We start from the raw sequence: 55,128 nt of genomic DNA on the forward strand, positions 1-55,128 counted from the left end.
ACGATCAGCAAGCCGCCTGACCTTCACCCAACGCCATCACATATAGCTCGCCGTGCCCGCGCGCACGCGACAATCAGGCGGCCTTCGTCGTAGGCGTACGACGATCATTCGCTCTTTTGGTCTGACATCCTTCGCCCGTACGTCCTTGAAACGGGGCAGTCTGGTTTCACAAAGCGATTTCCGGCTCTACACATTTTCTGCCAGGCGGCGGTGCGGACAAGAGCGCAAGCCAGTCAGACTAGACCTACACCCCGACTGCGGCTATATCGACGCAAACGCTGCCCGACCGTGCACCCCCAGCGTGCCGACCGGACAAGTTTCTTCTCGTTAACTGCTTATAATTGTTTGGTTTTGCCGGCTTAGCTCAGCGGTAGAGCAGCGGTTTTGTAAACCGAAGGTCGGGGGTTCAATCCCCTCAGCCGGCACCAGCGCTTAGCTTGTTTTATTTCGATGTCCCTCAACCGGGCGCGGCGTTTGTATCCTTAGTTGTTTTCATTCCCGGGGCTGGCTTTGCTCTAACCTAATTTTTTTGACCGGCGTCGACAGACTTTGGACAGGGCCGCCCCACAAAGGCGGCCCTTTCTTCTGCGGGCTTCACACCCCATCTGCAGCCTATGCGTACCGCGTTCGAATTCTGCCTGACGACTCAGGATACCTAGGGTGAAACAGCATCTCATATCGACGCAACGTTGATGACATCCAACGTCCCGCGAAAGACCATGTCACCCGCCACATAAAGGATGACGGCTAGACCGACGTAAGCAATCCATCGATAAGTTTGCAGAAGGCGCGCAATGAAAGAAGCGGCCACGCCCATCATCGCGATGGAAAGCGCCAGACCGAAAATCAAGATCATCGGATGCTCGCGTGCTGCCCCTGCCACGGCCAGAACGTTGTCGAGAGACATGGAAACGTCGGCCACGACAATCTGCCAACTCGCTTGAGCGAGTGTTTTGCGAGCTTTGCTGCCTGCAATTGCTCCAGCGCCGTCCATCGCACCTGTTGGCCCTGTGGAGGATGTACGCAACTCTCGCCACATTTTCCAGCATACCCACAACAACAGGATCCCGCCTGCGAGCAGGAGGCCGACGATCTGGAGGATTTGCGTCGCCAACCCGGCGAGTAAGACGCGCAGTATCGTCGCGGCAACAATACCGATCAAAATCGCCTTGCCTCGTTGCGCCTCAGGAAGTCCGGCTGAAGCAAGACCGATGACGATGGCGTTATCGCCAGCGAGCACCAGGTCGATCAGAACGATCTGCAAGAAAACGCTAAGGACATCTGTATCGAAATAATCAGGCACGGGTCATGTCCCCGCCGCAGGGGAATGGGCAGCTGCAAGCGAGATCGCATACGTCTATCGGATCGGTTGACCGATACCCGCCACCAAGAAACGGGGGTCCTAACGCCGCCGGTTATCAGGGGCTAGCGCTATCGCCTAGAGCCGCGTCCGAATGTTGTCCGACCGGTTGCTCGAAAAGCAGTGCCACTTGATCTGGTTCGCCAAGAATCGCTGCGGCACAACCCAACATGGTCAATGCCCCGGCAACATCCCATAGCGTTACATTTTCTAATGTCGCATTTCCCGACTTTGCCCAAGCCAAGACCGCAGTGATCATCGCGTCTGAGAAAAATAGAATACTGAGCGCTGGCAAGACGAGCTGGGAATCCAGCAGGAGTATCATCAAGAATGCAGGAGCTGCGACCAGTATGCTCAACACCGCGCATATGCAAAATGCTTGCCGCCAAGAAGCATTCCTGTTTGTCCAACTTGCACGAGAAAGGATCATTTGATCCTCCTGCATAGGAGCATTTTTTAGCGCCACTCACCTGCTGAACTACTCTGGTCTAGCTGATCGTTTTCCGACGTCTCCCCATCAATGTTTTGTCCTATGCCGCTGACTCTCAATTAACGTAAGAATGCCAGCGGTCACCACGGCAATAACGACGACGGCTGCCAGCGCCTCGACAGAGGCCAAGGTCCCGTACCACTTGTTCCAAAGCTCAATCACGTGCTGGCTTCTCGCGAGAGCGCACCCACGATCGACAAGATCTGCTCTCCAACAAGAACGAACCGGGCGATCAAAAAAGCAATGCTACTCATCGTCGCGCGGTTTTTCACCGCGCGGCAAGGTGACTTATGTGGCAAGCCTAAGCTGAGCTTCATTGCGGACCCGGAACTAAGAACCTAGCGTTCCCACAGCGAACGGGAACGCGCACCACATGCCCAGCGCTGTGGTCAAGCTTCGTAGATCGCCTTGAAGGTCGGGGGTTCAATCCCCTCAGCCGGCAACAGCGCTTGAGGCGGAAACCTCAGCTTGCATTCTTCGTCGCACTGCTTTGCTGAAAGTGCTCTGCACCGTTGATTTCGACCCAGCCATGTTTCGACTGCTCGAAAACCGATCTTAGCGGAGCCGGGAAATTCGGGTCCGCCATCGCGCCGACGGCGACGCCGATCATCCCTGGCAGATTGTCCGCCTTCCAATAGACCGTCGAACCGCAATGGGTGCAAAAATAGCTGCGGACGTTGCCGCCGCTCGCGGCCTTGCGAACGTATTCGCTTGGGGTCCCCGAGATCGTGACGGCCTCAGCCGCGTAGAAGGCGCCGACGCCGAAGGGCGCACCGGTTCGGCGCTGGCAGTCCATGCAGTGACAAGCAACGACCGCGCGGGAAGGCTCCGCGAGCGACAATGCAACGGCGCCGCAACTGCATCGGGCATCGACCATCGCGCCTCCCTACCTCGCGCTCACTCCGTCCCCACCTCGAACGCCAGCAGCACGTTGCCGGCGACGCCGCTCCATTGGCCGTAGCCGGAATTGGTATAGAGCATGCCGCCTGCGATGACCGGTCCGGGACCGTCGATCGCGCCGCCATGGGCGGGGACGCCGTTGACGGCCTTGTAATCCTGCGCGGTGTCGAACTCCCAGAGCAGCTTGCCGTCGCTGGCATAGGCACGCAGGAAGCCGCTGACGCCGCCGGAGAACACGACGCCGGGGATCAGGCTCACCGCCGCCGACAGCGCGGGGCTGCATTGGAGACGATCGCCACAGGCGACCGGAGGCACCTCCATCACGACTGTCCCGCTGGCGAGATCGAGCCCGAACAGGCCGCCGCCTTGCGTGGAGTCGAGACGCCTGGTGCCGTCACGTAGGAAACGCACGTCGGAGTTCGCGACATAGATGTGATCTTGATCGGCCGCCGATCCCCATTCGCTGCCGCCGAGCGCACCGCCCTTCCCGATCCGCGTCTGCCACAGGATCTTGCCGCCGTCGTCGGGATCGAGCGCGTGCACGACGCCGGATTTCTGTGCGATGGCAAGAACGCGCCTGCCGTCGCGCAGGGTTACCAGGATCGACGACTGGCCGAAATCGTGGTCGGGTCCGTGATCCTCGGGACAATTGGTCTTGTCCACGCCGTAGCATGCCACGACATAAGCGTCCTTCGGCGTGGCCTGCTGGCTCCAGAGCAGCTTTCCCGTCGCAAGGTCGAAGGCGAGAATCGCGTCACTCATCGCGGATGGCGGATTCGAATAGGAATTGCTGGTCGCGACATAGATCGCGCCGCGCTTCACATCGATCGTCGGCGCCGACCAGATCGCGGCACCGGACGGGCCGAAGAGCTGCACGCCCCTCGCGTTCTTGTCGGTCGGATGCGGCACTTCCGGGATCGTATAGGCTTGCCAGACCGGCTTGCCGGTCGCGGCGTCCAGCGCCACCACGCTGCCGCGGAAGGTGCAGCATTCGTAAGAGGCTTGCGAGCCGGCGGCCTCCTCGAGCGAGGACACCGGCACGTAGAGCACGCCGGAATGCAGCACCGGCGCGCCGGTGATGCGCGCGGCCGGATGCTCCTCGACCTTCGTCTTCCAGATCAACGCCCCCGTCAGCGCGTTCACGGCATAGGCGTTGGCACGCAAATCACCGAAGAAGATCGCGAACTGATCGGAGCCGGGAAGCGGTGCGACCGTGATCGCGGCGCGCACCGCCGCATCGATCGCGAACGTCCACAGCGTGCAGCCGCTTCGCGCGTCGAGCGCGTGCACCTTGCGGTCGGTGCCGCCGATGAACAGCAGGCCGCCCATGATCGTCGGCGGCGCAAAGGACACCGAGGCGCCGGGAAACGCGTAGGCCCATTTCAACCGCAGGCGCGGCACCTGCGCCGCGGTCAGGCCCGCCATGTCGGTCGGCTGGAAGCGGCTGTTGTTGAGATCGACGCCCCACCCGTTCCAGCGTGGACCGTCGAGCGGTTGCGGAAAGCCGCTGAGCTGCTGCGTGCAGCGGCCCTGCCCGTCAGACGCGCTGTTGATCGCGGCCTTGCCGGTGACGAAAGCAGCAATCGCGCGACGCTCGTCGTCGCTGCGCTCCTTCGCCATCGCGGCCATGCTGCCGGAGGTCAGCGTCCCCAGCACGTGATCGAACGACATCGCCTGCATGGCGCCGCGCGCGGGCGCGCGGTTCTGGGCATCGCCGGCATCGTGACATTGCGCGCAGTGGGTGGCGTAGAGCGCGGCGCCGTCCTGCTGCGCCAGTGCCGGCGTGGAGCACCAGATCAACAGAGCCGCTACGGCAAAACTCGGCCTCATGGCGTTCTCCGGCATCGTCGACACGCGACCTAAAGATCGCGTCACACAACCTGAAGTGTATCGCCATTGCGATCGCGGACGCAATGGAGTTCCCCTGCGTCCGTCACGTCGCCGTGGCCATGCGGATACGATCGGGCAGTTCATCCAGACGCCATAGGGCAAGGCTCTTGTCGCGCCAGCCACCACCGCCCTCCTCGCAACGCTCGTTGATCAGCGCGCGCGGCGACGGCCAGTTGAACGGGGCCTTCTCCATGTTCAGCGCGCGCCAATCGCCATCCGTGCAATCGCGATTTGTATCCCATTCGGGAAACGTCGTGACCAGCAGGAAGCCCGCGCCGCTCTCGGCAAAGCGGGCAACGGCGCGGGCGATGTTGTCGAAGCTCAAATGAACCAGGCAGTCCCGGCACAGGATGGCATCCGCTCGCGGCAGCGCATCGCGCGTGACGTCGGCAACGAGAAACCGGCCGGACAACTCGCCGCCGGCCACACGCCGGCGATTGGTCTCGATCAGCGACGGCACGATGTCGATGCCGGTGTAGTCGAGGTCGAGCTTGATGCGGCCGATCCAGCCGGCATCGCCGCAGGGCGCATCGAGCAGCGAGCGCGCGCCGAGCCGTTGCAGCAGGGGAGGAAGCTCCTCCCGGATCGCGGCGGTCGCCGGGTCCTCCGAGCCGAGGCCCGAGACGGATGTGGCCGCGCCCCACAGGTTGGTCCGCTCGATCCGCTCGAACCGCGCGGCGAGATCGAGGCCGGCAAAGTTATCGCGGTCCGCAACGAAGCGCTTATGGGCGAGCACGGGTGGACGATTGGTGATCATCGGGCGGGACTCGCGTCAAGATTCCGTCGCAAGCACACTATACAGCCGACGCGTCGCCTCCGAAATCGCCAGCCGCTTCCCTCACGCCGGCTTCTGCCACTCCATGATGTGGAAATAGGGCACGCGGCGATGAACGGCATTCCTCTCGGGATCGCCGCCTGCGGGCTCCAGCTCGACGAACAGACGCAGCTGAAGGCCGTGATCGAGCAACAGCGTCATGTAGGTGCTGAGCGGACGATGCCAGTTCTGGATCCGGATGCCACGCCAGCTCACCCAGATCGGCCGCTCCTCCATGTAGTGGTCGATCGAAAAGCGCGGGATACCCTCGCCGTCCCGCGTCCAGCCGTCGGGCTGGCCCGCGGTGTTGAAGCTGGTCAGGTTGGCGATCAGCAGCGTGCCGCCCGGCCGCAGCGCCGCCACCATCTTCGCGATGGCCGCGCCGAGGTCGGGCATGTCGATCAGGCTGAGATAGCTGACGACCAGGTCAAATTCCGCACTGACCTCCATCGTCTCGGCGCGGCCGAGCCGATAGTTGCCGGTCGGGTCCAGCTCCCTGGCGCGCGCAAGCAACGCTTCGGTCGGATCGAGGCCGGTGGTGCGGATGCCGGCGCGCTGCATGATGCGGCAGAAGCGCCCCTCCCCGCAGCCGACGTCGAGCGCATTGCGAAAGCCGCGCCCTTCGATCCGCGCCCGCATCGGCGCGTCCAGGACAAAGCGGCGGCCGTAGTCGCCGTCTTCTCCCTGCTCGACGATCCAGGCGGCCGCGGACGCGGTCCAGCCGTCGCTGACGTCCTCGTTCATGGGGCGACCTTCGGGAATGGAGTCGGCCGCGCGCATCGCGCTGCGCGGCTACTGACCACGGATTGGATCAGAGTTCAACATCAGGTAGCCTGCGCATCCGATGCGCTCGACCACTAGCAAAGAGAAGGCCAAAATCGTTGCCGGCGCCGTGACGGCCGTCGTCATGACGGCCATGCTCTTGGTGTTCGCGCTCGGCCTTCTGCTTCCGCATTAGGCGCGGTGAGCGCGGCGGACGAGTGCCGCCGCGCACACTTACGCCGCGCGCACGGTCCGCAAGAATTTTCCGACTTCGTCCTTCAGCCGGTTGCTGTCGGTCGCCAGCATCTTGGCGGTCGAAAGCACCTGCGAGGACGCCGAGCCGGTCTCGGCCGCGCCGCGCTGCACGTCGGTGATATTGGTGGAGACCTGCTGGGTGCCGTGAGCGGCCTGCTGCACGTTGCGCGAGATCTCCTGGGTCGCGGCGCCCTGCTCCTCGACGGCCGCGGCAATGGTGGACGACACCTCCGACAGTCGCTCGATCGTCGCGGAGATGTCGCGGATCGCGTTGACGGATTCCTGGGTCGCGGTCTGGATGCCGGAAATCTGCTGGCTGATCTCGCCGGTCGCCTTCGCGGTCTGCTCGGCCAGCGTCTTCACCTCGGAGGCGACGACCGCGAAGCCGCGGCCGGCCTCGCCGGCGCGTGCCGCCTCGATCGTGGCGTTCAGCGCCAGCAGGTTGGTCTGGCCGGCGATGGTGTTGATCAGCTCGACGACATCGCCGATCCGCGTCGCCGCGATCGAGAGCTCGCTGACCCGCTCGGTCGTGGTGCGCGCCTGGGTGACGGCCTCGCCCGCCATCCGCGCGGATTCCTGCACCTGCCGGCTGATCTCGTTGACCGAGGACGACAGCTCCTCCGTGGCGGTCGCCACCGACTGCACGTTGCCGGTGGCTTCACCCGAAGCGACCGCGACCACCGAGGTCAGCTCCTGCGCGCGGTGCGCGGTGGTGGCCAGCGTCGAGGACGACGCTTCGAGCTCGGTGGACGCCGAGCCCACCGTCTCGATGATCTCTCCGACCGCACGTTCAAAGCCGTCGGCCAGGTTGACCATGTCACGGCGGCGCTGCTCGGCAGCCTGCTTCTCGATCTCGAGCTGCGCAGCCTTGAGGCGTTCGACCTCGAGCGCGTTGGTCTTGAAGACTTCGACGGTCCTCGCCATGTCGCCGATCTCGTCGCTCCGCTCCTTCTCGGGCACCTCGGTCTTGAGATCGTTGCGGGCGAGACCCTCCATGGCGAGCTTGAGCCGGGCGATCGGCCGGGACATCGCATTGAGGCTGATGAACAGCGCGATCGCGATGCCGACGATCAGGCCGCCGGCGCTGACTCCGATCACGGTCCAGGTCGCGGATCTGGCGTCGCGGTTGATGGCTTCCTTGCGGTTGCTGACCGCCTGTGCGGACTCGGTCACGAACTGGACGATGCGTGCGAGGGCCGCGTCCAGCACCGGATCGCACTCCTTGTGCGCACGTTCGGCGGCCTTGGCATTCTCCTCCACGCTGCTTGCCTGCGCGCCGGCCTGGAGTACCGGATCACAGCTGGCGAACGCGGCCTTCAGCTGGTCCCCGATGCTCTTGACCTGGCTGGCGCGCGACGGGTCGTCCTGCACGGCCGCATCGAGGTACTGACTGATTTCGGTGCGGTTCTGGTTCGCGATCTTGAGACGGCCAGCGTTGCCCGCCTCCGTCGCTTCGGTGAAGACCGCATAGAGCGCGGCATGATAGGTCTCGGCGCGGCGCTGGGCGCGCGTCAGGTTGAGCGCCGAGGATTGCGCGGCGGAGAGTTCGGCAAATCCGTCGACGGTCGCCGAAAGTTCACGCGCGGCGAAGCCGGCGACGGCAAGCATCGCGCATCCCATCACCGCCACGATCAGCGCGACCTTCCACACGATTTTCAGATTGTTCAAAAAGCTCATAACAGCCGCCCCAATGCTTCTGCCGACGCATAATCCCAGCAACGGGCATTGGAACCGGCGGACGTTAAGATTTGATGCCAAATCCCCCGAGTAGTCTTACGGAAAAATAACTATTCGGGGGGTCGGCGTAAGCCTCGTGTAAGCTTCTGCCTGTTTTGGGGGCGTGATCCGGACATGACCGGCCGGAACCGGTCGCCGGCGTCAGTCGTTGTCGGCCCATGCGGATCAAGGAAGAAAACCGAAACATACTTCTGCTGGCGACGGTGACGCTGTGCTGTGTCGCCGTGGCCGGCACCGTTGCGCTGTTCGAGCTGGCACCAGCGCCGGCTCCGGCAACGCAGGTCGCCGAACGCGCGGCGATCGACGTTACGGCTCCGACACCAGTCCGGGTGGTGGGGGCGCCGTTCGAGCCCAACATCAACCCGCGCGAGCGATAGCGCTCACGTCGGCGATGCCTCTGTGCCTGCCTCGGGCCGGCCTTGGGCCCGCGCCAATTCCTCCACGAACGCGATCACCTCCGCCCGCTTGTCGGGCGGCAGCGCCAAGAACGCACGAACGAGCCGCAGGCCCTGCGCTTCGTCCGACTGGTCTGATTTGACGTCCATTCCCCACTGTCAGGCGGGCGGGAAAAATATGCAATCCCCAGCCGAACACCTCCTTGATTCGGCCGGCTAGCTTTGCTGGAATAGCTCCAACAGAGGTGGACCATGAAGTGGATCAGCGAGCGCGACGCACTGATCGCGCAGACAATGGCCTTCGTCCAATCGGTGACCGGCAAGAAGGGTGACTTCCATCCGCCGGAGAGACCGACGGCTGCACCGGACGTGCCGGTGGAGACCGTCACCGTCGAGACCGTGGCGGTCGACACATTGGCGGTCGAGATCAAGCCGCCGCCAGTCCCGCTCGCCCCGCCCGTCATGATCCCGCCAGCACGGACAAGCGGCGATTTCCGCTCCGAGATGCAGGCCCGCATCGCCAATTTCCGCAAGCATCAGGAGCGGTTCGAGCGTGAGCGGGAGGAGTATTGCGCGGCGACCCTGACCAGGCTCCGCGCGGCCATTCGCGACCCCTCCCTCCGTCCGCCAGCCGAAAACTAGGGCCGGCGGTCGATCAGACGCCTACAGCCAGGACCAAACCAACCAGAGATTGGCCGCACAGGCGCTGAGCAATCCCAGCGTCAGTGGCAGCAGCATGTGCCCGCAGCAGGTCTTGAGGTCGGTCGTCATGGCCGAAAACATCCCCTGATTCCGGCAAATGAGTCCCAGGGATTCTTTTTTTGGGGATTCAGGACTCGTTAAAGACTCAGGGCCCGCGGCTCCGATCACGCCCCCGTGACCGCCCCGGAACCCCTTGCCCCGTGAAGCCGTTAACGCGGTTTCCGGGAGCGGGAAGAATGCCCTACGCCCTGTTCTGCAACGACGCCCAAATCAGCAAGGCCTATCCCAGCGAGGCCGACGTCTGGCAGCTCGCGCAGCAAAGCGGCCTCGTCGTGGATGTCAGCACCGACGACCAGCGCCACGGGCCGCGCCGGGTCCTGGACAATGATTACGAGATCAAGCCCTGCCGGGCCGCCCAGGGCGAGGACCCCGCCAGGAACAAGGCCGAGGCCGAGCAGCAGTCGAGGATGGAGCTTGAGCTGAATTCCTGAGGTTCGGCCGCAAGCCCAGGGTATCTCAGCAAGGGATCTCTCAGGGGGTCGCGGTCGCCAGCGAGGCCTGCTCGCCCGCCAGCACCACGCAGGCCTTGCGGCGGTGCAGCCCGCGGATCGCGCCCGTTACCTTCAGCACCTTGCCGGATGGGCAGGAAGCGTCCTTGACGAAGGCCACCTCATAGGGTGCCAGCATCAGAGGCTCGGATTTGAGGATTGTCTGTGCAGCGCACGGCAGGGAGATGAAGCACGAGAGCACTACTGCCGACACAAAGATACGCATGTCCGTCGTCCCACCAGCCCGGTAATTCTCATATAACGCCTTCCGGAGCGCGAGTTCCGTAGGCGGCAAAAATTATTTTTGCTTTACGCCAGTCCCATGACGCGCGTGAGAACGCGCGCGCCAGACCGTTTGCTTGCAAATGACGCGCCAGATGGTTCACGCAAAGCAAACAACAGGCAGGCAAACAAGGGCGTGGCAAACGAAAGGCCGGCGTGAGCCGGCCCTTGTCAGGTCGTGGTCGCTGTTGAGCGTCAGTAGCGCGAGGCCGCCGGTCCGCCCCAGCCGAAGCGGTAGTTCACACCGACCTTGACGGTATGCTCGTCCTCCCGGCCCCGGACGCCGACGACGTCGGCCGGACCGGAGGTGAAGGTCGTGCTGCCAAAGTTGTAATACTGGTACTCGGCCTTGGCCGACCAGCTCGGTGCGAACATGTATTCGAGGCCGGCACCGACAGTATAGCCGTCCTTGTTGTTGCCAGTGGCGGTGAAGGGCTGCGCCACGCCGGCGACATTGACGCCGAGGCCGCCATTACGCCAGGCGTAACCGCCCTTGGCATAGACCAGCGCCGGTCCCCAGGTGTAGCCGATGCGGCCGGTCACCGACCCGAGCTGGTCGGTGTTGGACGTCACCTGCGTCCCCAGCGGGAACGTGACACCGTTGTTGTTGGTCGGCAGCCAGGAGTACTGGGCCTCGATACCCACCACCCAATTGGGCGCGAACTGGTAGTCGAAGCCGCCCTGCACGCCGCCCAGGAAACGGGCGTCGCTCGACTGGAAGCTGCTGTCACCGGCGAACGCGCCGCCGACATGGCCGCCGATGTAGAAACCGGTCCAGTTGTAGATCACCTGCGGCGGCGTATAGGCGGGCGCCTTGGTATAGGTGCGCGGCTGCATGTCGGCCGCGGCGGCCGGTGCAGCCAGCGCCAGCAGAGCAACGGCGCCCAGCAAAATCGTCTTCATGATCATCCCCGTTCTTTCAAATTCGACACTCAGGAAACAACGTGGCGTGAATTAGGTTGCTTCGCGGCGATGCCGGAACGTTGATCGTCTGTCACTGTGACGGGGTGGCAACAACGCGATTTTGTTCCGTCACACCTGCTTGCACCGACTGTTTTCGTCGTCTGCGCAAGGCGGGCTGTAACGATCTGTCGCAAGGCAAACCAGCCCCGTTCAAAGCTCGCCAAATTGTGATCCAGCGGCTCCGGCGGCCTCTGTCCTAGCACCTGCCGATGAAGGCCGGCTTTGCGCTACCGCGCCATCTTTTCCAGTTCCGGAAAGGGTGCGTAAACCGCACCGGCGCAGAGCTCGCCGGCGCGATCGACGATGCGGTCGCCCCGCCCGTTGACGAAGACGGCGGCCCGTTCGCGCATGCCCTTGTAGCTGCCGTCGGTCTCGCGTGGCGTGAAGTGCAGGCAGGCGACGTAGAACTGCCGTCCGCCGATCTCGCGCAGCACCGGATCGGCCATGGTGGCCTCGCGCACGCCGACGGGATTGTTGAGGTAAGCGCGCATCAAGGCCAGCGTGTCACTGCGAAAATTGTCGGGAAACGGCTGCGGCCCTCCCGCCTGGGTCCCCTCCATCAGGGATGGACGATCACCGTCGCTGCCGAAACATGCCGTGAGCGCCAGCGGCAAGACCAGAACCAACGCCAAGATCACCGCACGCTTCGCCAATCGCCCCACAGGCCACGCTCTCCGCTCGATCAGACTCGGAGGATGTTCTAGCTCCAAGGCTGCACGAAGGGAATTCGCTCCTGCTCGTAGGCTGCGCAAATAACGCACCGCCCCGCCGCCGGCGCCTGCGCTTTCGCGCTGACGCCGAGACGACGGGCCGGGCCTGAATTCCGCACGCGGCGGCGGGCAATGCCAGGGATGCCGCCGCGCCGGATCAGTCGTTAGCTGCGCTTGTCGATGGCCGCCGGCTTGGTCACGTCAGGCTGCGCCTTCAGCGACTTCTTGGCCGACAGATGCTTGTGGTGGTGACGATGCGTGCGCACGGCCTTGTGCTCATCGGGCGTGACCGCGGCATTGGCGTTCATCGCCTTCGACTTGGTATCCACCTTGGCGTCCGCCTTGACGTCGGCGGCCTTCGTGTCGGCCTTGACGCCGGCCTCGGGTTTCACGGCGGTGGTCGACACCTTGGTCTGGCTCTGGTCCGCCTTGATCACCGGCGCGGTCGTGGTGGTCTTGCCGGCTTCAGCGGCGAAGGCCGGGGCTGCGATTACGGAAGCGGCGAGCAAGGCTGCGGAAATGGTCTTCAACATGGTTGGTCTCCTCTTGGAAGGATCTTGAGGCGGCGCCCTCTCGCCTACTCTTCGATCGTGGGTGGGAGCCTAGGCGGCGCGCGCTGAACCCAGTCTGAAGTCCCTTGCAGGCTTCTGTTCATCTCGATGACAAGTTTGTCATCTGCGGAGGGGCGAATAGATCGTGCGAAGCGGGAATGTTTTTGCCCTCTGGGTGTTCCGGTCTTTGGGCAATCGTGTAGGATCGCCACGTTCCATACGGGAGAAGATAGATGCGCAAACTTTCCATGCTTCTGGTACCGGGGCTTGTCTCGATGGCGTTGGCCGCCGGACCGATGCTGACCAGCGCCTACGCCGCGGGCAGCGACGAGCCCTCGCCGCCGCCGAAGTCGGACAGCTCGGCCAAGAAGGGGAAGAAGAAGAGCTCCTCCATCAGCGATCCCAAATTCCTCGCGGCCTATCGCACCGCCTACACCACGATCTACGACGGTCACGACTACACGAGCGCGATCGGCCAGCTGAAGTCGCTCGAGCGCGACGACGTCGCCGACGTCGCCAATTTGATCGGCTACTCCTATCGCAAGCTCGGCGACTACCAGTCGTCCAAGGTCTATTACGAGATCGCACTGAAGGACGATCCGAACCACGTCCGCACCTGGCAGTATTACGGCCTCTGGCAGCTCGAGCAGGGCAACCGCGAACAGGCGCAGTACCACCTGAACAAGATCGCCTCGCTCGCCGGCACCGACAGCTCCGAGTATCGCTCGCTCGCCGCGGCGCTCGACAAGCCGACCGGCGCGACGCTCGTCTACTGAGACATCGCATCCTCGAACGAAACGAACGGGCACAACCTCGGGGTTGTGCCCGTTCCGCTTTCTCGGTTAGCCTCTCGCATCAAGTGCTCCCCTCGCAAATTGGTGCGCAATGGATACGTGGCTGCGATCCGCGATCGACTACATCGGCTCCTGGATCGAATTCCAACAGACGACATTCCAGCAGCCCGGCGTCATCGTCGCATTTGCCCATCGCGGCGAAATCGTCGCCGAGCACGCCTTTGGTCTTGCCAACCTCGACACCGGAGAAAAACTCACCCCGCGCCACCGCTGCCGCATCGCCTCACACTCGAAGAGCTTTACCTCCGCCGGCATCATGAAGCTGCGCGACCAGCGCAAGCTCCGGCTCGACGACACGGTCAGCCAACATGTCGGCGGCCTGCATCCGCGCGTCGCCGAGACGACGATTGCGCAGGTGCTATCGCACAGCGCGGGGCTGACGCGCGATGGCGCCGATTCCGGGCAGTTCATCGACAACCGTCCCTATCTCAACGCCAGGGAGTTGCTCGCGGAATTGAAGCTGCCGACCGCGATCGAGCCGGGGACGCGCTTCAAATACTCCAACCACGGCTTTGGCCTGCTCGGCCTCGTCATCGAAGCCGTGTCGAAGGAGCCCTACTCCGCCTGGATCAAGCGCGAGATCATCGAGCCCGCAGGCCTGCGCGAGACTGAGCCGGATGCGCCGCTTCCCAAGGGCGCATCGTTCGCGCGCGGCCACACGCGAAAAGTGCCCTTGGGCGAGCGTTGCGTGATCCCCGGCGACAATCCGACGCACGCGATGGCGTCCGCCACGGGCTTCGCCGCCACCGCCGGCGATACGGCCCGCTTCTTCGCGCAGCTTGCGCCCAACGCCAGGAAGAGTGTGCTCTCAGTCGCAAGCCGCCGCGAAATGACCCGGCATCACTGGCGCATCCCGCAGAGTTTCGAGGCCTATTACGGCCTTGGCATCAACGCCGGCAAAACCGACGGCTGGGACTGGTTCGGCCATGGCGGCCATTTTCAGGGTTACATCTCCCGGACCTGCTCCATCCCCGCTTGCGAGCTCGCGATCAGCATCCTCAGCAACTCCATCGACGGCGCGGCGCCGTTCTGGATGGACGGCGCGATGCAGATCCTGCGCGTGTTCAGGACTCGCGGCGCCCCCGACCGCCGCGTGCGCGACTGGAACGGCCGCTGGTGGACGATCTGGGGCGCAACCGATCTCGTCCCCGCGGGCAACCGCGTGCTGGTCGCCAATCCGCAGTTCTTCAATCCGTTCATGGATGCCGCCGAGATCGAGGTCACCGGCCGCGACACCGGCAAGCTCGCCTGGGCTGCCGGCTATTCCAGCCACGGCGAGCCGGTGCGCCGCGTCCGCGACAAGCGCGGCAAGGTCAGCGACATCTGGATCGCCGGCGCCAATATCAAGCCGGAGCGTGTCGTGGCGCGCGAGATCGCGCGGAGATATCCGCCGCGCAAGCGGAGGCCTACTCTCGGATAAGAGCCTCCACCTCGCTCCGAAACGCCTGCCGTGAGCCGTCGCGCGAATAGAACATGTGGCCGCCGGGATAGACGACGAACTTGACGCGCTGCGTCGCGAACGCCGGGAGCTGGTCGAGCACCCGCTTCGATCCGAAATAGGGCGTGGCGAGATCGAACAGGCCATGCGCGACCAGCACGTTCAGCTTCGCGTCGGTGGCGAGGGTCTGGCGCAGCTCCGACACCGACTGCGGCGGGTTGATGCCGCGGCCGAAATCCCAATTGCCCTCGACGGCGCCGTTGAGGACTTCATAGGAGCCATCCGGCCGCCAGTTGAGCTTGCGCGTGAGAACATCGACGGCCGCACTCGTCAGCGGCGCCTGGAGCGCATCGCCCGAGGGATCGCCGAACCGGGAGCTGCTCGAATCCGGATAGGGATCATAGCCTCGCACCGAGGCGTCGTAGCGCCCCGTCACCTTGCCGTTCTTGCGGTCGAACTCGCGGCGGAATTCACCGACGTCGAAACGGCCGGCGAGCCGGCGGCTCACGGCCTGATCGATCCCGGTGAGCTCGGCGACCTTGTCAGCAAGGCGATTGGTGGCCTCCTTGTCCGCCTCGCCCTTGACGAGGTCGGCCAGGAACTCGCCCCGCGCGTAAGCCTCGACGTCGGCGAGATCGGCGCGCTTGACCGCTCCCTTGGCTTCGCGCGCCACCGCGACATAGCTCGGCAGCGTCGCGACATATTGCAGGAGGCTGGTGCCGGTGAACTCGCGGAAGTCCAGGAGCGGCGACACCAGGATCAATCCCCTGACGCCGACGCCATGCTGGAGCTGCAACTGGCGCACGACCTTCGGCCCGCGAATGCCCCCATAGCTTTCGCCGCCGACATATTTCGGCGAGGTCAGCCGGTCGTGCTTCTCCAGCCAGCGGCGGATCACGAGCGCGATCGAATTGACGTCGCCGTCGACGGAGTAGAAGGACTTGCGCGCGTCCTCGCCGCTGGCAACGAAACGGCTGTAGCCAGTGCTGACGGGATCGATGAAGACGAGATCGGTGAAGTCGAGCCACGTCTCCGCGTTCGGCTTCACCTCGGGTGAGGCAGACGGCGACAGGGCTTCGCCATCGAGCGGCAGCCGCCACGGACCCGCAGCGCCGAACTGGAGCCATGCCGAGGACGCGCCGGGACCGCCGTTGAACAGGAACGTCACGGGGCGCGTCGCGCGGTCGGCACCATCGAGCTCATAGGACGTATAGGCGATGTCGGCGAGCGGCTCACCCTTACCGTCGAACACGCGGATCGAGCCGGCAGTCGCGGTGAAGTCGAGTGCACGGCCCGGCAGATCGAGCGTCTGCTTCGTGGTCGAATCCGACGGAAGTCGATGCGGCTCGGCGGCGGACGATGAACCCTGTGACGCGCCTGGCGTGTTGCCGCCGCGCCCACCCTTCTGTCCCGTGGGGGCCGTCGTCTCGGCGCGCGGCTGCGGCGGATCGTCCGCGCGGGCAAATCCCGCGAGCGCGAAAGTCGACACCGCCAGTACCAAGGTCGCGCGGCGGAGCGCCGGCAAACGCATGACCATGATCGTTCTCCTTGTCCGGCTGCGAGAGCCGGCGAGCATCGCAAGGCTAGCGAGAAATTGCGACGGTTTGGGGGATAGCCGGCCCGGCGGCGCCTGAAGAAGCCGGGCGAGCACAAATCGACCCGGATTTGCCCTGAATCGGGATGGACGCTGTTTGCCTTGAACAGCGGTCCTTCTCGACAATGCAGGCCCAGGTCGTATAGACGAGCCCGGCGGAACTTTCTCCAGCCAGCGGCCCTGCCCGGAAGCCATGACCAAGCCAGCGCGATACAACCGGATCGCCTTCGTCGCGAGCCCAAGCAGCGAGGCGCAAACCGCCTTCGGCCAGCTCACCCGGGACTATGGCAATTACGACCCGAAAGACGCCGACGTCGTGGTCGCGCTTGGCGGCGACGGACTGATGCTCCAGACGCTGCACCACAACATGCACTCGGGAAAGCCGATCTATGGCATGCACCGTGGCACCGTTGGCTTCCTGATGAACGAGTACTCGACGGTCGACCTTCGCGCCCGTCTCGAGGCAGCGCAGGAATCCGAGATCAACCCGCTCCTGATGCGCGCCACCGACGTCAACGACCGCGTCCACCTGCATCACGCCATCAACGAGGTCGCCCTGTTCCGGCAGACCTACCAGGCCGCGCGCCTGCGGATCCTGATCGACGAGCGCGAGCGCATGGCTGAGCTGATCGCCGACGGCATCATGGTGGCGACGCCCGCCGGCTCCACCGCCTACAATCTGTCCGCGCAGGGACCGATCCTGCCGATCAACGCCGCGCTGCTGGCGCTGACGCCGATCAGCGCCTTCCGCCCGCGCCGCTGGCGCGGCGCGCTCCTGCCCAATACGGCTTACGTCGTGATCGAGGTGCTGGAGGGCGACAAGCGGCCGGTGGCGGCGGTGGCCGACCATGACGAGGTGCGCGACGTCCGCCGCGTCGAGGTCCTGTCCGACAAGACCATCTCGATGCGCATGCTGTTCGACCCCGGCCACAGCCTGGAAGAGCGCATCCTGCGCGAGCAGTTCGGCTACTGAGCGCCGGCGCGGATCACTGGCCGCAAGACTGAATCGATTCCAGGCCGCCCGCCATGGCGGGATCACCGAGCAGATCGAAATCCCTGACGACGGGAACGAAGCTCTTCGTCTCCGACGTCATCAGATAGATCGTGACAGGCAGCGATCCCTGCGGCGCCGCGTTCGCGCGACAGAATTCCCTGGCTGCCACGCCGAGCCCCATCGACCCGCGTTTGCCTTGCTTCCCCTGCTCGACCATCGACGCACGCAGCGCTTCGAAGCGTGCAGCATCGCCTGGAGACAAGCGATAGGCGTAGGTCGAGGAGCCCAGCGGCGGCGCAGGCAGGCCGGCGCGATCTCGCGCGTCGCTCATCTCCATCATGGCGAAGCTCGTCCTGGTCTCGGCCTCGCCGGCCACTTTGGTGACGACGTCGAGCTTGACGCCGCCCGAACGTGGCCGCAGCGCGTCAGGCAATTGCACGGCGACGCGCAGCATCGACAGATCCGTCGTCCTGGCATCGATGCGGGCAAGCGGCGGGATCGATGTCAGCGGCACCGAGCTGCAACCGGCAAGCATGAGCGCAGCCGCGCTCGCAAGAACGCGCGCCAGGCGGTTCACCGCAGGCATCTCCAATCTGGACTTGAAGGATTGGCTAGGCCGATTTCCGGCCGGCCCCGCGCGGCTCCAACGTGTCGTCCGCGCTGTCAGGGACATATTCCAGGATATCACCGGGCTGGCAGTCGAGCACGGCGCAGATCCGCTCGAGCGTGTCGAAGCGGATGCCGCGCACCTTGCCCGACTTCAGCAGGGAGACGTTCGCCTCCGTGAGCTCGATGCGCGCGGCAAGCTCGCGCGACCTGATCTTGCGCCTGGCGAGCATGACGTCGAGGTTGACGATGATCGGCATGGTCAGATGATCTCGCTGTTCTCGTGCCACATGCGAACGGCATCGGCCATCACGGTCGCGAAGGCGACGAGCGCGAGGCCACTCAGCACCGACAGCACATGCGACTGCTCGATCCCGAACATGACCACGAGCTGGCCCGGCTGGTTGGCCCGCGTCAGGTTGAGCGTGGTGAGCATCTGCACCAGCGGCGACATCAGCGCGTTGACGATCAGCGCGAGGCCCATCCGGCGGATGCGCCAGGCGTTCTCGGTCACGAAGACCTCGCCGCGCGCGAAACGGGAGAACAGCATCGAGAGCTGCAACAAGGCGTAGAGAACAGGCGCAAGTCCGATCAGGCTGATCAGGGCACCGGCGAGGCGCGTACTGAGGTTGAGCGTGAAGGGCCGCGCCCCCAGCGGGGACTGGGTCGCGATCCAGTGCCGGAGCATCTCATCGCTCGACCAGAGCAGCGGCACCGCAAGCACGGCGCCGGCGACGCACAGGAGCGCGCCGACGGCCACGATCCGTCCGATGCGCCGCAACCGCGGCTCGACCGGCGCAGGAAAAGGAAACGCGACGACGCTCATCGGACTAGCTCCCATTCAATTGTATATTTTTATCGTTTTACAATAAAAAATGGCATAATTACGATATTAAACCCTTCCCTCGTCACGTAATCCGCGAAATGCCGGCAGCAACCCTTCCTTAACCCCCGCCGCGATATGGTTAACGAAAGTTGACCGCTCCGGCCCAGGCGTCATGTTCCGCATCGATTTCAACAAGCTGCGCTTCCTCGTCTGCGACGACAATCCGCACATGCGCCGCATCCTGCGGACGCTGCTGCACTCCTTCGGCGCGCGCGAGGTTTACGAGGCCGAGGACGGCGCCACCGCGCTGGAAATGTACAGCCATTACGTGCCCGACATCGTCATCACCGACTGGGCGATGCCGATCTTCGACGGGCTCGAGCTCGCGCAGATGATCCGGCAGCCGGAATCCAAGGGCAATCCTTACGCGCCGATCATCATGCTGACCGGTCATTCCGAGAAACGCCGCGTCACGGTCGCGCGCGATGCCGGCGTCACCGAATTCCTGGCCAAGCCGATCTCCGCCAAGGGCCTTTACCAGCGTATCCTCAACGTCGTCGCCAATCCCCGGCCCTTCATCAAGACCAAGACCTATTTCGGTCCGGACCGGCGCCGCAACACCAACTCCGCCTATATGGGCCCCGAGCGCCGCGTCGGCGAAAAGCACGAGGTGCTCCAGCAACCCTCGCTGCTCGACAAGGCTCGTTCCTCCATCTAGCGCAACGTCTCACGCGATCGGGGCAGACATCATGGCGAAGAACGGCGCAAAGGACATCGAGGTCACGGCCTTCGCCACTCACCAAGTGATCACGCAGCCCAATCCGCTGCGCAAGGTTCTGCGCCGTGTCGACGAAAAGGACCTGGACGATCCGGTCGCCCGCGCCGAGCAGGCGCTGGCGGGCCTCTCCAGTGAGTTCAAGGACTGGATGACGACCGAGGTCAATCGTCTGTCGGCCGCTTACGTCGCTATCCGCCATGAGGGCTTCACCAAGGAGCGGCGTGACGAGCTGTTCCGCGCCGCGCATGACATCAAGGGCGACGCTGCGACGTTCGGCTATCCGGCGGCGGCGGGAGTTGCGGAGAGCCTGTGCCGCGTCATCGAGCACGCGCCCGATCTCGACAAGGTGCCGGCCGAGCTATTCACGCACCACATCAACGCCATCCTCGCCATCGTGCATGAAAACACCAAGCTCGACAGCATCAGCGTCTCGGCCGAGCTCAGCCGCCGCCTGCGCAAGGTCGCCGACGACTATCTCGCCCACGCCAACCGCGACCGCCCCGAGCATCTCGAGGTGATTTTGGCACCGAGCATCGTGCCGGCGGAGTAGCGCCCCGACGCTCCCCTCGCGTCATTACGAGCGCAAGTGTCTTAGGGTGGGCAAAGCGACTCGTCCGCCGTAGCTCGAAGAGCGAAGGCGGAAGCGTGCCCACCAAGAAATATAAGCTGTGCGGATAAATGGTGGGCACGGCGCTACGCGCCTTTGCCCACCCTACGGCGTCTCGCTACGCCGCGATCAGATCGTCATAGATCGGATCGAGCGCGTCATCCGCGACGAGCTCGTCGCAGAACAACCTTGCCTCTTCGCGCGCGGATTCCGTGGCGAAGCGGCGGAGCAGGACCATCAGCGGTTCGGTGGCGCCGCGGTCGGTCTCGCAATGGGTGAGCACGCGCTCGACCATGCGCCGCCGCAGCCGCGCCGCGCCGTCATCGGTATCGACAAAACCTTGCTCGTGGCAGGCGTCGAGCGCGACCTGGAACGCCGCAAAGGTCGCCTCGGGAAGTCCGGCGCGGCGAAGCAGCGCGTGCAGGCTATTGCCGCCACGGTCGTGCAGCAGCGCGCAGACGCGTGCCAGCGGCAGGTCGGCGAGTTCGGCGAGTGCCGCGTCGAACAGATCGAGATTGCTCGACAGCAGCGCGCGCAGGATGAGGCCGGCGGTGAGCTGGCCCGTGATGCGCAGGTGGCGCACGAGGCCCTGCATGTCCTCGCCGCGCGAGCGCGCCGCGATGTTTATGGTCGAGCGGTCGCGCGCCTCGGTCGCGATGCGCTCGGCGCGATCGGCGCTCAGCCAGTTCCGAGCCACGACGAATTGCGCAAGGGTCTCGGAGAGCTTGGCCACCAGCGCGGCGCGCGTCGCGGCCGGCAGATCCTCCAGCACCAGCATCGCCTCGCGGATCGCGGCGAGATGACCGTGACGCTCGACGATGCGGTTCCAGGAGAACGGCGCAAGCTCGGCGTGGGGGTTCTCGATCAGCTCGAGGGCTGCCGCTGCACAGCCGACTTCGGCGATGGCGGCGCAGACCGACACCGGCAACGCGATGCGGCGGGCGACCGCGCATTGCACCTCGTCATTGCCGGTTGCGACGATGTCGACGAGATCGGCGTCGATCAGCAGCGGCGAATGTTCGAGCACGGGCAGCGCGACGGTCGGCTGGTCCGCCGACAGCGCCCGCACGATCGACGCCGGCGCATCCGTGCTGCGCGCAAAGGCCTCGGCCATCGCCTGCCGCACCAGCGGCGAGGGATCGTCGAGCAGCATCAGGAGCGCGCCTTCGGCCGCGATGCGGTCGTCATGGGAAAGGTCTGAGATCAGCCAGGCCCGGGCCAATGCCCGCGTCGCCTCGGCCCGCTCGCCGGCGGGCGCCGTCCTGATCCAATTGATGAACTGCCGAACAATCATGCTGCTTCCGGCTTACACAACAAACGAAAACGGTGACGGCTTGTCACCTGCAACACAAAATAAACCACGACGCTTAACAAAGCGTTCACCATAACTGGCTGGTTTTATTGACGTTTTATTAAGGGAACAAAGCCGCCTGCCACGCGTCCGGGACACGAGAACGGGTTATTCGCGCAACGATCAGCTCGAGAACGTACCGCTGCGATCGCTGAAAAGATCGAGCGGTTGCGGCGGGCGCACGTCAGGCGTCGCCGATGCGATCGAAGCAAGCGAGGCGTTGTTGCCCCACAATTTCTGCACCGTGGTCGAAACCGGCTGCGTGGTATCGCCGGGCTGATAGATCGAGCGGAATGCGGGCGTGATCGGCGTGTTGTCCGCAGCCGTTGACGACGACGTCGCACTCACCGGCGTCACGCCGCGCGCCTCCGGAAAGGTCTGCAGATAAGCGGCGTTGTCGATGACAGGCGCGGTGGGCTGCACGCCGTTGGCACTTGCGACCTGCGTCGTGGATGGCGAGTCGCCATACATCGCCATTGCGCTGCGGGTCGTCTTCGAATTCGCCGCGCTGGCGTAGCGCGAGTCGAGCACCGAATAGACCTCGGAGACGCTGCGTGCGCGGCCGTCCCTGGCGTAGAAGATCGAGCGGTTGGCGGAGGCCGCGTTCGGGAACAGCCGCGCACCGACCGCTTGCGGATTGTCCTCGGCATTGGCAATCAGCTTTGCGGCGCCGCCGACACCCATGAAATGCGCCATGTAGAGTTCGCTGTCAGACGGCCTGCGGCCGAGCAGGCCGGTCAGCTTGAAACTGTTCGACTGCGTCAGCGCTGCGGCCATGGTGGAGGCGGCTTCCGGATCGTCGCGCAGCTTCATGATCGACCGCTTCATGGCGGGATCATCGACAGCGTAGCTGCCCGACGACGTCCTGGTGATGGCGTCGGAATAATTGCCATAGCCGAGCTGGGTGCCCGCCTCCTTCACCGTACCAAGCCAGGTCTGGTCGATGAACTGGTAGAGCCCGTGCGCGGACGACGTGGTGGCTCCCGCCGTCGGATCGAAATCCGATTCCATCTTGGCGGTGGTCAGCATGTACTGGAAGCTGACGCCCGTCCGGTTGGAGACCTGCTTGACCGCGCCGGCGACGCGTGCCCGCGACGGATCGAGACCCGTCGTCTGAGAGGCACTGGAATTGTCGACCGACATGATGGAGTGCCCGCCCCGTGCGGCGTTGAGCGACGCCGGCAATTCGGCGCCTGTCGTCTCACCGTGGGACAGGTATGGTTAATGCGGGGTTAATCTGGCCGCTCGCCGTCATTGCGGCCCGAACTCGGGGTGACGGCCGGCTATTTCTTGTAGACGGCGTCCGGATCGAACAACCTGTCCGCATCGATGAAGACCAGCTTGGCGCCGCCGCCCTCGGCGTCGACCTTGCGGTAAAAGCAGGACCGGCGGCCGGTGTGGCAGGCCGCGCCGATCTGCTCGACACGGATCCAGACCGCGTCCTGGTCGCAATCGGTGCGGATCTCGATCACGCGCTGGGTCTGACCCGACGTCTCACCTTTTCGCCACAAGGCATTGCGCGATCGGCTGAAGTACCAGGCCTCGCCGGTCGCAATCGTCTTGCGCAGCGCCTCGTCGTTCATGTGCGCGACCATGAGCACGTCACCGGTGGCGACGTCGGTCGCCACGCAGGTCACGAGGCCGGCGGCGTCGAACTTCGGCAGGAAAGCGAGGCCTTCCTCGATCTCATGGGAGTGAGCGGACACGGGCGTCCTCGCTAGAGCATGACGCGAACATAGACCTTCGCGAGGTCAGCGCGTCGTGCCTCGCACCAGGGACAGGAAACGAGCTTGCTCCGCCGGATTGTCGCGGAACATGCCTGTGAAGCGGCTGGTGAAGGTCGAGGCACCATGCTTGGCAACGCCGCGCACCGACATGCAGGTATGCTCGGCCTCGATCAGCACGGCAACGCCGCGGGGCTTGAGGATCTCGTCGATAGCCGCCGCGATCTGCGCCGTCATGTGCTCCTGGGTCTGGAGCCTGCGGGCGAAGATGTCGGTCAGGCGCGCAAGCTTCGACAGGCCGACGACGCGTTCCACCGGCGTATAGGCGATGTGCGCCTTGCCGTAGAACGGCATCATGTGATGCTCGCACTGCGAGGTGAACTCGATGTCGCGCACCAGCACGAAGTCGTCATAGCCGGCCGTCTCGCCGAAGGTGCGGTCGAGCACCTCGGCCGGGCACTGGTGGTAGCCCTGATAGAGCTCGTCAAAGGCCTCGACCACACGGCGCGGCGTGTCGAGCAAGCCTTCGCGCGCGGTGTTCTCGCCGATATAGGCGAGCAGCGTCTTCACCGCCGCTTCCGCCTCTGCGCGCGCGGGGCGCGGCTGGTCGGCGCGGACGGCGGCCGCGAGGAATTCGGCAGGGTCGAGCTCAGCCGGGCGGCTCTCGGGCTGGCGGTCGGAGGGCTTGCCCGGGCGGATGGATTTGATCGTAGCGTCCATGTCTACTCCGTTCGACGGCCTAACGGCCGGAGTGTCACCGGCAGACGGGGCGGCAAGCCGCCGGACGCCTGAAGAGAACAGTTTTGACGAAAAAGGCCCTTGGGTCATCACGCTGGCAGCGCAGGTCTGGACCGCTGTGCCGCACCGCTGGACTGTTTTTCCGCCAGTTCCGCCCCTATATAGGACCGTGGACGGCGCCCGCCAAGGCCGATCCGGTGCGGAAGTGTTGGACTCCATCACATGCTGAACGACATCTATAACAAGCGGATCATCGAACTGGCCGGGAATATTCCACGCCTCGGACGGCTGCCGGACCCCGACGCCACCGCCACCGCCCACTCCAAATTGTGCGGCTCGACCGTGAAGATCGACCTCAAGATGGAGGGCGACAAGGTCACCGACTTCGCCCATGACGTGAAGGCCTGTGCCCTCGGACAAGCCTCTTCATCCATCATGGCAAGTCGCGTCGTCGGCTCGACTGCGAGCGAACTCCGCGAGTTACGCGAAACCGTTCGCAAGATGCTCAAGGAGAACGGCGCGCCTCCTGAAGGCAAATGGGAAGAGATCAAATTCCTCGAGCCGGTCCGCGACTACAAGGCGCGACACGCCTCGACCCTCCTGACCTTCGATGCCGTGGTCGATGCCATCGGCCAGATCGAGGCGAAAGCCAAGCAGCCGGCCACGGCGCAGGGCTGATTTGGTCGAGGTCATTCCGGCGCGCGCCGGAATGACGATCAGGGAAATCCTACTTCTGCGAGCCTGCGCTTTGCGCCGCACCGGTCGGCACCACGGCTTCCGCCGTCTTGGTCGACTTGACGGGCTGCGGCTCCGCTTCCGCGCCGAACCTCGCCTGGGTCTTCGGTGCAAGTTCCGCCACCGCGGGCGCCGCGACGTCCACATGCGGCAGCACGTCGGCCACCAGATTGGTGGTGACGAGATTGGTAAGCTTCAGCTCGCCAACATCCAGCTCGTGCAGATCTTCCCACGGCGGCACGCTGAGCGCGAGCGAGAGCAGGTCGCCGGCGCCGCCCATATCGAACGTGTATTTGGCGAGCCGGCCGATGTCGCGCTCCACGATCATCAGGTCCTGCGCGCTGTAGCTCGCCGCCTTGGCATCGTCGGCACGATCGCCCATCCAGATCTGGTGGACCCGGACGTGAGCTGCTTCCGGCACGTAGCGCTTCTTGCCGGCCAGCAGCAGGAACACGCACATGGATTCGCAATAGGCTTCGGGCGCAACCGCCGGACGGGCCGACTGCCCGCTGCGGTTCTGAACGCTGATGCCGACGGTGGTCGAAAGTCCAAGATTGCGGAAGCGCCGGCCGAGCGTGATCGCGTCGTTGACGGAACCGCCGCTGGAGTCGAGCACCACGGTCGCACCGCCAAGCTGGCGTCCCCGCGAAAATTCCTCGAAATCCCTCGGCGTATCAGCGGTGATGATGCCGACCGCGCTGACCCAGCCGCGGCAGTTCGGGTCGCAGGCGACCCAGTTGAACTTCATCGGCAGCTTGCGCTCTTCGAGGGCGGCGCCGGCATGAGCCGTTGTGCCGGTCGTGGCGACAGCTCCGAAGAGCGCGGCGCCAAGCGCGGCTGCCCCAAGCAACAACCAGCCGCGACGGTCGAGGGAGTTCAGAAGTCTCAATCTGGTTCCTTCCCCAAGCCCCAAAGGTTCCCCAACAGTCCTCGGTAGCGCCCTCTGAGTCCATCATACGGGCGTATGTTTCTACACACGGTCGTCATAAAAATGGTATCCGGGGGAATACAGATCGTCCACAGGTACTTGCTGCACTGCTCCCAAAAAGCACGGGAAATATGGCGCAGAAACAACAACTTGCGGTTCCCTGCGCCGGAACCGCGCAATACCTAGCTCACGATCGCAGCACAGCGCCCATGAAGCATTCAACCTGCGAGCACTGTTCCACTCCCATCGAGGGCGCGCTCCGGCTCCCGCGCCGATTCGGCCGCGCACTGATCTGGCTCTACCGCCACACGCTCTCGCCGCTGGTCGGCTACAATTGCCGGCACCTGCCGACCTGCTCCGTCTATGGCGACGAGGCGATCGAACGGTTCGGCCTGTGGGCCGGCGGCTGGATGACGCTCGCGCGATTGCTTCGCTGCAATCCTTTCGGCACATCGGGAATCGACAACGTGCCCCTCACCGCACCGCAAGGCGCGCGCTGGTATCTACCCTGGCGCTACGGCCGCTGGCGCGGCGTCAACGCGTCCTGATATCACCAGGAACGCCGCGGCGCTTCGCGCATCGCTGCCTTGAATGGAACCGGAACTTCCCCCCTCGCGTTGTTGTGATGCTCCTACGGGAGGAAACAAGAATGCGCTGGAAAATCAGCCCTCATTTTCACTTCAGGCTTGGTCCACATCCTGGTTCCAGAGGGCATCACGACCCCAGAACCCTCGACATGATTGCCATCATTGCGCTGCTGGCGCTCGTGGTCGGCTCCGGCTGGTATCTGGCAACGAGCCTTGCCACGGCGCCGAGCACCACGGCCTTCATCGTGCCGAGCCAGAGCGTGCACTGGTAGGCTGGACGTTAGAGATCGAGCACCAACCGATCTGCACCGGGTTTGGCGACATATCATCAGATGGCGTTCGCGTTCGTACGGCTGGTTGTCATCGCCCGGAGCGCGTGACACCCGCCTCAACAGGCAACCTAACGAAACCAGAAAAAGCGCCCGTGCGGTGGCGGGATCGACTCGGGCGGACGCAGCCGCTTCGGACGCGGCGGCTTTGGCGACGGCTCGGCGGACGAGGTGGTCTCCGCAGCCGGCGCCGTCTCGCTTCCCGGCACCCTCACCGACAGCAGCAAGTTCGATTCATGCGTCCGCCAGCGATAGCCGACGCCGAAATCGATCGGCTGGGCGCGCGTGAACAGTTCGGCGTAGCGCTCCTGGTAGCGGCCGGGGAATTCGTCGATCGGTCCGAGATAGCGGCCGAACGGGAAGAACCGCCACTGTTGCGCATTGTAGTTCGCAAGCGGAATGCCGGAATCGTCCTGGATGATGGTCGCGCTGTTGGCCAGCAGCCAGTTGCGAGCGACGGAGAAGTCGCCCTTGTGCAGGAGATAGGACGCGCTCTTGAGCAGGCTGTTGCCGGGCCCGAGCGTCTCGCAGAATTTCAGAAATCCCGTGTTGCGCGCGCTGGCATTGGAGAGATCGGTCGAGAAATAGTACAGCGTGCGCGCCTCGCCGTCGCTTCCGGCAAAGGTGATGCGGACACCGCGCGTCGCGTTCCGTCCCGGATTGTCGCCTCCCGTATGCACCCCGCCCTTGTCGTCGAGCGCGATCATCTCGACATTGCGGATGGTCTTGCCGGAGCGCGCGAGGAAGACATAGAGGATCGGCAACGTGCCGTTGACCTGGTTGGCGTGCAGGTCGACCTTCATGTGCTTGGTGATGAAGAAGGAGAAGTTCAGGATCGAGCCGAGCGAACGCTCGACATTGTAGAGCGCGGCACCGACCGAGCCGCGCGGCAGCCGCGTCAAGTCAGGCACCGCGCCGACCGGCTCCAGCGCGCCGAGCACGTAGGTGCTGGCCTTGGAGTAGAACGCATCGGCGTAGAGGAAGTCGGGGCCGCTGAACAAGTAGAACATGGTCGGCCGGGGCGCGGCCAGATTGACGTCGGCCCAATTGCGGATCTTCGAGAGCTGCCGCTGCTCGAGCTGGGCGAAGGCGCCGTCGAAGAATTTTGCGTGGCGCTGCCAGCCCGGGTCTTTGGTGAGCGGCACCAGCGGCGAGTCCGGCGAAGGCTGCATGCCCGCGAGAAAGCGCGCGGTATCATCGAAGGTGACGTCGGCGGCACGTGCAGACGAGACGGCCGCGGCCAGCAGGGCAAGAGCGACGGCCGCAATTCTCATGGGTCGAAACATGTCTATTCGCGGTGTGATGACGTACCAGCGGCGACCGGCCGCCTGCGGAAAACAGCATAGATCAACAGGCCCGAGAGCATGAGCAGCATCCCCGCCAGCGACTGCACCGGCCGCTCGGTCAACAGGTAGTACATCATGAACGCGGTCACGAGCAGGAAAACGAGCGGCGTGAACGGGTATCCCCAGGCGCGATAGGGCCGCGGCAGGTCGGGATCGGTGATGCGCAGCTTGACGACGCCGGCGACTGTGAAGAACGAACAGAACAGCAGCGCGAACTGGATGAAGTCGAGCACCGCCTCGAAGCTGCGCGTGAACAGCAGCAGATTGGCGACGGCAAGCTGAAACAGGATGGCATAGGCCGGCGCGCCGCTCACCGATCGCTTCGAGAACACGCGCAGGGCCGGAATGTCCTCGCCCATCGTCATCATCACGCGCGGGCCGATCCACATCATCGCGCTGATCGAGGAGATCAGGCCGACGCAGATCATCGCACCGACGATCCGGCCGCCAAGGCTGCCGAAGATCGCGCTGCCGGCGACGCTGGCAACGTCGAGCTGGCCGGCCAGCGCACCGACCGGCGTCGAGTAGAGAAACACCGCATTCAGCGCGACGTACAGAACCAGCACGATCATCGTGCCCGCGAGCAGCGCGCGCGGCAGATCGCGTTGCGGCATGTTCATCTCGCCGATGATGTAGGTCGCGGCATTCCAGCCCGAGAACGAGTACATCACGAAGACGAGGCCGATCGCGAAGGGCGCGCTGACGATATGCGCGAGATCACCCGGCTGCGGCGTGAAGACAATCGGCTGCGGCGTGCCGATGACGAAGCCGGCGAGCAGGAAGGCGACGATCAGCACGACCTTGAGGATGGTCGAGATCAGCTGGAAGGTCGAGGAGTGCCTGACGCCGGTCAATTGCACGATCGAGACCAGCCACACCACGCCGATGGCAAGCGGGATCGGCGGCAGATCGGGGACGACCGATTTCGCGTATTCGCCGAACGCCATCGCCGCAAGCGCGACAGGCGCTGCGAAGCCAACCGTCGCCGAGACCCAGCCGGCGAGAAAACCGAAGGCGGGATGATAGGCGCGGCCGAGGAAATTGTACTCGCCGCTCGAGCGCGGAAACATGGCGCCGAGCTCGCTGTAGGAGAACACCCCGCACAGCGCGACGATGCCGCCGATGGTCCAGAGCAACAGGATCGAGAAGCCGGACGGGATGTCCTTGACCTGGAAGCCGAGGCTGGTGAAGACGCCGACCCCGATCATGTCGGCAACGACGATGGCGGTTGCGACCAGAACGGAGACCCCCGGCCCGCTCCCCGTCAGCCGGCCGGTCCAGGGCGCGGGTCCCGCATCTGATGCCGTCATCGGGGTCCTCAACCTCAGGCGTCACGTGTCGTGGAGAGCATCGTGCAGTCTGGTCCAGTCAATTCAAGCAGGGTTAACAAGGGTTAAATGAGGCGCATGGAATCGGTATTGCGGCACCTTTTGTGCACGATCCTAGGCAACAAAGCCCCGTAAACACCTGAGAATCCCGTTTCGCACCCCCACAATCAGGACACGATTGCATGGTCCCCTTGAGCATTCCGGATTTGGGGAAGTTTCTCCGGACACTTAACGTCGCCTAAACGCCAGTCGGCTCAATTAGCTTGAATATTGCCGCTGGGCTTGTGGACATGACTTGGGGTCATGGGTGGATGGTCGGGGCCGCTCCGAAATTGAGAGCTGACATTCGTGCTGATCGGACGCTGTCCGGCGCGCGCAGTGGTGCGCGCCGGATCGCGCTGGTCTCAGCCTTGGTGCCGCTGTCGCTCACGCTGGTTCAATGCGGCAGGGCTCCCAACCCGGCGGCGCTCGCGGCGAACTCGCAGGCTAACGTCCAAATCGTAGCGAAGACCAATCCTCAGGTCGCAAGCAGCGACACGTTCGAAGATCGCTTCCCCGCTCCGCAATTCAAGGAGCGCTTCCCGTCGGCGAGCGAGAGTCTTCTGCAACGGCAGATGTCGGACTTCTCGCCCAAACGCGCCGTCCAGCAGCAGCCTCAGCCGGAGCAGGCGCCGTACAAGGTCGCCTCACTCGCACCGCAGGTCCCCTACCAGCGTCCGGCACGCGAAGACCTGACGACACTCGTCAGCATGAAATCGTCGGCCTTCCCCTATTTTGGCAACAACCCCGCCTCCGACGCGCCATTCCTCAACATCTCCAAGGGCGATCGCCGCGGCCACCGCAGCTATTCCGGGCGCGTCTACTGGCAGGACGAGACTTACAGCGACAGCCGCGTGCTGATGCACGTGCCCGAGCATTTCGACGTGCGCAAGCCGGGCGTGATCGTGGTGTTCTTCCACGGCAACGGCGCAACGCTGGAGCGCGACGTGCGCGACCGCCAACTCGTACCGCAGCAGGTCACCGATTCCGGCGCCAACGCCATCCTGCTGGCGCCGCAGATGGCGGTCGATGCCGCCGATTCCAGCGCCGGCAAGTTCTGGCAGGCGGGCGGCCTCAAGCGCTTCATGGAAGAGTCGGCGGCCCATCTGGCCCGGCTCACCGGCGATCCCAACAACGCCCGCGCCTTCGCCAACATGCCGATCGTGATCGTCGGCTATAGCGGCGGCTTCCTGCCGACGGCCTGGAGCCTCGAGGTCGGCGGCATCAGCGACCGCGTCCGCGGCGTCGTCCTGCTCGATGCCGTCTACGGCGAAATGGACAAGTTCGCCTCCTGGATCGAGAGCCACCGCTCCGGCTTCTTCGTCAGCTCCTACACCCGCTACACCGCGCGGCGCGACCGCGAGCTGATGAGCATGTTGCGGCAAAAGGGCATCAGCGTCTCCGAGGACATGGACGGCCCGCTCCGTCCCGGCAGCGTGGTGTTCGTCGAAACCGGCGACGGGATCACGCATCGTGATTATGTGACGCGCGCCTGGACCCGGGACCCGCTCAAGGACGTGCTGGTGAAGATGTCGGCGACGCCGTCGTTGGCGCTGACGCGCGTTGCGTCCACCAATCCGGCCGCATCGAGCCGCTAGCCGATATTGCGCGCGCCGGCATTTGGCCGCGCTGCCCGCAATTGCCGCAGGCTATGATCAAAATGTGATGTTGATGGCCGACATCCCCGGGAGCCACCGGATTGCTTCCGCTGGCAACGCTCATAATTTGCCGGCCAAGTTTTAGCTTGAATTCTGCGGGGACAGACGGTGCGTCAGGGACTGTACAAGGTCGACTTCCACACGGTTCATGGAACCGGCTGCGGCGTCGTCTATGTGACGGATGGCAAGATGCGCGGCGGCAATTCCGCCTTCGCTTTCATCGGGACCTACGTCGGGGAAGGCGACAGCATCAAGGTCAAGATTTCGACCCAGCGCTACAACGACGATCCGTCCTTCAAGCCGCTGTTCGGGCACGACAGGATCACGCTGACGCTGGCCGGCCGTGAGGACGGCGACACGGCGGAATTCGAAGGCACCGCGCTGCAAGTGCCGGGCGTTGCCTTCAGGGCCGTGCTGAGCCGGATCAGCGACTAGCCGTCCGGCTTCCAGACCTCGGCTCTTGATCTTCAGGTCTTGATGGTCAGGTCTTGATCTTCAGGTCTTGGGCAGCTTCGGAATGCTCTCGGCAAAGCCGTTGAAGCAGGCCAGCCGCTCGTCCTCTTCCTTGAAGAAGCGGCAATCGGCGTAGCCCTTGGCCTTCGCCGGTTTCGGCTTCGGCGCCGGCGCGATCACGGCGTCGTAGCAGTTGAGGCGGTCCTTGGTGCCGTCATCGAGGTCGAGGCAGGCCTGGAGCCGTGCCGCGATCGACTGCGGCTTGCCCTTCGGCGCTGCGGCCGGCTTGGCCGCGGCCTCTTTGGTCCCTTTGGGCGTGACCTGCACCAGCGGCTTGTCCCCCACCATGGGTGGCTTGTCGGTTTGTGCAAACGCGGAGGCTGAATAGAGCACCGCGGCAACCGCCAGAATCATCCTCATGTCAGTCAACTCTCTTTGGTCCCCATGCCTCGCCTTCTAGCGCTCCCGCGCGTGGTTTGCCAAGCACCTTGCGCATAGGAAAACGCACCCTTCAGGCCGTGGTGGCAGCAGCCGGCCGGGGCCGGGTCAGAACCACGAGGATCAGCGCCAGGACGACGAAGCCGACCGCGACGAAACCAAGCGGATGCAGCAGTTCGCGGGCGAACAGCAGCCCGCCGATGGCGGAGCCGACAGCCTGGCCGACATAGAGGACGGAGGTGTTGAGCGCGACGGTCGCCGATGCGAGCGGCGGCGCAGCCGCGACCAGCCGCACTTGCTGCATCGAATTGGTCGAGGCAAAGCCGAGGCCCCAGATCGCGACCGCGAGCGCCATCAACACCAGGCTCCCCGCGCCGAGCGCCCAGCCGGTGATGCCTGCAAGCAGCAGGCAGGTGAACAGCAACGACGTCCGATAGGGCCCCCAGGTGTCGACGATGCGGGTCGCGATGACGACGCCGAGGAAGCCGCAAACACCGTAGACGCCGAACACCATGCCGATTGCATCCGGGCTCGCCTCGGTCAGCTTCTTGAGCAGCGGACCCATGAAGGTGAACACCACGAACTGCCCGGACATTTGCAGCATCGTGATCGCAAGCAGCAGCAGGATCGTCCTGCTGCGGCCGACCGCGCTCCACGTCTTCAGGTCCACCGGCGTGCCCTTCAGGCCCGCCGGCAGGCGCAGCAGCAACAACAGGAAGCTGATGCAGCCGAGCGCGCCGATCCCGCCATAGGCCGCGCGCCAGCCGTAGCGGCTGGCGATGAAAGTAATCAGCGGGAGACCGACGGCCGCAGCTAACGACCAGCCGAGAAAGATGTAGGCGATGGTGCTGCCCCGCCGCTCCACCGGCACGATCAGCGCCGCCGTGCCCGCAGCCTGCGGCGTGTAGAGCGCGCCGACCGCCAGCATCAGCAGGCGAATGATGAGGAGACTTGTGTAGTCAGGGGCAAATGCCGAGGCGAGATTGCCAAGGGCGAGCACCGCAAGCGTGGTCGCAAGCAGCGTCCGCCGCTCGATGCGGCTGGTCAGCCACGCCGTCAGCGGCGAGCCGATGCACAGCGTAATCGCGCCGAAGGTGATCAGGAGCCCCGCGGCATGGATGGTGATACCGAGCCCGGTCGACAATTCCGGCAGCATGCCCGCCGGCGCCAGCACCGAGCAACCGGTGACGAGATTGCCGAGCATCAGGGTGGTTGGCGTGAAACGGCCGGCAGCAGGCGAATTTTCCATGCAAATGCATGTAGAGCGGGCCTGCGGCCATTGAAAGGGTATCGCACGAAATAGTTGGTTCACGGCCCCGGCTTTTGCGCGCCACTTTCTTGGAAATGCCGGATTGCACAGGCCGAATCGCCTGATATATCGCTCGTTCCCGCTTACCTGCGCTCGTTCGCAGGAGTGAGCCTCAGGAGAAAAGCATGACCGACCAGCCCAAATCCGAATCCGGCTTTCAATACAGCCTCAGCAATCTGAGACCCGTGACCCCGCCCGAAAAGATCACCCTCACCTTCCCCGACGGCGCCCGGCGCGAATACGCCAAGAGCATCACCGGCCTCGAGATCGCCAAGGGCATTTCGCCGTCGCTGGCCAAGCGCACGGTCGCGATGGCGCTCGACGGCGTGGTCGCCGACCTCGACGATCCCATCGAAGCCGATGCCAAGATCGAGCTGATCAACCGCGACGATCCGCGCGCGCTCGAGCTGATCCGCCACGACTGCGCCCACGTGCTCGCCGAAGCCGTGCAGACGCTGTGGCCCGGCACGCAAGTCACCATCGGTCCCGTGATCGAGAACGGCTTCTACTACGACTTCTTCCGCAACGAGCCGTTCACGCCGGAAGACTTTGCCGCGATCGAGAAGAAGATGCGCGAGATCATCGCGCGCGACAAACCCTTCACCAAGGAAGTCTGGGATCGCGAGAAGACCAAGCAGGTGTTCCGCGACAAGGGCGAGGCGTTCAAGGTCGAGCTGGTCGACGCCATTCCCGGCAACGAGCCGATCAAGATCTACTACCAGGGCGACTGGTTCGATCTCTGCCGCGGCCCGCACATGACCTCGACCGGCAAGGTCGGCAACGCCTTCAAGCTGATGAAGGTGGCCGGCGCCTATTGGCGCGGCGACAGCAACAACCCGATGCTGACCCGCATCTACGGCACGGCGTTCGCGAAGCAGGAGGACCTCGACGCTTATCTGAAGCAGATCGAGGAAGCCGAAAAGCGCGACCATCGCAAGCTCGGGCGCGAGCTCGACCTCTTCCACTTCCAGGAAGAAGGTCCGGGCGTCGTGTTCTGGCACGCCAAGGGCTGGACCATCTTCCAGCAGCTGATCGCCTATATGCGCCGGCGCCTCGCCGGCGACTACAGCGAGGTCAATGCGCCGCAGATCCTCGACAAGTCCTTGTGGGAGACCTCGGGCCATTGGGGCTGGTATCGCGAGAACATGTTCGCAGCGCAGTCGGCCGGCGACGAGGCCGAAGACAAGCGCTGGTTTGCGCTGAAGCCGATGAACTGCCCCGGCCACGTGCAGATCTTCAAGCACGGCCTGAAGAGCTACCGCGACCTGCCGTTGCGCCTCGCCGAGTTCGGCGTGGTGCATCGCTATGAGCCCTCCGGCGCCATGCACGGCCTGATGCGCGTGCGCGGCTTCACCCAGGACGACGCGCACGTCTTCTGCATGGAAGACCAGCTCGCCGACGAGTGCCTCAAGATCAACGACCTGATCCTGTCGACCTACGCCGACTTCGGCTTCACCGGCGATCTCACGGTGAAGCTCTCGACCCGGCCCGAGAAGCGCGTCGGCACCGATGCGATGTGGGATCACGCCGAGCGCGTGATGGCGACGGTGCTGCGCGAGATCCAGTCGCAGAACAATCACATCAAGACCGAGATCAATCCGGGCGAAGGCGCCTTCTACGGGCCGAAGTTCGAATATGTGCTGCGCGACGCCATCGGCCGCGACTGGCAGTGCGGCACCACGCAAGTCGACTTCAACCTGCCGGAGCGGTTCGGTGCGTTCTACATCGACCATGACAGCGGCAAGAAGGCGCCGGTGATGGTGCACCGCGCGATCTGCGGCTCGATGGAGCGCTTCATCGGCATCCTGATCGAGCACTATGCCGGCAATTTCCCGCTCTGGCTGTCCCCGGTGCAGGTGGTGGTCACCACCATCACCTCGGAGGCCGACGAGTATGCCAAGCAGGTGCTGGAACAGGTCCGGCGCGCGGGGCTTCGGGCCGAGATCGACCTGCGCAACGAGAAGATCAACTACAAGGTCCGCGAGCACTCGCTGGCCAAGATTCCGGCGCTGCTCGTGTGCGGCAAGAAGGAGGCCGAGACGCAGTCGGTCTCCGTCCGCCGGCTCGGCAGCGACGGCCAGAAGGTGATGACGACGGTGGAGGCGCTCGCCGCCCTCGTCGACGAGGCCACCCCACCGGACGTCCGGCGGGCGCGCGACGCGGCCTGATCCCTGAAATCGATCTAAACTCGCTTTCGGTTGCGGGCGTGCATGCTTATCTCGGCATGGCACGCCCGACGACCAGCCGAAGAGGACATCGCAGTGCCCGACGCCATCGAACTCCTGAAAACCCGTCGCTCGGTCAAGCCGCGCGAGATGACCGGGCCCGGCCCCTCCCCCGCCGAGCTCGAAACCATCCTCACCATCGGTGCGCGCGTGCCCGACCACGGCAAGCTCGCGCCCTGGCGCTTCATCATTTTCGAGGGTGACGCCCGCGAGCGGGCCGGCGAGGTCATCGCGACGGTCTTTGCCCGCAAGAATCCGGACGCGCCGGCGGCGAACATCGAGACCGAGCGCAAACGCCTCACCGACGCGCCGCTGGTGATCGGTATCGTCAGCTTCACCAAGCCGCATCCGAAGGTGCCGGCGTTCGAGCAGGAATTGTCGGCCGGCGCCAGCGTCATGAACATTGTCACGGCCGCGACCGCGCTCGGCTACGGCGCCTGCTGGCTGACCGGCTGGTTCGCCTTCGATCGCGACGTGCTGGACGGCCTCGGCCTCAAGCCGGACGAAAAGCTCGCCGGCCTCGTCCATATCGGCACGCCGACCAAGCCCAGCGAAGACCGTCCGCGGCCGTTCCTTTCGGAAATCGTGACGCGTTTTTAATCGATGCCTTGTTGACGCCTCCGACGTCTTGCGGCTTTGATCCCGGCGAGGGAGGAAGCCCGGATGAAGCGTCGTGAATTTCTGGTCGGGGCCGCGCTGCTGGCCGGCACGATGGGGCGCAGCCGCTCCGCCGACATCCCTGCCCCGTCGGCCGACGGACTTGAGCGCATCACCGCGTATTTTGACAACGAGGTGACGCTTGGCCGCCTGCCGGGCGCGGTGGTCCTGGTGCAGCAGCACGGCAAGCCGGTCTATCTGAAGAACTTCGGCGTGCGCGACACCAGGACCGGCCTTGCGATGACGCCGGACACGATCTTCGCCATCCACTCCATGACCAAGCCGATCACGTGCCTGGGCGCGATGATGCTGATCGACGAGGGCAAGCTCGCGCTCGCCGACCCCGTGTCGAAATACGTCCCGCTCTTCGCCGACACCAAGGTAGGCTTGGAGCCGGAGGGCACCTCGAAGGTCGAACTCGAGCCGCCGATCCGTCCTGTCAACATCGAGGATCTGCTGCGGCAAACCTCGGGCATCAGCTACGACTATATCGGCGCTCCATGGGTGATGCAGGTTTACCAGGCCGCCGATATTTTCGAGGGGCCCTTCAACAACAGGCAATTCGCCGACCGCATCGCCAAGCTGCCGCTCACGCGCCAGCCCGGAACGCTGTGGCGCTACGGCCATTCCACCGACGTGCTCGGCGCCGTTATCGAGATCATCTCGGGCCAGACGCTGTATGAATTCCTCAAGCAGCGCATTCTCGATCCGCTCGGAATGAGCAGCACCAAATTCGTGCTGAAAACGCCGGAGGAGCGCGCCCGGATGGCGCGGCCGCTGCCGAGCGACCCGGTCCTGCTCGCCGGCGAGCGCGACCGCCTCGACCATCCCGAATGGGAATCCGGCGGCGGCGGGCTACTCTCGACCATCACCGACTATCAGCGCTTCTCGCAGATGCTGCTCAATGGCGGCGAGTTCGAGGGCAAGCGTTACCTCAGCCCCGCCGTGTTCAAGGCCATGACGACCGATCACGTCGGGCCCGGCTCCGGCGTGGGGCGCGACTATTTCTATTTCCCGGGCGACGGTTTTGGCTATGGCTACGGCATCGGTGTACGCACCGATCCCGGCAATGCGAAGCCGCCGCCGGCCGGATCGATCGGCGAATTGAAATGGGACTCAGGCAGCGGCACCTATTTCGGCGTCGATCCCAAGCTCGACATGGTCTACCTCTTGATGCAGCAGACCCAGAACGAGCGCAGCCGCATCACGCCCGCCTTCAAGGAACTGGTCTACGGCTGCTATCCCGAAGGGCTACGCCGCCCGTGAGGCGCGCTGGCCGAAATCGGCCAGCAGCTTTGCGATCTCGGCGGCGGGCCGCGCCGCGCTGAACAGAAACCCCTGCACCTCGTTGCAGCCTTCGGCGCGCAGCCAGTCGAGCTGATCCTCGGTCTCGACGCCTTCAGCCGTCGTGGTGATGTTGAGGCTGCGGCCGAGGCCGGAGATCGCGCGCACGATCGCGACGCAATCGGGCCGCTGCGCCAGATCCTTCACAAACGAACGGTCGATCTTGATCTTGTCGAACGGGAAGCTACGGAGATAGCTCAGGCTCGAATAGCCGGTGCCGAAATCATCCATGGAGATGCTGACGCCGAGCTCGCGCAATTGATGCAGGATCGCAAGATTGGCATCGGTCTCCGCCAGGAAGATCGACTCGGTGATCTCGAGCTCGAGTCGCTTCGGCGACAGGCCGGACTGCGCAAGCGCGGAAATCACGACCTGGACCAGGTTGCGGCTGCGGAATTGCGCCGGCGACAGATTGACCGCGACCTTGACGTCGACAGGCCATTTCACCGCCTCCGCGCAGGCCTCGCGCAGCACCCACTCGCCGAGCTGGGTGATGAGGCCGATGTCCTCGGCGACCGGAATGAATTCCGCTGGCGAGATCATGCCCTTGTCAGGATGACGCCAGCGCAACAGCGATTCGAAGCCGGAGATGCGGTCGGACGCGATCGACACCAGCGGCTGGTAATGCAGCTCGAACTCGCCATTGGCGAAGGCGCGACGCAGATCGAGCTCCATGTCGCGGCGCTTCTGCGCCTGGAGGTCCATCTCGCGCTCGAAGAAATGGTGCACGCCGCCGCCGTCGGACTTCGCCCGGTACAGCGCCATGTCGGCATTGCGCATCAACTCCTCCGACGTCGTGCCGTCGCCGGGCGACAGCGCGATGCCGATGCTGGCGCCGATCACCATCTCCTGGCCGTCGAGATCGTAGGGCGCCTTCAGCATGTCGATCAGCAAGGTCGCGCAGGCGCTGGCTTCGTTCGGCGAGACGTCGGCTGCCAGGATCACGGCGAACTCGTCGCCGCCAAGCCGGGCCGCGAGATTGCCGCCGCGCACCGCGGTGGTGAGACGTTCGGCAACTTGCTTCAGCAGGCGATCCCCCACCGGATGCCCGAAGGAATCGTTGATGTTCTTGAACAGGTCGAGATCGATATAGAGCACGCCGACCCGTTTTCCGCCGGCCTGGTCGAGCGCCTGCTTCAAGCACTGCTGGAAATGTTCGCGGTTCGGCAGATCGGTGAGCCCGTCATGGTGCGCCATGTGGGCGATCCGCGCCTCGGCCTTGCGCCGCTCCGTGATGTCGACCACCGCGACCAGATAGCCGTCGCGATCGTCGAAGGCGACGCGGCGGCCGAAAGTGAGCACCTCGATCTCGCTGCCGTCGGCGCACAAATGGCGCCAGTTGCGCGAGGAGTGATAGGTGTCGCCGATGCGTTCGAGCGCCTCGGCGTGGCTGTCCCACTCGTCCTCGGGCCAGATCTCGTGCAGCTTCATCCGCAGAAAGGTGGCGCGGCTGTAGCCGTAGTGCTGGACCGCGGCATCGTTGACGCTGAGAAATTCCTTGGTCTGTGCCTCGAACACCCACATCGGCATCGGGTTGTTGTCGAACAGCAGGCGAAACGAGGCGTCGCGCCGCTTCAACGCGGTGACGTCGGAGATCGTCAACGAGACCAGATCGGCGAAGGCGGTGGCACTGAGCCGAAGGTAACGTCCGTCCTCCTCGATCTCGAGCTGCTCGCCGCGGCCGCCGGAGACGACCTTGAGCAGGAAGTCCATGATTTCGGGCGAGGCCAATAGCGTATTCCCCTCGCCGATCCGCCGCCACAACAGGCCCGCGCTCGCGGCTTTCAGCAGCGCTCCGGCGCTCTTGTTGTGGTGCACGATCTGGAGATCGAACGGCTTGCCTGCGGCATCGCGCAGCGTCGCCAGCGAAACCACGGCGTCATCGGTCGACGAGAAGATCGCGTCCAAGAGATTGTATTGCGCGCCGCGCTCGTTGATGTAGGCGCCAACCAGCGTGGCGCCCCAGCGCGAGGCGGTCGGCAACGCCAGCACATCGTAGGTCCGGACCATGCCGTCACGCACGCAATGCGCGCTGCCCTGATGCGGACGTCCGTTCTCGAGCGCGCTCGTCACAGCTTCCGACAGCGCCGTGGCGCAATCGGGCGAGAGCTCGGCGACCGGGATATCCCAGCGCTCCTCGCCGAGCCATTTCTGCACGTAACGCCCGCTGCGCGACAATTCGAGCGCGCCATCATTCTTCAGCAGCGCGATGTGGTCGGCGAGCCGTCCGAGGCTCCCAAGCATCACGTCCTCATAGCGCGGCAGCCGTTCGCCCGGCTTCAACGCGGCACGCCATTTGCGTTGAAGCACCGGGATGTCGTCAAACATTTCGGCGGCCGGTTTTCCCGGCATCTTCTTCGCGGCAGTCATTGCAGTCCCCAACGCACTTTCCCAGGGCATCCAATGCAGCCGCGCTTAATGCCGTGTAAAAAGGACGCAGCCGCGGGTTCCATTCGGCGATTATGACAGTTTTAAGTCAGGTGTTGGTTAGTGCGCGTTAGAGACTATGACGGTTGCCTAAAATGCGATGCGTGCGCGTGAGAGTGAAGTTATGGCGCACAGCTGCTTCATCCTCGTCATTGCGAGCGCAGCGAAGCAATCCAGACTGCCGCCGCGGAAAGATTCCGGATTGCTTCGCTGCGCTCGCAATGACGGAGTGCGCAGGAGCTGCGCCCGCCTCTCTCGTGTCCCGGACGCGACGCAGCGCGTAGCGGTGCGGCGCAGAGCCGGGACCCAGCAGGTGACACAACACGCTGACGCATGGGCCCCGGCTCTGCAGCGCATCACTTCGTGCTGCGCAGCGTCCGGGGCACGAGAGTGTCGTTGAGTGAATGACATGGGCTCGCATCCTCGCGGCGCATTTCGCCCGAGCTTTGCCTGATCGCCTCACCCTCAAATGAAAGAGGGCGCAGGGAAGACCGGGAGCCCGCTGGCACCCGAGGTCCACTGTGCGAAATTGTGGTGAGAAATCTGCACAGCGGCATACAGGTGTAGCCAGGACATCCCGGCCTTCCCTGCGCAGTGGTTGGAACGGCGTATGTCGTGCTCTCCCCGGGGAGCGATGCACTATTGCCCCCGTCGCCTTGCAGATGGCTGATGCGCGCCCGGCTGGGCAACACGCACCACCACAAGACTTGGCGCACAGACCCCGGGCGCCAGGACGACACGATTTGGCCGTACGCGGATCACACCGGTCGTGCGTGCGACGTGCTTCGCTCACGGCTGCCCGCCCTGCGATCACCTTCGCACCAGTGTGGCCCACGTCCACCGCCGCCCGGCCCGCGTTCGTGACGATCGCGATACGCCCCTCTTCCTTGGGCCGAAGTGAGGCAACATATACGCCGTTTCCGAATTCTTATAAAGCGAATTATTTTCGTTGAAGGTGATTGACAGCGTTCTGCCCTGAGTTCGGTGTTTTGCCCGTCGGGCAAAACTCGGTAAGCACGATCACCGACAGCGATCGGGCGCGAGAAACCTTCTTACACTGTCCAGAAATACCGACCAGGCCGGCTCGGTCCCCAGCAAGATATGATTGGGACTCTCGAGCGGAACGAATGTTGCGCCTTTAATCCGAGCAGCGAGTTCCTGCCCCTCCGTGAACTTTACGCTCGCGTCGGCACGAGCGTGCAACACCAGGGTCGGCGTTCGTACATCCTGCAGCAGATGCCGCACATCGATTTCGCCGAAGATATTCGTAAGCTTGAAGGCGTTCTGCGGCGACGTCGTAATCCGCTGCAGATCGTTGAACCACTGCGCCTGCTCGGCATTTGCTTCAGGAATGAAGAGGGACGTGAATATCTGGCGAAACACCGGACTTTCTTGCCCCCACCCCTCGAGGACCAGAGTTGTCAATGCCTCCCGGCGGGCCACGTTTGACGGGTCCTGATGGCGCCAACCCTTTGCGTATCCGCCATAAAGAACGAGATGACTGACACGCTCCGGGTGCTTCACGGCGTAGGCTATCGAGATCGCGCAGCCCTGAGAAATGCCAAGCAGGGGAAAACGCTCGAGCCCCGCCGCATCGACGACCGTCTCGAGATCACGCACGAAAGCGTCGAAGGAGATGTCGAAGACATCCCAGTCCGACAAGCCCGTACCGCGTTCGTCGTAGCGCAGGAACGTGTTGTCGCGGCTCAACGCCTCGATCCAGTGCTGCCAGACCGGGCTCGCAAAGTCGAATTCCAGATGATTGAGCCAATTGGCGGCCTTCACCAGCGGTGGCCCGGCGCCGACCGACGCATAGGCGATGCGCACCCCGTCGCGCGCGGTGCAGGTTCGAACGTTCTGCTTGAGCTGCCTCGGCGAAGCCGCCGGCTCAGCGGCGGCCACATCCCCGGGCGGCACCCGATGCTGCGACCGATGTCGCAGGAGTTGCTGGTAGAGCGCCCTCGTCTCCTGATCCGGCTCGACGTTGAGCTCTTTGCGCAGGATCGCCTCGCAGCGCTTGTATTGCCGCAACGCCAACGCGGTCTGCCCCTGCTCGGAGTAGAGCCGCATCAAGGCGCGATCCACCTCTTCCTGCAACGGATCGATCGCCAACAAACGGAGCGCCAACGCGATCGCCTCCTCCCGTGCGCCGATAAGCTGTAATTCCTGCAGCAGCGTATGGAAGGCAGAGGTGGCGACGGCGCGCAACCGGGTCCGCTCGCCCAATAACCACTCGTCGAAAAGATCGGACCGCGCGTTCAGTCCCTCGAGAAAGGGGCCGCGATACAACTCCGCTGCACGTTTCAAATTGGCGATGGACGGATCGGATACCGCATCCTTGAATTCGACGACGTCGGTCGTGACGGCGCCGATATCGAAGCCAAGCAGGTCGTGATCGGCGGACAACGGCAGCTCGGCGCAATCATGTCGCAGCATGCTGATGCATTGGCGCAAGCTTTGTCGCGCCGCGTCCTCGTGACTGTCGGGCCAGAGCAACGCCGCAAGCCGCTCACGAACATGGACGACCCCAGGGTTCATGGCCAGAAATGCCACGAGGGCCTGCGCCTTCTTGTTGCGCAAGGTGACCGGCCCGCCCCGGTCCATGGAAAACGAACCCAGCAAGGTCAACCGCGGCATTCCCACCCTCTCGGCATCAAATGGCGCAATTCTAGCAGCCTCGACCGCGTTTTTGACGGTTTTTTCACGCCTGCCCTGACGAGCCGCTCACCGCCGTCCTCTAGAAAGGAGACAACGCGCTACCCGGCGCACATTTGAAAAGGCACAAACACGTGACCCTGATTTCCCTATCCACATCAAGGCTCGCGGCGCCCTTCGGGCGCCGAGGCATTCCGCTGCTTTTCGCGAGGTTCCGGCGCCTGCTGAACGGTTGGATCGCCGCCGCCATTGCCCATCACGAGCGCCGGGCGGCGCTCGCCGCGCTGCGCCCGCTGGACGACCGGGCGTTGAAGGATGTGGGTCTCTATCGCGGCCCGTTCGATGACCTCATCGAACGCGCTGCACGCTCTCGATGGAGCCGCTTCCGGCAGGCGTGAGACGACCACATCAGTTCAATTCGATCCTCGCCAAAGACCAGGAGAAGATGATGTCTATCACGATTCAAAACGGGCCAGGTACAGCACCCACTCGCCCCTTCGCGCTGGCGATGAAGTCCGCGGCCCTCGTCTACGGGACCAGTGCCTATTTGATCTTTCTGGGCACGTTCCTCTATGCCATCGGCTTCGTCACGCAATATATCGTGCCCAAGACCATCGACACCGGCGCGCCGACCTCGCTAACCAACGCGCTCGCCATCAATCTGCTGTTGCTATCGACCTTCGCGGTTCAGCATAGCGGCATGGCGCGGCAGGGGTTCAAGCGGCTGTTCGCGCGCTTCGCTTCGCCGGTCATCGAGCGCTCCAGCTACGTGCTGCTGGCAAGCCTGACGCTCTTGCTGCTGTTCTGGCAATGGCAACCGATTCCGACGGTCATCTGGAACATCGAGTCTCTCCCTTGGCCGGGCCCGTGATTGCGGGCGAGTTCCTGGGCTGGCTGATTGTGCTCTACAGCACATTCCTCATCAGCCATTTCGAACTGTTCGGCTTGACACAGGTTATCAGCCATTTCGCCGGCCGGCTCACCGCGCCCGTCAAGTTCAAGACGCCGGGCCTGTATCGCCTCATCCGCCACCCGATCTATCTGGGGTTCATCATCGCCTTCTGGTCGACGCCGGTGATGACGCTCGGACACCTGATGTTCGCATCAGTGACAACGGCCTATATCTTCGTCGGCATCTGGCTCGAGGAGCGCGATCTGGTGGCGCTCTTCGGCGACGAGTACCGAAAGTATCGGAAGCGCGTCGCGATGCTGTTGCCGGGCCTTTTCTGAACAGATTGGAAAGGCACCATCGTGACCGGACAGGATTTGATCGATCGTGCAAAAGCCTTCGTCGCGGCAGTCGCCGCGGCGAAGCCCCGCCAGACCGTCGAGGCCTTTTATGCCGATGATATCGTGCAGGAGGAATTTCCAAATCTTCTCCTGCCGCAGGGCGCAGTGCGCGATTTCATCAACTTGCGAGCGTCTTACGACAGATCCCGTTACATCCTTGCCTCGCAATCGTTCGAAATCGTCAACGCCCTTGCGTCAGGCAATTGCGTGGTGATGGAGACGATCTGGACTGCAACACTGGCGGTCGGCGTCGGCAAGCTTGCTCCCGGCGACACTATGCGCGCCCGTTTTGCGCAGTTCTTCGAATTCCGTGACGGGCTGATCTTCAGGATTCGCAACTACGATTGTTTCGAGCGAATCTAGTCCGTAGGGTGAGTTACGCCTGTCGACTGCGCTTCGCACGGCCGAAAGGCTAATCCACCCTGCAGGCCGTCATGCCAACCGTTCGATCACGAGATCCAGCAGCGCGCGCAGGCGCGCCAGGCGTCGGAGATCGCGGTGATAGCCCACATATGTGTCGCGGCCGGGCGGCGTTGCGCCGATGTCGAGCGCGACGAGACGGCGATCGCGGTCGCCGAGGGGGCGTGGCAGCACGGCAAACCCGCCGCCGCCGGCACACAGCTCCGCCTGCGCCTGCCGGTTGTTGCTGCGCGAGGCGATCTCCGCATTCGGCAGCGTGCGCTTCAACCAGATCGCATCTGGCATGTCGGCGAATTCGGCATTCATGGTGACGACACGGGCGCCGCTTCCGTCGCCGGCGCGCGGCGGCTTGCTGCCCTTCCTGCCATACAGCGCGTAGGGAATGTGGAGCAGTTTTCTCGAGATCACCTCGGGCTCGCTGAACGGCTTGATGCGGAACACGAGATCGGCCTCGCGCCGCGGCAGGCTGTAGAGGCGCGCATCGGTCAGGAGCTCGACGATCACCTTGGGATGGCGCTTGCCGAAGGCGGCGATCACCGGCGACAGCATCACCGTGCCGAACCAGTCCGACGACGACAGGCGCAGCATGCCGTCGAGCTGCGTCTCCGCACCCGAGGCGTGGCGCTGAAGCGCGAGCGCCTCCTCCTCGATCCGCTCGGCGTGGCGCAGCACGGCGGCGCCCTCGTCGGTCAGCACAAAACCATCGGCGGTGCGCTGGAACAGCGTTTGTCCCAGCGCGGTTTCGAGCGCGCGAAGCCGCCGCCCCATCGTCGGCTGGGTCTGGCCGATCTTGCGCGCGGCAGCCCCGAGCGTGCCTTCGCGCGCAATCGCCAGGAAGATGCGCAGATCGCTCCAGTCCATCGAAATGACCCCATACAGAAATGCACGATCATCGTACATTCTTGTTCCTTCTCATGCAAAATTTCATGAGCATATTGGAGGCCGACAACGGAGCAAGACGATCATGACGAGACAATCGACGATGCGGGCGGCGATCCTGGAGACCCACAACGCGCCACTGCGCCTCTCAACCGTCTCCACGCCCGAGGTCGGGCCGCGCGAGGTGCTGGTGCGGGTGCGCGCGAGCGCGGTCAATCCGCTCGACACCAAGATCCATGCCGGTGCGGCGGCACATGCGCGTCATCCGCTGCCCGCCATTCTCGGAATCGATCTCGCCGGCGTGGTCGAGCAGACCGGGCGCGACGTGACGCGGTTCAAGCCGGGCGACGAGGTCTATGGCATGACCGGCGGCGTCGGCGGCGTGCCGGGATCGCTCGCCGAATTCGCCGCGGTCGATGCCGACCTGCTGGCGCCCAAGCCCGCCAATCTCAGCATGCGCGAAGCCGCCGCCCTGCCGCTGATCTTCATCACGGCCTGGGAAGGCCTGATCGATCGCGCGGCGCTGAAGGCCGGCCAGAAGGTTTTGATTCATGGCGGTGCCGGCGGCGTCGGCCATGTCGCGATCCAGATCGCGCGCGCCATCGGAGCAGACGTGTTCGCGACCGGCTCGGCAGCGCAGCGCGCCACCATCGAAGGCTTTGGCGCTGTGTTCATCGACCGCGGCACTGCGATCGAAGCTTACGTTGCAGAGCATACCGGCGGCCGCGGCTTCGACATCGTCTACGACACCGTCGGCGGCAAGGTGCTCGATGCCTCCTTCGAAGCCGTGCGCCGTTTTGGCCATGTGGTGAGCGCGCTGGGCTGGGGCACGCACGCGCTTGCGCCGCTGTCGTTCCGCGCCGCCAGCTATTCCGGTGTGTTCACGCTGCTGCCGCTGCTATCAGGCGAAGGCCGCGCGCATCACGGTGAGATCATGGCGGAAGCGACGCGCCTGGTTGAAGCCGGCAAGCTCGCGCCGCTGGTCGATGCAAGGCGCTTCACGCTGGAAAGTGTTGGCGATGCCTACGCTCTGATCCGGGATCACGCCGCCAAGGGCAAGCTGGTCGTCGACATCTGAGGTGAGGCTCGTAGCCCGGATGGAGCTGTCTGCTGCTCCCGCCGCTAGTCCTCGCTGGCCGCCGCGGAGCGATTGCGCAAGTAAGCCTGCGACAACAGGAAGAACAGTGCGCGCTCGCCATGATACTTGGCGGACGGCCGGGTGCGCTCGAAGCCATCGGCAAATATCTTGCCGGACTGGCACACCTGCCATCGCCAGCCAAACCGCTTACGCCTGGTGATGATCACTTCAAACATGCCGACGGGCTTGGTCCCCTGCTTCTGCCGGTCTCGCAAGTCATGCGCCTGCTCCGGCCTCCCCCGTTAGACGGATGCCCGACATATAGCGCAGCAGGACGGAAAGAGAATAAAATTGATTATCGGAAATCCGTATCTTCCACCGGCTATGACGAAGTCGCGACGCTTGCGGAATAAGCCTGTGCTGGCGGTGTTAATCGCTTCCTTCAACGCTGCTTGCAACGCTGCTTGGTAGCGCTGGCAAAGGTATTCAAGTCGGAACACAAGACGCGTATGCCCGGTAAGCGAACGCTCACCGGGCATTCACGCCGCAGCTCAGCGGCCGACTCGCGCCTGGAGATGCGCAGGATAGCGGTCGCCCTGCACGGCGACCTTGGACAGCACCCCTGCAATTGCAGTGAGGTCCGCGTCCGACAGCGTCACCGCAGCCGCGCCGAGATTTTCCTCGAGCCGGTGCAGTTTGGTGGTGCCGGGGATCGGCACGATCCACGGCTTCTGCGCGAGCAGCCAGGCCAACGCGATCTGCGCCGGCGTCGCTTTCTTCATTGCGGCGATCTCGCCAAGCAGATCGACGAGGGTCTGATTGGATTTGCGTGCGCTGGATGAGAAGCGCGGCACGATGTTGCGGAAGTCGCTCGCATCGAACGTCGTGCTCTCGGTGATCGCGCCGGTGAGAAAACCCTTGCCGAGCGGGCTGAACGGAACGAAGCCGATGCCGAGCTCTTCCAGCGTCGGCAGGATCTCCTGCTCCGGCTCGCGCCACCACAGCGAATACTCGCTTTGCAACGCGGTCACGGGCTGCACCGCATGGGCGCGGCGAATGGTCTGCGCGCCCGCCTCCGACAGGCCAAAATGCAGCACCTTGCCGGCCTGGATCAGATCCTTGACCGCGCCCGCGGTCTCCTCGACCGGCACGTCGGGATCGACGCGGTGCTGGTAGAACAGATCGATGCGATCGGTCTTGAGCCGCTTCAGCGCAGCCTCCGCCACCGCCTTGACGTTGGCGGGCCGGCTGTCGAGCCCGGCCTCGACCTTGCCGCCCTTGAAACCGAACTTGGTGGCGATCACGACCTTGTCGCGGAATGGCTGAAGCGCCTCGCCGAGCAGCTCCTCGTTGGCAAAGGGCCCATAGGCCTCAGCAGTGTCGAAGAAGGTCACACCGCGCGCGACGGCGGTCCTGATCAGTGCGATCGCCTGCGACGTCTCGGTCGCCGGGCCATAACCGTAGCTCAGGCCCATGCAGCCGAGGCCGAGGGCCGAGACCTCGAGGCCGCTCTTGCCCAATGTTCGCATCTGCATCGTCAGCTCTCCCTGAAGTTCATGTTCGGCAGCGAATTTAGGCCACGCGCCGGCCTGCGATTAGATGATAAAATCGGTATGTACTGATGAGATGGATTCATGAATGACCCGCACCAACGTCAATGACCTCCTGGCCTTCCTTGCGGTCGCGCGCGAGCGCAGCTTTACCCGCGCGGCAGCCCAGCTCGGTGTGTCGCAGTCGGCGCTCAGCCATACTGTGCGCGGCCTGGAGGAACGGCTCGGCCTGCGGCTGCTCACCCGCACCACCCGCAGCGTCGCGCCAACGGAAGCGGGCGAACGTCTGCTCCGCAATGTCGGGCCGCGCTTTGTGGAGATCGACGCAGAGCTGTCGGCGCTGACCGCGCTCCGCGAGACGCCGGCGGGCACCATCCGCATCACCACCGGCGAGCACGCCGCACAGACGGTGCTGTGGCCGGTGCTCGCAAAGCTGCTGCCGCGCTACCCCGATATCAAGGTCGAGCTCGTCGTCGACTATGGCCTGACCGATATCGTCGCCGAGCGCTACGATGCCGGCGTGCGCCTCGGCGAGCAGGTCGCCAGGGACATGATCGCGGTGCGGATCGGGCCGGAGATGCGCATGGCCGTGGTCGGCGCGCCCGCCTATTTCGCCGCGCGGGGCAAGCCGAAGCTGCCGCAGGATCTCACCGAGCATAATTGCATCAACCTCCGCCTGCCGACCTATGGCGGGATCTACGCCTGGGAGTTCGAGAAGCGCGGCCGCGCCATGAAGGTGCGGGTCGACGGCCAGCTCGTGTTCAACACCGGCCTGCTCAGGATGAATGCCGTGCTGGCGGGGCTTGGTCTTGCCTATATCCCCGACGATCTCGTGAAGCGCGAGATCGCCGACGGCCGGCTGATCCGCGTGCTCGCCGACTGGTGCGCACCGTTTGCGGGCTATCACCTCTATTATCCGAGCCGTCGGCAGCCGACGCCGGCGTTCGCCGTGCTGGTGGAGGCGCTGCGCTATCGGAAGTGATGGGGCGCGGCCCTCCTCCTCGTCATTGCGAGCGCAGCGAAGCAATCCAGAATCTTTCCGCGGAGGGACTCTGGATTGCTTCGCTGCGCTCGCAATGACGGTGGGAAAACAGCTGCGCGTCGAAACTGCGCTCTCGTGCCCCGGACGCGGTGCAGCGCTTCTTCAGCGGTGCGCTGCTGAGCCGGGGCCCATCTATCGAGATATGTGCTCGTGGCTTCCTGGGTCCCGGCTCTGCGGAGCGGCATTGCATGCCGCACCGCGTCCGGGACACGAGATTATCGCGCGACCACTTCGACTTCGCCGTCGACGCCGTTGACGACGTTGAAGCCGCGCTCGTAGACCTTGCCCTCGTTCTTGGCGATGGCGCGGTATTCGCCTTCGGAGAGCACGACGCGCGGGAAGGCGCCGATCGATTCCTTGATGACGTCGCCGCCGGGGGTCAGCACCGACCAGGCGGTGTTGGCGAGCGCCTCGCCGCCCCTGTCGCTGACGAGCTTGAGCGTGATCACGGCGGCGCGGTGGGTGATGGTGACATCGGTGAGCTTGCCGGCCTGGACGCGGATGTCCGAGCGCACCACCGAATTGGCGTCGCCATAATTGGAGATGATGTAGTAGGTGCCCTCCGGGATCAGCACGACGTCGCCGGCGGCGACGTTCGGCACCAGCGAGGCGCGCTCGCCGGACTCGAACTGGCTGCCCTTGTAGATCGCGAACGAGATCTGGTTCTGCGGAATGCGGCTGGTGCCGACGCGTCCCTCGATGCGCAGGCCGCCGGCCGGCAGCACGAAGGATTCGCGGTCGGTCTCGGCCTTCAGGCTGACGGTGCGCACCGCGCTGACGAGGCCGAAGGCGACGTGCACGACGTAATTGCCCGGCGGCAGCACGATGTTCGGCGTGGCGTTCCGATCCTCGCGGATCAGCTTGAAGGTGCCGTTCTCGTCAGGACGGTCGGCAAACACGCGCCAGACCAGGCCGCTGGTGATTGCGGGTGTGTCCTTGCCGTATTTCGCGGTCAGCGACAGAACGCCCTGGCCGGGCACGGCCGCGTTGAGCGGCGGGGCCGCGGGCACGGTGCTGACCGCAGGCGGGGGCATGCTGGGCGTGTTCGGCTGGAGCAGGGTCGGCGGCAGGCTCGGCGGGCCAGCGCCCGGGCCGGTGGGGGGCGCGAGGCTGACGGCGCCGCCGGGGTCGGGCACCGAGGCGGGCGGCACCGGGGGCGGACGATCGGAGAAAAGCTGCGCCCGGGCAGCATTTTGGCCAAGGATATAGAGGCAGGCAGCAAGGATCAGTATCGGCAGCAGCGATGTGCTGCGCCGCCATCCGATGATGCCGTCACCCCCGAGAGTCATGCCACCTGCTTTTCACCGAAAACGCGGCAAATTCAAGCCTCCGAATCCCCGGGGAATACGGCCGGATACAGTTCTTTGGAACCCGGTTGACGCCTGCGTGATTAAACGGGAGGCAACCGCTCCTCGCCACACTCCTGCCCCCTGCTTCCCGAACGGTATAAACCATGCTTTGCCCTCGTTCTGGCGGAGCGGAAGTACGGCGCCTACTCTGCTGTGAGGGCTGGCCCGGGGTAGGAGGGTTTCGGTGCTTGATATCTTGAAGGGTCGGGGCGCGAACGGCTCCAATGGAGAGAAGGTCGGTCTTGGCAGCGTGCGACGGCCGGTCATTGGCCTGGCGCTCGGCGGTGGCGCGGCGCGCGGCTTTGCCCATATCGGCATCCTCAGAACCCTCGCCGCCAATGGCATTGTGCCTGACGTTGTGGTCGGCACCTCGATCGGCGCCGTGGTCGGCGGCCTCTATGCGGCCGGCCGGCTCGATACGCTGCAGGAGTGGGGACGCAGCCTGCAGGGGATGCGCAACATCCTCGGCTATCTCGACATCCGACTGAGCGGCTCCGGCCTGATCGGCGGTGAGAAGCTGGCAACCCGGCTCGAGGACGCGGTCGGCCAGACCCTGATCGAGGATCTTCCGATCAAGTTCGCCGCCGTCGCAACCGAGGTCCGTACCGGCCACGAGATCTGGCTGACGCGCGGCCGCGTGGTCGACGCCATGCGCGCCTCCTACGCCCTGCCCGGCATCTTCTCGCCCGTCCTGATCGGTGACCGCTGGCTGGTCGACGGCGCGCTGGTGAATCCGGTGCCGGTCTCGGCCGCCCGCGCGCTCGGCGCCGAAATCGTCATTGCCGCAAATCTTTCCAGCGACATCTTCACCCATTCCACGACGATCTATTCGCACGGCGCGGTGCCCGAGACGGTCCCGCCCGCGGCCGAGGCGACCACGGCGAAGCGGCGCTTCCCGCGATTGTTCTCGCCCGAGAAAACCATGAAGCGCGAGTTCTTCGGCAGCGCCGGACGGCCCGGCATCTCCTCGGTGATGGTCGACGCCTTCAACATCATGCAGGACCGCATTACCCGCGCGCGCCTCGCCGGCGATCCGCCCGATCTCCTGATCACGCCGCGGGTCGGTCATTTCGGCTGGTTCGACTTCCACCGCGGCGAGGATCTGATCGCGCACGGCACCCGCGCCGCCGAGCGCGCGCTGGAGTCGATCCAGGAGGCGATCGAGGTGCTCGCGCCGGCGCCCGCGGGCAGCGCGCCCAAGGCGGGCGAGCCCAAGGCAGACGAATAACGCCGACGAGTAAGGCCGCTCAGGCCGTCTTGATGTAGTCGCGCAGGGCTTCCTGCTCGGTCTCGTATTCCTGGACGCGGCGCTTCACGATGTCGCCGATCGAGATCAGGCCGACCACCTTGCCATCGTCGACGACCGGCAAATGGCGGAACTTGCCGGTGGTCATCGTCTCCATGAGCTCGGCGACCGTGTCGGTCTCCTTGCAGGTCACCACCTTGCGGGTCATGACCTGGGAGACCGGCTCCTCCAGCGCGCCGGCGCCGCGCTCGCCGATCACGCGCACGATGTCGCGCTCGGACAGGATGCCTTCGAGCCGGCTCTGGTTCATCACCAGCACCGCGCCGATCTTCTTCTCGCCGAGCAGTTTGACCGCGGCAGCCAGCTTGGCGTCGGGCTCGACGCTCATGATCTGGTGGCCCTTGGTGTTGAGAATGGAACGTACCGTCATTGTCGGCCTCCCTGAATCGGATCCGTCCGCATTTCGCGGACCGGACTTGTTCGTCGAGTCTTCAACTAACAGTTTAGGCGCCGGTTACACGCTGAGGCGCTTTGCGAAGCATCGCCGCTAGCGGCTTGTCGCTTCGGAACATTCTTCTCGGGAATGATGGATGAATTCGGGCGGCGCCGCAAGCGCAGCTTCAAATGCGGTTTGAAATGTCCTGTGATGACGCATCCGCAGCATCGTTTCGCACGCGCGGCACGGGATCGAACAGCGCGAACAGCAGAAGGCCAGCGAAGAAGCCGCCGATATGTGCCTGCCAGGCGACGCTCGTGGTTTCGGAATCGACGCCGATCGCGCCGACGCCGAAGATGATGTTGACGCCGAACCAGACGGCGAGGAAGCCGACCACCCGCCCGTCGCGCAGCGCGCGCGACAGCGGCAATGCCGGAACCCTTGCGGCGGTATCGGCGTCTGATCGGTTGAACGACAGGAAGCTGCCGCGGACAAAGGCAAAGCGGATCGCCGCCGCCATCGCGCCGGACACCGAGGCCGAGGCGCCGATCATCGGCGCCACCGCGTGCTCATGGGTGACGAGATGGGCGAGCGCGCCGGCCGCTGCCGTCACCGCGAGAAACAGGAAGAACCTGATCGCGCCGAAGCGCCGCGCCAGCGCGCTGCCAAACGGCAGCAGCCACAGCACATTGAAGCCGAGATGGGTCAGATTGGCGTGCAGCAGCGAATAGGTGACGAAAGTCCAGACCTTGGCGCCGGCCCCACCGGGGATTTGCAGATTGAGCAGCGAGGAATCGTAGCGCTTCGGGATGAAGCCGAAGACGTCGATGGTCCAGTTCTCGAGCTCCGGCGGCAGCAGCACCCGCAGATGGATCACCGCCAAAAGGAGGATATAGGCGGTCAGCGCGACCGGCAGCGTCAGGATCGGCTCGCGCGGAGCTTCCTCGACAACGGCCGGTATCTCCGGCGGAGAATCTTGCGGGGAATCCAAGGCAGCTTCGCTTTCAGGCGCGATCGGAGCGACAGGCTTAACGACAGCCTTGGAGATAGTCGCCTTTGCCGGCCTTGCGCAAGTGCACAAAAGGAAAAGGCAGGGCCCTGGGAAAGCCCTGCCTTTCCGTGTCGGTCTTCCGGTACCCAGAGGAATAAGGTGTATCCCCACCCCTCCCCGCGGCCCGTGACCAAACTGTTTGACGCCCGTGTACAGGCCCCGCCGAGAACCTGGATGAAAGCGGCGAGGCTTGCGACCGCGATCACCATAGCAGCGGCGCGCCGGACGGAAAGCGGATAGTTAATTTAACGTTAACGACGCAAAGACAGCCTCCGGGGGCCCGAAAACGCCTCCACGGCATGGACGCTGCAAATCCCCTCCTGCACAACAACGAAAGGGATCGCGGGTGCACTGAAGCGGGACAGGTTTGTCCCGCGAGCTAGCGCCCCGGGGTAAGCGTCCAGTCATGAAACATCCGTCGAGCCGCGCGTTCTTCGCGTATTGGGACAAGAAGCGCGGCACTGCGCGGGCCCCTGATCGGGCCGATATCGATCCGGCCGCGGTCCGCGGCCTGCTCGGCGATATCTTCGTGCTGTCCTGCGAGCAAAACCTCGGCTTCCCGTTCCGCGTCGCCGGCACGCGCGTCTGCGCGCTCGCGGGGCTCGACCTCAAGGACCAGAGCTTTGCGGCGCTGTTCACCGAGGCCAGCCGCAGCGAGATCGAGGAGATCACCACGATCGTCGCCGACGAGACGTTAGGTGCGATCGCCGGCGTCACCGCCGCGCGCGAGGATGGCAGCAAGGCGCATCTCGAGCTGCTGCTGCTGCCCTTCAACGCCCGCCCGCATACGCCGGTGAGTGTCACCGGCGTGCTCGCACCGTTCAACGACGAATGCGGCGCGTTGTCCGCATTCGCCCTCACCTCCTGGCGCTATCTGCATCAGCCGGAGAAGCTGCTGCCGCGCGCAATCCGCAAATTGCAGATCGCACGCGGGCTGATGGTGTATGAGGGGCTGAGGTAGTTTTCGTTTCGACGAGGGCGAACGCCGCGACCTCGATGCAGTCTCTCACCGGGATGACACAGCCATGTCCGACATCATCAGTTTCGGTACGCTTCAGCTCCGCTTCCTGCACAGCAAGGACGACACCGGCGGCAGCGTCGACATCTTCGAAATGACGCTCCAGCCGAATGCGCGGATGCCGATCCCGCATTATCACGACCGCTGGGACGAAACCATCTACGGGCTGTCCGGCGTATCGACCTGGACGATCGACGGCAAGCAGAACGATCTCGGCCCCGGAGAATCGGTCTTCATCAAGCGCGGCATCGTGCACGGCTTCACCAACCGTTCGACGGGACCGGCAACATGCCTGTGCATCCTGAGCCCCGGGGTGCTGGGCCCGCAATATTTCACGGAGATGGCCGCACTCCTGTCGGCCGGCGCGCCACCCGATCCCGCAAAGATGAAAGAGACGATGCTGCGCTACGGACTGGTGCCCGCGCCGGCAGCGTGAGCCAGGCTCGCGATCCATCATTGGAACCTTACGTGCTGCAGGACGTTTAGCTGTTTGCCGGGCATATGCCTGCACGGCAACGCGGCTCGGCCGGAGACGGGGCGTTTGCTCGCCGCCGGGCCTCCGTCGAGGGACGATTCCCCGTGATGGAGCACGCGACCAGAGTTGGTAATCGCCTGTTAGCTGCATTACCGCCGGCCGACTTCGCTTTGCTTGCACCGTATCTCCGGAAAGTGCCGCTCCAGCACGACGCAGTCCTGGTTCGATCGGGCGACCGGGTCGAACACCTTTGCTTCCCGTGCAGCGGCGCGATCGCCCTCATCATGGAGTTGCCGAACGGACAGACGGCCGCAACCGCCGTGATCGGCAACGACGGCGTCGTCGGCCTGATGACGGCGCTCGGACCCGTCCGATCCCCCCTGACGGCGGTTGTCCGCGTGGCCGGGACCGCACTGCAGATCTCGCCCGCGCGATTTCAAGCGACGCTCGAACGCAGTCCCGCCCTCGCAAGCGCGGTTCAGATCGTCACCAGGGCGATGATGACGCAATTCCTGCACGTCGCGGCCTGCAATGCACTGCACTCCGTCGAGGCCCGCCTCGCCCGCTGGCTGCTTCACATTCACGATCGGACGGAGGGCGGTGGTGACGTCCTGCACCTGACGCAAGAGACGTTGTCGGAATTGCTCGGCGTCCGGCGGACCACCGTCACGCACGTCGTGAGCGCACTTCGAACCTCAAGGGCCCTGAAATCCAGTCGGCGCGGCCAACTCGAGATCGATCGGCCCCGGCTCGAGGTCGTCGCCTGCGAGTGCTACAAGGTGATGAGCCGCAGGATCGATCGGATCGTTTCGCAGGATGCCGTCAGGCGGCTTCACACCGCGCCCGCGCGGAACGGCTGCCCGCCCCCGGATTTCCCGTTCGCCAAGACCGATTCATAGACCCAAGCCTCTCTGGCGAACCACTCATGCGTCGCCGCGCACATCCCGCAATATGTGCGCGAGAAGAA

The 55,128-nt window shown here is 64.5% G+C and carries 57 protein-coding genes, 1 tRNA gene and 1 pseudogene; 26 read left to right on the forward strand and 33 right to left on the reverse strand.

From position 1 onward, the window contains the following. The first annotated feature begins 353 nt into the window (after positions 1 to 353). Positions 354 to 428: transfer RNA gene (locus IVB46_RS02685), tRNA-Thr, on the forward strand. 245 nt (positions 429 to 673) lie between these two features. Here IVB46_RS02685 and IVB46_RS02690 read toward each other — a convergent pair. The 7 genes from IVB46_RS02690 to IVB46_RS02720 form a co-directional block, all read right to left on the reverse strand. Beyond that, positions 674 to 1,303, reverse strand: coding sequence for a TerC family protein (locus IVB46_RS02690; RefSeq protein ID WP_247341933.1), 630 nt, complete (start codon positions 1,301 to 1,303; stop codon positions 674 to 676). Positions 1,304 to 1,418: 115 nt separating this feature from the next. Beyond that, entirely contained in the window at positions 1,419 to 1,790 is a 372-nt protein-coding gene (locus IVB46_RS02695; protein WP_247341937.1) for a hypothetical protein, read from the reverse strand. Positions 1,791 to 2,313: 523 nt separating this feature from the next. Further along, positions 2,314 to 2,727, reverse strand: coding sequence for a GFA family protein (locus tag IVB46_RS02700; RefSeq protein ID WP_247309591.1), 414 nt, complete (start codon positions 2,725 to 2,727; stop codon positions 2,314 to 2,316). Between the two features lie 20 nt (positions 2,728 to 2,747). Then, positions 2,748 to 4,580, reverse strand: coding sequence for a PQQ-binding-like beta-propeller repeat protein (locus tag IVB46_RS02705; RefSeq protein WP_247309589.1), 1,833 nt, complete (start codon positions 4,578 to 4,580; stop codon positions 2,748 to 2,750). 103 nt (positions 4,581 to 4,683) lie between these two features. Further along, positions 4,684 to 5,397: a class I SAM-dependent methyltransferase gene (locus tag IVB46_RS02710; protein WP_247309588.1), complete on the reverse strand. Its 714-nt coding sequence runs from the start codon at positions 5,395 to 5,397 to the stop codon at positions 4,684 to 4,686. Positions 5,398 to 5,478: 81 nt separating this feature from the next. Next, positions 5,479 to 6,198: a class I SAM-dependent methyltransferase gene (locus tag IVB46_RS02715; protein ID WP_247309586.1), complete on the reverse strand. Its 720-nt coding sequence runs from the start codon at positions 6,196 to 6,198 to the stop codon at positions 5,479 to 5,481. A 252-nt stretch (positions 6,199 to 6,450) separates the two neighbouring features. Further along, positions 6,451 to 8,148, reverse strand: a complete 1,698-nt coding sequence (locus IVB46_RS02720) for a HAMP domain-containing methyl-accepting chemotaxis protein (protein ID WP_247341940.1) — start codon at positions 8,146 to 8,148, stop codon at positions 6,451 to 6,453. 218 nt (positions 8,149 to 8,366) lie between these two features. On the opposite strand from IVB46_RS02720, the gene IVB46_RS02725 reads away from it, so the two are divergent. Next, entirely contained in the window at positions 8,367 to 8,585 is a 219-nt protein-coding gene (locus tag IVB46_RS02725; protein ID WP_247309585.1) for a hypothetical protein, read from the forward strand. Between the two features lie 3 nt (positions 8,586 to 8,588). Here the strand turns inward: IVB46_RS02725 and IVB46_RS02730 are convergent, their stop codons facing one another. Then, the gene (locus IVB46_RS02730) at positions 8,589 to 8,753 is read right to left on the reverse strand and encodes a hypothetical protein (RefSeq protein ID WP_193375949.1); all 165 of its coding nucleotides are present in this window, start codon (positions 8,751 to 8,753) and stop codon (positions 8,589 to 8,591) included. Positions 8,754 to 8,855: 102 nt separating this feature from the next. Here IVB46_RS02730 and IVB46_RS02735 point away from each other — a divergent pair, with 102 nt between their 5' ends. Both IVB46_RS02735 and IVB46_RS02740 read left to right on the forward strand, forming a co-directional pair. Beyond that, positions 8,856 to 9,245, forward strand: a complete 390-nt coding sequence (locus IVB46_RS02735) for a hypothetical protein (protein WP_071912705.1) — start codon at positions 8,856 to 8,858, stop codon at positions 9,243 to 9,245. A 296-nt stretch (positions 9,246 to 9,541) separates the two neighbouring features. Further along, positions 9,542 to 9,796: a hypothetical protein gene (locus IVB46_RS02740; protein ID WP_028150218.1), complete on the forward strand. Its 255-nt coding sequence runs from the start codon at positions 9,542 to 9,544 to the stop codon at positions 9,794 to 9,796. A gap of 40 nt (positions 9,797 to 9,836) precedes the next feature. Here IVB46_RS02740 and IVB46_RS45035 read toward each other — a convergent pair whose 3' ends face one another. The 4 genes from IVB46_RS45035 to IVB46_RS02760 form a co-directional block, all read right to left on the reverse strand. Further along, positions 9,837 to 10,079: a DUF6719 family protein gene (locus IVB46_RS45035; RefSeq protein WP_038935984.1), complete on the reverse strand. Its 243-nt coding sequence runs from the start codon at positions 10,077 to 10,079 to the stop codon at positions 9,837 to 9,839. A gap of 251 nt (positions 10,080 to 10,330) precedes the next feature. Then, positions 10,331 to 11,038: an outer membrane protein gene (locus tag IVB46_RS02750; protein ID WP_071917379.1), complete on the reverse strand. Its 708-nt coding sequence runs from the start codon at positions 11,036 to 11,038 to the stop codon at positions 10,331 to 10,333. Positions 11,039 to 11,325: 287 nt separating this feature from the next. After that, the gene (locus IVB46_RS02755) at positions 11,326 to 11,760 is read right to left on the reverse strand and encodes a hypothetical protein (RefSeq protein WP_247309583.1); all 435 of its coding nucleotides are present in this window, start codon (positions 11,758 to 11,760) and stop codon (positions 11,326 to 11,328) included. A gap of 212 nt (positions 11,761 to 11,972) precedes the next feature. Beyond that, positions 11,973 to 12,341, reverse strand: a complete 369-nt coding sequence (locus IVB46_RS02760) for a hypothetical protein (protein WP_085405355.1) — start codon at positions 12,339 to 12,341, stop codon at positions 11,973 to 11,975. A 251-nt stretch (positions 12,342 to 12,592) separates the two neighbouring features. On the opposite strand from IVB46_RS02760, the gene IVB46_RS02765 reads away from it, so the two are divergent. Both IVB46_RS02765 and IVB46_RS02770 read left to right on the forward strand, forming a co-directional pair. After that, complete coding sequence (locus IVB46_RS02765; RefSeq protein WP_028150223.1) at positions 12,593 to 13,135, forward strand: tetratricopeptide repeat protein; 543 nt, start codon at positions 12,593 to 12,595, stop codon at positions 13,133 to 13,135. Positions 13,136 to 13,244: 109 nt separating this feature from the next. Next, positions 13,245 to 14,633, forward strand: coding sequence for a serine hydrolase domain-containing protein (locus tag IVB46_RS02770; protein WP_247309580.1), 1,389 nt, complete (start codon positions 13,245 to 13,247; stop codon positions 14,631 to 14,633). Here the strand turns inward: IVB46_RS02770 and IVB46_RS02775 are convergent. Next, entirely contained in the window at positions 14,620 to 16,188 is a 1,569-nt protein-coding gene (locus IVB46_RS02775) for a peptidase S10 (RefSeq protein WP_247309578.1), read from the reverse strand. The genes IVB46_RS02770 and IVB46_RS02775 overlap by 14 nt on opposite strands. A gap of 250 nt (positions 16,189 to 16,438) precedes the next feature. Between IVB46_RS02775 and IVB46_RS02780 the strand changes: the two genes are divergently transcribed. Next, a complete protein-coding gene (locus IVB46_RS02780) occupies positions 16,439 to 17,218 on the forward strand; it encodes an NAD kinase (RefSeq protein WP_247309577.1) in 780 nt (259 codons plus the stop codon). A 13-nt stretch (positions 17,219 to 17,231) separates the two neighbouring features. Here the strand turns inward: IVB46_RS02780 and IVB46_RS02785 are convergent, their stop codons facing one another. Genes IVB46_RS02785 through IVB46_RS02795 form a run of 3 tightly spaced genes read right to left on the reverse strand, consistent with a single transcriptional unit; the run spans position 17,232 to position 18,671 of the window. Then, positions 17,232 to 17,816 carry a hypothetical protein gene (locus IVB46_RS02785; protein ID WP_247341944.1) on the reverse strand — a complete coding sequence of 195 codons (585 nt, stop codon included), beginning with the start codon at positions 17,814 to 17,816 and terminating at the stop codon, positions 17,232 to 17,234. Positions 17,817 to 17,850: 34 nt separating this feature from the next. Continuing rightward, entirely contained in the window at positions 17,851 to 18,105 is a 255-nt protein-coding gene (locus IVB46_RS02790) for a helix-turn-helix transcriptional regulator (RefSeq protein ID WP_247309575.1), read from the reverse strand. A gap of 2 nt (positions 18,106 to 18,107) precedes the next feature. Continuing rightward, the gene (locus IVB46_RS02795) at positions 18,108 to 18,671 is read right to left on the reverse strand and encodes a DUF2975 domain-containing protein (RefSeq protein WP_166342389.1); all 564 of its coding nucleotides are present in this window, start codon (positions 18,669 to 18,671) and stop codon (positions 18,108 to 18,110) included. A gap of 172 nt (positions 18,672 to 18,843) precedes the next feature. On the opposite strand from IVB46_RS02795, the gene IVB46_RS02800 reads away from it, so the two are divergent. Beyond that, a complete protein-coding gene (locus tag IVB46_RS02800) occupies positions 18,844 to 19,389 on the forward strand; it encodes a response regulator (protein WP_008549760.1) in 546 nt (181 codons plus the stop codon). Positions 19,390 to 19,420: 31 nt separating this feature from the next. Next, positions 19,421 to 19,999 (forward strand): Hpt domain-containing protein, encoded by a 579-nt coding sequence (locus IVB46_RS02805; RefSeq protein ID WP_247309574.1) that lies wholly within the window; start codon positions 19,421 to 19,423, stop codon positions 19,997 to 19,999. A 175-nt stretch (positions 20,000 to 20,174) separates the two neighbouring features. On the opposite strand, the gene IVB46_RS02810 is transcribed toward IVB46_RS02805, so the two are convergent. The 4 genes from IVB46_RS02810 to folE all read right to left on the reverse strand — a co-directional run bounded on the left by IVB46_RS02810 (position 20,175) and on the right by folE (position 23,851). Beyond that, the gene (locus IVB46_RS02810; RefSeq protein WP_247309573.1) at positions 20,175 to 21,350 is read right to left on the reverse strand and encodes a DUF2336 domain-containing protein; all 1,176 of its coding nucleotides are present in this window, start codon (positions 21,348 to 21,350) and stop codon (positions 20,175 to 20,177) included. 180 nt (positions 21,351 to 21,530) lie between these two features. Then, entirely contained in the window at positions 21,531 to 22,550 is a 1,020-nt protein-coding gene (locus tag IVB46_RS02815) for a lytic transglycosylase domain-containing protein (RefSeq protein WP_247309572.1), read from the reverse strand. 140 nt (positions 22,551 to 22,690) lie between these two features. Then, positions 22,691 to 23,113 carry a phosphoribosyl-AMP cyclohydrolase gene (gene hisI / locus IVB46_RS02820; RefSeq protein WP_247309571.1) on the reverse strand — a complete coding sequence of 141 codons (423 nt, stop codon included), beginning with the start codon at positions 23,111 to 23,113 and terminating at the stop codon, positions 22,691 to 22,693. Positions 23,114 to 23,158: 45 nt separating this feature from the next. Continuing rightward, positions 23,159 to 23,851, reverse strand: coding sequence for a GTP cyclohydrolase I FolE (gene folE / locus IVB46_RS02825; protein ID WP_063982517.1), 693 nt, complete (start codon positions 23,849 to 23,851; stop codon positions 23,159 to 23,161). Positions 23,852 to 24,091: 240 nt separating this feature from the next. Here folE and IVB46_RS02830 point away from each other — a divergent pair, with 240 nt between their 5' ends. Then, on the forward strand, positions 24,092 to 24,547 hold the full coding sequence (locus tag IVB46_RS02830) for an iron-sulfur cluster assembly scaffold protein (protein ID WP_247309570.1): 456 nt from the start codon (positions 24,092 to 24,094) through the stop codon (positions 24,545 to 24,547). 49 nt (positions 24,548 to 24,596) lie between these two features. Here the strand turns inward: IVB46_RS02830 and IVB46_RS02835 are convergent, their stop codons facing one another. Further along, entirely contained in the window at positions 24,597 to 25,493 is an 897-nt protein-coding gene (locus IVB46_RS02835) for a hypothetical protein (RefSeq protein WP_247309567.1), read from the reverse strand. Between the two features lie 248 nt (positions 25,494 to 25,741). Here IVB46_RS02835 and yidD point away from each other — a divergent pair, with 248 nt between their 5' ends. After that, a complete protein-coding gene (gene yidD, locus IVB46_RS02840; protein ID WP_247309565.1) occupies positions 25,742 to 26,080 on the forward strand; it encodes a membrane protein insertion efficiency factor YidD in 339 nt (112 codons plus the stop codon). 101 nt (positions 26,081 to 26,181) lie between these two features. Further along, positions 26,182 to 26,391, forward strand: a complete 210-nt coding sequence (locus IVB46_RS45040; protein WP_085405563.1) for a hypothetical protein — start codon at positions 26,182 to 26,184, stop codon at positions 26,389 to 26,391. Positions 26,392 to 26,519: 128 nt separating this feature from the next. Here the strand turns inward: IVB46_RS45040 and IVB46_RS02845 are convergent, their stop codons facing one another. Then, positions 26,520 to 27,734: a hypothetical protein gene (locus IVB46_RS02845; RefSeq protein WP_247309563.1), complete on the reverse strand. Its 1,215-nt coding sequence runs from the start codon at positions 27,732 to 27,734 to the stop codon at positions 26,520 to 26,522. Between the two features lie 2 nt (positions 27,735 to 27,736). Continuing rightward, positions 27,737 to 29,104, reverse strand: coding sequence for an APC family permease (locus IVB46_RS02850; protein ID WP_247309562.1), 1,368 nt, complete (start codon positions 29,102 to 29,104; stop codon positions 27,737 to 27,739). Between the two features lie 329 nt (positions 29,105 to 29,433). On the opposite strand from IVB46_RS02850, the gene IVB46_RS02855 reads away from it, so the two are divergent. Further along, entirely contained in the window at positions 29,434 to 30,759 is a 1,326-nt protein-coding gene (locus IVB46_RS02855; protein ID WP_247309560.1) for an alpha/beta hydrolase, read from the forward strand. Between the two features lie 168 nt (positions 30,760 to 30,927). Continuing rightward, entirely contained in the window at positions 30,928 to 31,254 is a 327-nt protein-coding gene (locus IVB46_RS02860; protein ID WP_063982511.1) for a GrlR family regulatory protein, read from the forward strand. 60 nt (positions 31,255 to 31,314) lie between these two features. On the opposite strand, the gene IVB46_RS02865 is transcribed toward IVB46_RS02860, so the two are convergent. Further along, positions 31,315 to 31,692: a hypothetical protein gene (locus IVB46_RS02865; protein ID WP_247309557.1), complete on the reverse strand. Its 378-nt coding sequence runs from the start codon at positions 31,690 to 31,692 to the stop codon at positions 31,315 to 31,317. 91 nt (positions 31,693 to 31,783) lie between these two features. Next, a complete protein-coding gene (locus IVB46_RS02870) occupies positions 31,784 to 32,959 on the reverse strand; it encodes an MFS transporter (protein ID WP_247309555.1) in 1,176 nt (391 codons plus the stop codon). 185 nt (positions 32,960 to 33,144) lie between these two features. Between IVB46_RS02870 and thrS the strand changes: the two genes are divergently transcribed. From thrS to IVB46_RS02885, 3 genes are all read left to right on the forward strand, one after another. Continuing rightward, positions 33,145 to 35,187 carry a threonine--tRNA ligase gene (gene thrS / locus IVB46_RS02875; protein WP_071912667.1) on the forward strand — a complete coding sequence of 681 codons (2,043 nt, stop codon included), beginning with the start codon at positions 33,145 to 33,147 and terminating at the stop codon, positions 35,185 to 35,187. A gap of 93 nt (positions 35,188 to 35,280) precedes the next feature. Then, entirely contained in the window at positions 35,281 to 35,844 is a 564-nt protein-coding gene (locus IVB46_RS02880; protein ID WP_028154760.1) for a nitroreductase, read from the forward strand. 63 nt (positions 35,845 to 35,907) lie between these two features. Then, positions 35,908 to 37,167, forward strand: coding sequence for a serine hydrolase domain-containing protein (locus IVB46_RS02885; RefSeq protein ID WP_247309553.1), 1,260 nt, complete (start codon positions 35,908 to 35,910; stop codon positions 37,165 to 37,167). Here the strand turns inward: IVB46_RS02885 and IVB46_RS02890 are convergent. Both IVB46_RS02890 and IVB46_RS02895 read right to left on the reverse strand, forming a co-directional pair. Further along, a complete protein-coding gene (locus tag IVB46_RS02890; protein ID WP_247309551.1) occupies positions 37,153 to 39,615 on the reverse strand; it encodes an EAL domain-containing protein in 2,463 nt (820 codons plus the stop codon). The genes IVB46_RS02885 and IVB46_RS02890 overlap by 15 nt on opposite strands. Positions 39,616 to 40,692: 1,077 nt before the next feature. Beyond that, complete coding sequence (locus tag IVB46_RS02895) at positions 40,693 to 42,309, reverse strand: alpha/beta hydrolase (RefSeq protein WP_247309549.1); 1,617 nt, start codon at positions 42,307 to 42,309, stop codon at positions 40,693 to 40,695. A gap of 152 nt (positions 42,310 to 42,461) precedes the next feature. Here IVB46_RS02895 and IVB46_RS02900 point away from each other — a divergent pair, with 152 nt between their 5' ends. The 3 genes and pseudogenes from IVB46_RS02900 (at position 42,462) to IVB46_RS02910 (ending at position 43,980) form a co-directional block, all read left to right on the forward strand. Continuing rightward, complete coding sequence (locus IVB46_RS02900; protein WP_247309548.1) at positions 42,462 to 42,725, forward strand: DUF1127 domain-containing protein; 264 nt, start codon at positions 42,462 to 42,464, stop codon at positions 42,723 to 42,725. Positions 42,726 to 42,835: 110 nt separating this feature from the next. Continuing rightward, a pseudogene (gene mddA, locus IVB46_RS02905) lies at positions 42,836 to 43,557 on the forward strand (methanethiol S-methyltransferase). Between the two features lie 21 nt (positions 43,558 to 43,578). After that, positions 43,579 to 43,980 (forward strand): nuclear transport factor 2 family protein, encoded by a 402-nt coding sequence (locus IVB46_RS02910; RefSeq protein ID WP_038944930.1) that lies wholly within the window; start codon positions 43,579 to 43,581, stop codon positions 43,978 to 43,980. Between the two features lie 69 nt (positions 43,981 to 44,049). Here the strand turns inward: IVB46_RS02910 and IVB46_RS02915 are convergent, their stop codons facing one another. Next, on the reverse strand, positions 44,050 to 44,898 hold the full coding sequence (locus IVB46_RS02915; protein WP_071917376.1) for a LysR family transcriptional regulator: 849 nt from the start codon (positions 44,896 to 44,898) through the stop codon (positions 44,050 to 44,052). 103 nt (positions 44,899 to 45,001) lie between these two features. Here IVB46_RS02915 and IVB46_RS02920 point away from each other — a divergent pair, with 103 nt between their 5' ends. After that, a complete protein-coding gene (locus tag IVB46_RS02920; protein ID WP_346016109.1) occupies positions 45,002 to 45,994 on the forward strand; it encodes a zinc-dependent alcohol dehydrogenase family protein in 993 nt (330 codons plus the stop codon). A gap of 44 nt (positions 45,995 to 46,038) precedes the next feature. Here IVB46_RS02920 and IVB46_RS02925 read toward each other — a convergent pair whose 3' ends face one another. Together IVB46_RS02925 and IVB46_RS02930 are read right to left on the reverse strand one after the other, a co-directional pair. Continuing rightward, complete coding sequence (locus IVB46_RS02925; protein WP_014494328.1) at positions 46,039 to 46,269, reverse strand: hypothetical protein; 231 nt, start codon at positions 46,267 to 46,269, stop codon at positions 46,039 to 46,041. Positions 46,270 to 46,545: 276 nt separating this feature from the next. Next, a complete protein-coding gene (locus IVB46_RS02930) occupies positions 46,546 to 47,529 on the reverse strand; it encodes an aldo/keto reductase (RefSeq protein WP_231142216.1) in 984 nt (327 codons plus the stop codon). A gap of 103 nt (positions 47,530 to 47,632) precedes the next feature. Between IVB46_RS02930 and IVB46_RS02935 the strand changes: the two genes are divergently transcribed. Then, entirely contained in the window at positions 47,633 to 48,526 is an 894-nt protein-coding gene (locus tag IVB46_RS02935; RefSeq protein ID WP_247309546.1) for a LysR family transcriptional regulator, read from the forward strand. A 275-nt stretch (positions 48,527 to 48,801) separates the two neighbouring features. On the opposite strand, the gene IVB46_RS02940 is transcribed toward IVB46_RS02935, so the two are convergent. Then, the gene (locus tag IVB46_RS02940) at positions 48,802 to 49,875 is read right to left on the reverse strand and encodes a hypothetical protein (RefSeq protein ID WP_247309545.1); all 1,074 of its coding nucleotides are present in this window, start codon (positions 49,873 to 49,875) and stop codon (positions 48,802 to 48,804) included. 244 nt (positions 49,876 to 50,119) lie between these two features. Between IVB46_RS02940 and IVB46_RS02945 the strand changes: the two genes are divergently transcribed. Continuing rightward, positions 50,120 to 51,163, forward strand: coding sequence for a patatin-like phospholipase family protein (locus IVB46_RS02945; RefSeq protein ID WP_247309544.1), 1,044 nt, complete (start codon positions 50,120 to 50,122; stop codon positions 51,161 to 51,163). A 19-nt stretch (positions 51,164 to 51,182) separates the two neighbouring features. Here IVB46_RS02945 and IVB46_RS02950 read toward each other — a convergent pair whose 3' ends face one another. Both IVB46_RS02950 and IVB46_RS02955 read right to left on the reverse strand, forming a co-directional pair. Then, on the reverse strand, positions 51,183 to 51,611 hold the full coding sequence (locus tag IVB46_RS02950) for a CBS domain-containing protein (protein WP_063982499.1): 429 nt from the start codon (positions 51,609 to 51,611) through the stop codon (positions 51,183 to 51,185). A gap of 190 nt (positions 51,612 to 51,801) precedes the next feature. Further along, positions 51,802 to 52,608 carry a rhomboid family intramembrane serine protease gene (locus tag IVB46_RS02955; RefSeq protein WP_135216656.1) on the reverse strand — a complete coding sequence of 269 codons (807 nt, stop codon included), beginning with the start codon at positions 52,606 to 52,608 and terminating at the stop codon, positions 51,802 to 51,804. A gap of 466 nt (positions 52,609 to 53,074) precedes the next feature. Here IVB46_RS02955 and IVB46_RS02960 point away from each other — a divergent pair, with 466 nt between their 5' ends. From IVB46_RS02960 to IVB46_RS02970, 3 genes are all read left to right on the forward strand, one after another. Beyond that, positions 53,075 to 53,629 (forward strand): PAS domain-containing protein, encoded by a 555-nt coding sequence (locus tag IVB46_RS02960; RefSeq protein ID WP_041958462.1) that lies wholly within the window; start codon positions 53,075 to 53,077, stop codon positions 53,627 to 53,629. A 64-nt stretch (positions 53,630 to 53,693) separates the two neighbouring features. Next, a complete protein-coding gene (locus IVB46_RS02965; RefSeq protein ID WP_028150261.1) occupies positions 53,694 to 54,122 on the forward strand; it encodes a cupin domain-containing protein in 429 nt (142 codons plus the stop codon). A gap of 143 nt (positions 54,123 to 54,265) precedes the next feature. After that, complete coding sequence (locus IVB46_RS02970) at positions 54,266 to 55,060, forward strand: Crp/Fnr family transcriptional regulator (protein ID WP_247309543.1); 795 nt, start codon at positions 54,266 to 54,268, stop codon at positions 55,058 to 55,060. The last annotated feature ends 68 nt before the right edge of the window (positions 55,061 to 55,128 follow it).

Source organism: Bradyrhizobium sp. 61, from assembly GCF_023073075.1.
In the GTDB taxonomy this organism is placed as follows: Bacteria; Pseudomonadota; Alphaproteobacteria; order Rhizobiales; family Xanthobacteraceae; genus Bradyrhizobium; species Bradyrhizobium barranii.

What these genes read in the sequence shown, in the direction of transcription:
- IVB46_RS02695 (WP_247341937.1), bottom strand. Translation starts at nt 1,790, where the DNA reads ATGATCCTTTCTCGTGCAAGTTGGACAAACAGGAATGCTTCTTGGCGG.
- IVB46_RS02700 (WP_247309591.1), bottom strand. Translation starts at nt 2,727, where the DNA reads ATGGTCGATGCCCGATGCAGTTGCGGCGCCGTTGCATTGTCGCTCGCG.
- IVB46_RS02705 (WP_247309589.1), bottom strand. Translation starts at nt 4,580, where the DNA reads ATGAGGCCGAGTTTTGCCGTAGCGGCTCTGTTGATCTGGTGCTCCACG.
- IVB46_RS02710 (WP_247309588.1), bottom strand. Translation starts at nt 5,397, where the DNA reads ATGATCACCAATCGTCCACCCGTGCTCGCCCATAAGCGCTTCGTTGCG.
- IVB46_RS02715 (WP_247309586.1), bottom strand. Translation starts at nt 6,198, where the DNA reads ATGAACGAGGACGTCAGCGACGGCTGGACCGCGTCCGCGGCCGCCTGG.
- IVB46_RS02720 (WP_247341940.1), bottom strand. Translation starts at nt 8,148, where the DNA reads ATGAGCTTTTTGAACAATCTGAAAATCGTGTGGAAGGTCGCGCTGATC.
- IVB46_RS02725 (WP_247309585.1), top strand. Translation starts at nt 8,367, where the DNA reads ATGCGGATCAAGGAAGAAAACCGAAACATACTTCTGCTGGCGACGGTG.
- IVB46_RS02730 (WP_193375949.1), bottom strand. Translation starts at nt 8,753, where the DNA reads ATGGACGTCAAATCAGACCAGTCGGACGAAGCGCAGGGCCTGCGGCTC.
- IVB46_RS02735 (WP_071912705.1), top strand. Translation starts at nt 8,856, where the DNA reads ATGAAGTGGATCAGCGAGCGCGACGCACTGATCGCGCAGACAATGGCC.
- IVB46_RS02740 (WP_028150218.1), top strand. Translation starts at nt 9,542, where the DNA reads ATGCCCTACGCCCTGTTCTGCAACGACGCCCAAATCAGCAAGGCCTAT.
- IVB46_RS45035 (WP_038935984.1), bottom strand. Translation starts at nt 10,079, where the DNA reads ATGCGTATCTTTGTGTCGGCAGTAGTGCTCTCGTGCTTCATCTCCCTG.
- IVB46_RS02750 (WP_071917379.1), bottom strand. Translation starts at nt 11,038, where the DNA reads ATGAAGACGATTTTGCTGGGCGCCGTTGCTCTGCTGGCGCTGGCTGCA.
- IVB46_RS02760 (WP_085405355.1), bottom strand. Translation starts at nt 12,341, where the DNA reads ATGTTGAAGACCATTTCCGCAGCCTTGCTCGCCGCTTCCGTAATCGCA.
- IVB46_RS02765 (WP_028150223.1), top strand. Translation starts at nt 12,593, where the DNA reads ATGCGCAAACTTTCCATGCTTCTGGTACCGGGGCTTGTCTCGATGGCG.
- IVB46_RS02770 (WP_247309580.1), top strand. Translation starts at nt 13,245, where the DNA reads ATGGATACGTGGCTGCGATCCGCGATCGACTACATCGGCTCCTGGATC.
- IVB46_RS02775 (WP_247309578.1), bottom strand. Translation starts at nt 16,188, where the DNA reads ATGGTCATGCGTTTGCCGGCGCTCCGCCGCGCGACCTTGGTACTGGCG.
- IVB46_RS02780 (WP_247309577.1), top strand. Translation starts at nt 16,439, where the DNA reads ATGACCAAGCCAGCGCGATACAACCGGATCGCCTTCGTCGCGAGCCCA.
- IVB46_RS02790 (WP_247309575.1), bottom strand. Translation starts at nt 18,105, where the DNA reads ATGCCGATCATCGTCAACCTCGACGTCATGCTCGCCAGGCGCAAGATC.
- IVB46_RS02795 (WP_166342389.1), bottom strand. Translation starts at nt 18,671, where the DNA reads ATGAGCGTCGTCGCGTTTCCTTTTCCTGCGCCGGTCGAGCCGCGGTTG.
- IVB46_RS02800 (WP_008549760.1), top strand. Translation starts at nt 18,844, where the DNA reads ATGTTCCGCATCGATTTCAACAAGCTGCGCTTCCTCGTCTGCGACGAC.
- IVB46_RS02805 (WP_247309574.1), top strand. Translation starts at nt 19,421, where the DNA reads ATGGCGAAGAACGGCGCAAAGGACATCGAGGTCACGGCCTTCGCCACT.
- IVB46_RS02810 (WP_247309573.1), bottom strand. Translation starts at nt 21,350, where the DNA reads ATGATTGTTCGGCAGTTCATCAATTGGATCAGGACGGCGCCCGCCGGC.
- IVB46_RS02815 (WP_247309572.1), bottom strand. Translation starts at nt 22,550, where the DNA reads ATGTCGGTCGACAATTCCAGTGCCTCTCAGACGACGGGTCTCGATCCG.
- folE (WP_063982517.1), bottom strand. Translation starts at nt 23,851, where the DNA reads ATGGACGCTACGATCAAATCCATCCGCCCGGGCAAGCCCTCCGACCGC.
- IVB46_RS02830 (WP_247309570.1), top strand. Translation starts at nt 24,092, where the DNA reads ATGCTGAACGACATCTATAACAAGCGGATCATCGAACTGGCCGGGAAT.
- yidD (WP_247309565.1), top strand. Translation starts at nt 25,742, where the DNA reads ATGAAGCATTCAACCTGCGAGCACTGTTCCACTCCCATCGAGGGCGCG.
- IVB46_RS45040 (WP_085405563.1), top strand. Translation starts at nt 26,182, where the DNA reads ATGCGCTGGAAAATCAGCCCTCATTTTCACTTCAGGCTTGGTCCACAT.
- IVB46_RS02845 (WP_247309563.1), bottom strand. Translation starts at nt 27,734, where the DNA reads ATGTTTCGACCCATGAGAATTGCGGCCGTCGCTCTTGCCCTGCTGGCC.
- IVB46_RS02850 (WP_247309562.1), bottom strand. Translation starts at nt 29,104, where the DNA reads ATGACGGCATCAGATGCGGGACCCGCGCCCTGGACCGGCCGGCTGACG.
- IVB46_RS02855 (WP_247309560.1), top strand. Translation starts at nt 29,434, where the DNA reads ATGGTCGGGGCCGCTCCGAAATTGAGAGCTGACATTCGTGCTGATCGG.
- IVB46_RS02865 (WP_247309557.1), bottom strand. Translation starts at nt 31,692, where the DNA reads ATGAGGATGATTCTGGCGGTTGCCGCGGTGCTCTATTCAGCCTCCGCG.
- IVB46_RS02870 (WP_247309555.1), bottom strand. Translation starts at nt 32,959, where the DNA reads ATGGAAAATTCGCCTGCTGCCGGCCGTTTCACGCCAACCACCCTGATG.
- thrS (WP_071912667.1), top strand. Translation starts at nt 33,145, where the DNA reads ATGACCGACCAGCCCAAATCCGAATCCGGCTTTCAATACAGCCTCAGC.
- IVB46_RS02885 (WP_247309553.1), top strand. Translation starts at nt 35,908, where the DNA reads ATGAAGCGTCGTGAATTTCTGGTCGGGGCCGCGCTGCTGGCCGGCACG.
- IVB46_RS02890 (WP_247309551.1), bottom strand. Translation starts at nt 39,615, where the DNA reads ATGACTGCCGCGAAGAAGATGCCGGGAAAACCGGCCGCCGAAATGTTT.
- IVB46_RS02895 (WP_247309549.1), bottom strand. Translation starts at nt 42,309, where the DNA reads ATGCCGCGGTTGACCTTGCTGGGTTCGTTTTCCATGGACCGGGGCGGG.
- IVB46_RS02915 (WP_071917376.1), bottom strand. Translation starts at nt 44,898, where the DNA reads ATGGACTGGAGCGATCTGCGCATCTTCCTGGCGATTGCGCGCGAAGGC.
- IVB46_RS02920 (WP_346016109.1), top strand. Translation starts at nt 45,002, where the DNA reads ATGACGAGACAATCGACGATGCGGGCGGCGATCCTGGAGACCCACAAC.
- IVB46_RS02930 (WP_231142216.1), bottom strand. Translation starts at nt 47,529, where the DNA reads ATGCAGATGCGAACATTGGGCAAGAGCGGCCTCGAGGTCTCGGCCCTC.
- IVB46_RS02935 (WP_247309546.1), top strand. Translation starts at nt 47,633, where the DNA reads ATGACCCGCACCAACGTCAATGACCTCCTGGCCTTCCTTGCGGTCGCG.
- IVB46_RS02940 (WP_247309545.1), bottom strand. Translation starts at nt 49,875, where the DNA reads ATGACTCTCGGGGGTGACGGCATCATCGGATGGCGGCGCAGCACATCG.
- IVB46_RS02950 (WP_063982499.1), bottom strand. Translation starts at nt 51,611, where the DNA reads ATGACGGTACGTTCCATTCTCAACACCAAGGGCCACCAGATCATGAGC.
- IVB46_RS02960 (WP_041958462.1), top strand. Translation starts at nt 53,075, where the DNA reads ATGAAACATCCGTCGAGCCGCGCGTTCTTCGCGTATTGGGACAAGAAG.
- IVB46_RS02965 (WP_028150261.1), top strand. Translation starts at nt 53,694, where the DNA reads ATGTCCGACATCATCAGTTTCGGTACGCTTCAGCTCCGCTTCCTGCAC.